The organism is Brachybacterium muris (assembly GCF_016907455.1).
In the GTDB taxonomy this organism is placed as follows: Bacteria; Actinomycetota; Actinomycetes; order Actinomycetales; family Dermabacteraceae; genus Brachybacterium; species Brachybacterium muris.
Map to the genome: position 1 here is coordinate 1,316,111 of NZ_JAFBCB010000001.1, position 57,287 is coordinate 1,373,397.

The 57,287-nt window shown below is 70.2% G+C and carries 52 protein-coding genes, 6 tRNA genes and 1 pseudogene (2 of these 59 running past the window's edge); 41 read left to right on the forward strand and 18 right to left on the reverse strand.

Annotated features, from left to right (window positions below; genetic code table 11):
• From JOD52_RS06070 to JOD52_RS06120, 11 genes are all read left to right on the forward strand, one after another.
• On the forward strand, positions 1 to 179 hold the end of the coding sequence (locus JOD52_RS06070) for an HAD-IIA family hydrolase (RefSeq protein WP_204409086.1). 838 nt of this gene lie to the left of the window's left edge; 179 of the gene's 1,017 nt are visible here — the last part of the coding sequence; its start codon lies off the left edge, out of view; its stop codon occupies positions 177 to 179.
• Positions 176 to 1,030: an SAM-dependent methyltransferase gene (locus tag JOD52_RS06075; protein WP_204409087.1), complete on the forward strand. Its 855-nt coding sequence runs from the start codon at positions 176 to 178 to the stop codon at positions 1,028 to 1,030. Before JOD52_RS06070 ends, JOD52_RS06075 begins: the two co-directional genes overlap by 4 nt.
• Positions 1,027 to 1,977 carry an NAD kinase gene (locus JOD52_RS06080; RefSeq protein ID WP_204409088.1) on the forward strand — a complete coding sequence of 317 codons (951 nt, stop codon included), beginning with the start codon at positions 1,027 to 1,029 and terminating at the stop codon, positions 1,975 to 1,977. The genes JOD52_RS06075 and JOD52_RS06080 overlap by 4 nt, the downstream gene beginning before the upstream one ends.
• A gap of 12 nt (positions 1,978 to 1,989) precedes the next feature.
• Complete coding sequence (gene recN, locus JOD52_RS06085; protein ID WP_204409089.1) at positions 1,990 to 3,726, forward strand: DNA repair protein RecN; 1,737 nt, start codon at positions 1,990 to 1,992, stop codon at positions 3,724 to 3,726.
• Positions 3,723 to 4,904, forward strand: coding sequence for a putative cytokinetic ring protein SteA (steA, locus tag JOD52_RS06090; protein WP_204409090.1), 1,182 nt, complete (start codon positions 3,723 to 3,725; stop codon positions 4,902 to 4,904). The genes recN and steA overlap by 4 nt, the downstream gene beginning before the upstream one ends.
• Positions 4,905 to 4,918: 14 nt before the next feature.
• Positions 4,919 to 5,965, forward strand: a complete 1,047-nt coding sequence (locus JOD52_RS06095) for a copper transporter (RefSeq protein ID WP_204409091.1) — start codon at positions 4,919 to 4,921, stop codon at positions 5,963 to 5,965.
• On the forward strand, positions 5,962 to 6,879 hold the full coding sequence (locus JOD52_RS06100) for a hypothetical protein (protein WP_204409092.1): 918 nt from the start codon (positions 5,962 to 5,964) through the stop codon (positions 6,877 to 6,879). The genes JOD52_RS06095 and JOD52_RS06100 overlap by 4 nt, the downstream gene beginning before the upstream one ends.
• The gene (gene murJ / locus JOD52_RS06105; protein ID WP_204409093.1) at positions 6,876 to 8,630 is read left to right on the forward strand and encodes a murein biosynthesis integral membrane protein MurJ; all 1,755 of its coding nucleotides are present in this window, start codon (positions 6,876 to 6,878) and stop codon (positions 8,628 to 8,630) included. The genes JOD52_RS06100 and murJ overlap by 4 nt, the downstream gene beginning before the upstream one ends.
• A gap of 125 nt (positions 8,631 to 8,755) precedes the next feature.
• A complete protein-coding gene (locus JOD52_RS06110; protein WP_338124053.1) occupies positions 8,756 to 9,787 on the forward strand; it encodes a glycosyltransferase in 1,032 nt (343 codons plus the stop codon).
• 152 nt (positions 9,788 to 9,939) lie between these two features.
• Positions 9,940 to 11,667 carry a CTP synthase gene (locus JOD52_RS06115; RefSeq protein ID WP_204411546.1) on the forward strand — a complete coding sequence of 576 codons (1,728 nt, stop codon included), beginning with the start codon at positions 9,940 to 9,942 and terminating at the stop codon, positions 11,665 to 11,667.
• Positions 11,664 to 12,152, forward strand: coding sequence for an NUDIX domain-containing protein (locus JOD52_RS06120; RefSeq protein WP_239551812.1), 489 nt, complete (start codon positions 11,664 to 11,666; stop codon positions 12,150 to 12,152). Before JOD52_RS06115 ends, JOD52_RS06120 begins: the two co-directional genes overlap by 4 nt.
• A gap of 110 nt (positions 12,153 to 12,262) precedes the next feature.
• Here JOD52_RS06120 and JOD52_RS06125 read toward each other — a convergent pair whose 3' ends face one another.
• Entirely contained in the window at positions 12,263 to 13,009 is a 747-nt protein-coding gene (locus JOD52_RS06125; protein ID WP_338124028.1) for an ATP-binding protein, read from the reverse strand.
• Positions 13,006 to 14,568 (reverse strand): IS21 family transposase, encoded by a 1,563-nt coding sequence (istA, locus tag JOD52_RS06130; RefSeq protein WP_204408388.1) that lies wholly within the window; start codon positions 14,566 to 14,568, stop codon positions 13,006 to 13,008. Before istA (JOD52_RS06130) ends, JOD52_RS06125 begins: the two co-directional genes overlap by 4 nt.
• A gap of 114 nt (positions 14,569 to 14,682) precedes the next feature.
• Here istA (JOD52_RS06130) and JOD52_RS06135 point away from each other — a divergent pair, with 114 nt between their 5' ends.
• Positions 14,683 to 14,928: a hypothetical protein gene (locus JOD52_RS06135; RefSeq protein ID WP_239551813.1), complete on the forward strand. Its 246-nt coding sequence runs from the start codon at positions 14,683 to 14,685 to the stop codon at positions 14,926 to 14,928.
• Here the strand turns inward: JOD52_RS06135 and JOD52_RS06140 are convergent.
• The 4 genes from JOD52_RS06140 to JOD52_RS06155 form a co-directional block, all read right to left on the reverse strand.
• The gene (locus tag JOD52_RS06140; RefSeq protein ID WP_204409094.1) at positions 14,903 to 16,180 is read right to left on the reverse strand and encodes an HRDC domain-containing protein; all 1,278 of its coding nucleotides are present in this window, start codon (positions 16,178 to 16,180) and stop codon (positions 14,903 to 14,905) included. The genes JOD52_RS06135 and JOD52_RS06140 overlap by 26 nt on opposite strands.
• Positions 16,177 to 16,791, reverse strand: coding sequence for a DUF3000 family protein (locus JOD52_RS06145; protein ID WP_204409095.1), 615 nt, complete (start codon positions 16,789 to 16,791; stop codon positions 16,177 to 16,179). Before JOD52_RS06145 ends, JOD52_RS06140 begins: the two co-directional genes overlap by 4 nt.
• Before the next feature lie 74 nt (positions 16,792 to 16,865).
• Positions 16,866 to 17,291, reverse strand: coding sequence for a peptide-methionine (R)-S-oxide reductase MsrB (gene msrB, locus JOD52_RS06150; RefSeq protein ID WP_017823723.1), 426 nt, complete (start codon positions 17,289 to 17,291; stop codon positions 16,866 to 16,868).
• Positions 17,291 to 17,842, reverse strand: coding sequence for a hypothetical protein (locus JOD52_RS06155; protein WP_017823722.1), 552 nt, complete (start codon positions 17,840 to 17,842; stop codon positions 17,291 to 17,293). Before JOD52_RS06155 ends, msrB begins: the two co-directional genes overlap by 1 nt.
• Positions 17,843 to 17,877: 35 nt before the next feature.
• Here JOD52_RS06155 and JOD52_RS06160 point away from each other — a divergent pair, with 35 nt between their 5' ends.
• A complete protein-coding gene (locus tag JOD52_RS06160) occupies positions 17,878 to 19,263 on the forward strand; it encodes an alpha/beta hydrolase family protein (protein WP_204409096.1) in 1,386 nt (461 codons plus the stop codon).
• A gap of 25 nt (positions 19,264 to 19,288) precedes the next feature.
• Here the strand turns inward: JOD52_RS06160 and JOD52_RS06165 are convergent, their stop codons facing one another.
• Complete coding sequence (locus tag JOD52_RS06165; protein WP_239551814.1) at positions 19,289 to 20,086, reverse strand: dihydrofolate reductase family protein; 798 nt, start codon at positions 20,084 to 20,086, stop codon at positions 19,289 to 19,291.
• Positions 20,087 to 20,202: 116 nt separating this feature from the next.
• On the opposite strand from JOD52_RS06165, the gene zapE reads away from it, so the two are divergent.
• Positions 20,203 to 21,264: a cell division protein ZapE gene (gene zapE, locus JOD52_RS06170; RefSeq protein ID WP_204409098.1), complete on the forward strand. Its 1,062-nt coding sequence runs from the start codon at positions 20,203 to 20,205 to the stop codon at positions 21,262 to 21,264.
• Between the two features lie 126 nt (positions 21,265 to 21,390).
• Here the strand turns inward: zapE and treZ are convergent, their stop codons facing one another.
• From treZ to JOD52_RS06210, 8 genes are all read right to left on the reverse strand, one after another.
• Positions 21,391 to 23,190, reverse strand: a complete 1,800-nt coding sequence (gene treZ, locus JOD52_RS06175) for a malto-oligosyltrehalose trehalohydrolase (protein ID WP_204409099.1) — start codon at positions 23,188 to 23,190, stop codon at positions 21,391 to 21,393.
• Positions 23,187 to 25,742, reverse strand: coding sequence for a malto-oligosyltrehalose synthase (treY, locus tag JOD52_RS06180; RefSeq protein WP_259804857.1), 2,556 nt, complete (start codon positions 25,740 to 25,742; stop codon positions 23,187 to 23,189). Before treY ends, treZ begins: the two co-directional genes overlap by 4 nt.
• 65 nt (positions 25,743 to 25,807) lie before the next feature.
• Entirely contained in the window at positions 25,808 to 27,973 is a 2,166-nt protein-coding gene (gene glgX, locus JOD52_RS06185; RefSeq protein WP_204409100.1) for a glycogen debranching protein GlgX, read from the reverse strand.
• Positions 27,974 to 28,136: 163 nt separating this feature from the next.
• Positions 28,137 to 28,955, reverse strand: a complete 819-nt coding sequence (locus JOD52_RS06190) for a hypothetical protein (protein ID WP_204409101.1) — start codon at positions 28,953 to 28,955, stop codon at positions 28,137 to 28,139.
• A 43-nt stretch (positions 28,956 to 28,998) separates the two neighbouring features.
• Positions 28,999 to 29,073, reverse strand: a tRNA-Val gene (locus tag JOD52_RS06195).
• A gap of 48 nt (positions 29,074 to 29,121) precedes the next feature.
• Positions 29,122 to 29,195: transfer RNA gene (locus JOD52_RS06200), tRNA-Cys, on the reverse strand.
• Positions 29,196 to 29,259: 64 nt separating this feature from the next.
• Positions 29,260 to 29,332: transfer RNA gene (locus tag JOD52_RS06205), tRNA-Gly, on the reverse strand.
• 47 nt (positions 29,333 to 29,379) lie between these two features.
• A tRNA-Val gene (locus JOD52_RS06210) sits at positions 29,380 to 29,451 on the reverse strand.
• A 293-nt stretch (positions 29,452 to 29,744) separates the two neighbouring features.
• On the opposite strand from JOD52_RS06210, the gene JOD52_RS06215 reads away from it, so the two are divergent.
• The 20 genes and pseudogenes from JOD52_RS06215 (at position 29,745) to JOD52_RS06305 (ending at position 48,066) form a co-directional block, all read left to right on the forward strand.
• Positions 29,745 to 29,820, forward strand: a tRNA-Gly gene (locus JOD52_RS06215).
• Between the two features lie 24 nt (positions 29,821 to 29,844).
• A tRNA-Val gene (locus tag JOD52_RS06220) sits at positions 29,845 to 29,916 on the forward strand.
• 321 nt (positions 29,917 to 30,237) lie between these two features.
• Positions 30,238 to 30,948, forward strand: coding sequence for a hypothetical protein (locus tag JOD52_RS06225; RefSeq protein WP_204409102.1), 711 nt, complete (start codon positions 30,238 to 30,240; stop codon positions 30,946 to 30,948).
• A complete protein-coding gene (locus JOD52_RS06230) occupies positions 30,945 to 31,460 on the forward strand; it encodes an OmpA/MotB family protein (RefSeq protein WP_204409103.1) in 516 nt (171 codons plus the stop codon). The genes JOD52_RS06225 and JOD52_RS06230 overlap by 4 nt, the downstream gene beginning before the upstream one ends.
• Positions 31,450 to 31,743: pseudogene (locus tag JOD52_RS17700) on the forward strand (response regulator transcription factor); the annotation flags it as partial. The gene JOD52_RS06230 and the pseudogene JOD52_RS17700, both read left to right, overlap by 11 nt.
• Positions 31,744 to 31,963: 220 nt before the next feature.
• Positions 31,964 to 32,167, forward strand: a complete 204-nt coding sequence (locus JOD52_RS17705) for a winged helix-turn-helix domain-containing protein (RefSeq protein ID WP_338124127.1) — start codon at positions 31,964 to 31,966, stop codon at positions 32,165 to 32,167.
• A complete protein-coding gene (locus JOD52_RS06240; RefSeq protein ID WP_017823711.1) occupies positions 32,164 to 33,090 on the forward strand; it encodes a sensor histidine kinase in 927 nt (308 codons plus the stop codon). The genes JOD52_RS17705 and JOD52_RS06240 overlap by 4 nt, the downstream gene beginning before the upstream one ends.
• 180 nt (positions 33,091 to 33,270) lie before the next feature.
• Positions 33,271 to 33,888 (forward strand): FMN-dependent NADH-azoreductase, encoded by a 618-nt coding sequence (locus JOD52_RS06245; RefSeq protein ID WP_017823710.1) that lies wholly within the window; start codon positions 33,271 to 33,273, stop codon positions 33,886 to 33,888.
• Between the two features lie 159 nt (positions 33,889 to 34,047).
• A complete protein-coding gene (thrS, locus tag JOD52_RS06250) occupies positions 34,048 to 36,048 on the forward strand; it encodes a threonine--tRNA ligase (RefSeq protein WP_017823709.1) in 2,001 nt (666 codons plus the stop codon).
• Positions 36,045 to 36,635 (forward strand): HIT domain-containing protein, encoded by a 591-nt coding sequence (locus JOD52_RS06255; RefSeq protein WP_204409104.1) that lies wholly within the window; start codon positions 36,045 to 36,047, stop codon positions 36,633 to 36,635. Before thrS ends, JOD52_RS06255 begins: the two co-directional genes overlap by 4 nt.
• 85 nt (positions 36,636 to 36,720) lie before the next feature.
• A complete protein-coding gene (locus tag JOD52_RS06260) occupies positions 36,721 to 38,067 on the forward strand; it encodes a PrsW family intramembrane metalloprotease (protein WP_239551815.1) in 1,347 nt (448 codons plus the stop codon).
• Between the two features lie 121 nt (positions 38,068 to 38,188).
• Positions 38,189 to 38,947 carry a YebC/PmpR family DNA-binding transcriptional regulator gene (locus JOD52_RS06265; RefSeq protein ID WP_204409105.1) on the forward strand — a complete coding sequence of 253 codons (759 nt, stop codon included), beginning with the start codon at positions 38,189 to 38,191 and terminating at the stop codon, positions 38,945 to 38,947.
• Positions 38,948 to 38,960: 13 nt separating this feature from the next.
• Positions 38,961 to 39,551 (forward strand): crossover junction endodeoxyribonuclease RuvC, encoded by a 591-nt coding sequence (gene ruvC / locus JOD52_RS06270; RefSeq protein WP_017823705.1) that lies wholly within the window; start codon positions 38,961 to 38,963, stop codon positions 39,549 to 39,551.
• Between the two features lie 26 nt (positions 39,552 to 39,577).
• On the forward strand, positions 39,578 to 40,192 hold the full coding sequence (gene ruvA / locus JOD52_RS06275; protein WP_031307154.1) for a Holliday junction branch migration protein RuvA: 615 nt from the start codon (positions 39,578 to 39,580) through the stop codon (positions 40,190 to 40,192).
• Positions 40,189 to 41,271, forward strand: coding sequence for a Holliday junction branch migration DNA helicase RuvB (ruvB, locus tag JOD52_RS06280; protein WP_204409106.1), 1,083 nt, complete (start codon positions 40,189 to 40,191; stop codon positions 41,269 to 41,271). The genes ruvA and ruvB overlap by 4 nt, the downstream gene beginning before the upstream one ends.
• An 88-nt stretch (positions 41,272 to 41,359) precedes the next feature.
• Positions 41,360 to 41,830, forward strand: coding sequence for a preprotein translocase subunit YajC (gene yajC, locus JOD52_RS06285; RefSeq protein ID WP_017823702.1), 471 nt, complete (start codon positions 41,360 to 41,362; stop codon positions 41,828 to 41,830).
• Positions 41,831 to 41,880: 50 nt separating this feature from the next.
• Positions 41,881 to 43,758 carry a protein translocase subunit SecD gene (secD, locus tag JOD52_RS06290; RefSeq protein ID WP_204409107.1) on the forward strand — a complete coding sequence of 626 codons (1,878 nt, stop codon included), beginning with the start codon at positions 41,881 to 41,883 and terminating at the stop codon, positions 43,756 to 43,758.
• A complete protein-coding gene (gene secF, locus JOD52_RS06295; RefSeq protein ID WP_017823700.1) occupies positions 43,758 to 44,945 on the forward strand; it encodes a protein translocase subunit SecF in 1,188 nt (395 codons plus the stop codon). Before secD ends, secF begins: the two co-directional genes overlap by 1 nt.
• Entirely contained in the window at positions 44,942 to 45,493 is a 552-nt protein-coding gene (locus JOD52_RS06300; RefSeq protein ID WP_017823699.1) for an adenine phosphoribosyltransferase, read from the forward strand. Before secF ends, JOD52_RS06300 begins: the two co-directional genes overlap by 4 nt.
• Before the next feature lie 125 nt (positions 45,494 to 45,618).
• Positions 45,619 to 48,066, forward strand: a complete 2,448-nt coding sequence (locus JOD52_RS06305) for a RelA/SpoT family protein (protein WP_017823698.1) — start codon at positions 45,619 to 45,621, stop codon at positions 48,064 to 48,066.
• On the opposite strand, the gene JOD52_RS06310 is transcribed toward JOD52_RS06305, so the two are convergent.
• A complete protein-coding gene (locus JOD52_RS06310) occupies positions 48,006 to 48,374 on the reverse strand; it encodes a hypothetical protein (protein WP_239551816.1) in 369 nt (122 codons plus the stop codon). The genes JOD52_RS06305 and JOD52_RS06310 overlap by 61 nt on opposite strands.
• 114 nt (positions 48,375 to 48,488) lie before the next feature.
• Between JOD52_RS06310 and istA (JOD52_RS06315) the strand changes: the two genes are divergently transcribed.
• The 5 genes from istA (JOD52_RS06315) to JOD52_RS06335 all read left to right on the forward strand — a co-directional run bounded on the left by istA (JOD52_RS06315) (position 48,489) and on the right by JOD52_RS06335 (position 53,468).
• Positions 48,489 to 50,051 (forward strand): IS21 family transposase, encoded by a 1,563-nt coding sequence (gene istA, locus JOD52_RS06315; protein ID WP_204408388.1) that lies wholly within the window; start codon positions 48,489 to 48,491, stop codon positions 50,049 to 50,051.
• A complete protein-coding gene (locus JOD52_RS06320; protein ID WP_338124028.1) occupies positions 50,048 to 50,794 on the forward strand; it encodes an ATP-binding protein in 747 nt (248 codons plus the stop codon). Before istA (JOD52_RS06315) ends, JOD52_RS06320 begins: the two co-directional genes overlap by 4 nt.
• Before the next feature lie 4 nt (positions 50,795 to 50,798).
• Entirely contained in the window at positions 50,799 to 51,029 is a 231-nt protein-coding gene (locus JOD52_RS06325) for a hypothetical protein (RefSeq protein ID WP_204409108.1), read from the forward strand.
• A gap of 133 nt (positions 51,030 to 51,162) precedes the next feature.
• Positions 51,163 to 52,725 (forward strand): IS21 family transposase, encoded by a 1,563-nt coding sequence (gene istA, locus JOD52_RS06330; protein ID WP_204408388.1) that lies wholly within the window; start codon positions 51,163 to 51,165, stop codon positions 52,723 to 52,725.
• On the forward strand, positions 52,722 to 53,468 hold the full coding sequence (locus JOD52_RS06335) for an ATP-binding protein (protein ID WP_338124028.1): 747 nt from the start codon (positions 52,722 to 52,724) through the stop codon (positions 53,466 to 53,468). Before istA (JOD52_RS06330) ends, JOD52_RS06335 begins: the two co-directional genes overlap by 4 nt.
• A gap of 110 nt (positions 53,469 to 53,578) precedes the next feature.
• On the opposite strand, the gene JOD52_RS06340 is transcribed toward JOD52_RS06335, so the two are convergent.
• Both JOD52_RS06340 and JOD52_RS17710 read right to left on the reverse strand, forming a co-directional pair.
• Positions 53,579 to 53,863, reverse strand: a complete 285-nt coding sequence (locus JOD52_RS06340; RefSeq protein WP_239551817.1) for a hypothetical protein — start codon at positions 53,861 to 53,863, stop codon at positions 53,579 to 53,581.
• 107 nt (positions 53,864 to 53,970) lie between these two features.
• A complete protein-coding gene (locus JOD52_RS17710; protein WP_204409109.1) occupies positions 53,971 to 55,590 on the reverse strand; it encodes a DUF349 domain-containing protein in 1,620 nt (539 codons plus the stop codon).
• Between the two features lie 204 nt (positions 55,591 to 55,794).
• Between JOD52_RS17710 and hisS the strand changes: the two genes are divergently transcribed.
• Together hisS and trxA are read left to right on the forward strand one after the other, a co-directional pair.
• Positions 55,795 to 57,162 (forward strand): histidine--tRNA ligase, encoded by a 1,368-nt coding sequence (hisS, locus tag JOD52_RS06350; protein WP_017823695.1) that lies wholly within the window; start codon positions 55,795 to 55,797, stop codon positions 57,160 to 57,162.
• 112 nt (positions 57,163 to 57,274) lie between these two features.
• Positions 57,275 to 57,287, forward strand: the 5' end (the start) of a protein-coding gene (gene trxA, locus JOD52_RS06355) for a thioredoxin (protein ID WP_017823694.1). The gene runs 359 nt beyond the window's last position; only the first 13 of its 372 coding nucleotides appear in the window; the start codon lies at positions 57,275 to 57,277; its stop codon lies beyond the right edge, outside the window.

Below are 57,287 nucleotides of genomic sequence, written 5' to 3' on the forward strand. Positions count from 1 at the left end.
GCTGCGGTTCCGTGAGCGTCACCTGGGCCGACGGCGACATCATCCTGCGCGGCGAGGTCGAGGACCCCCGGGTCCTGCGCGCCCTCCTCGCCCTGCTGCGCACCCACGCCGCCGACGCCGCATGGACCGGCCGGCTGCTGGACGGCAACGGAGCCCCGATCGAGGTCACGGCCCCGTGAGCCCGCGTCGGCTCGACGTCGCACTGGCGGTGGTCGGGCTGGCACGGTCCCGCACCCACGCCCAGCGCATCATCGACGAGGGGCGCGCCCGGATCGATGGCCACCCTGCCCGACGCGCCAGCACCCCCGTCCCGGAGGATGCCCGGCTCACCGTGGTCGACGTGCCCGACGGCGTCGAGTACGCCTCCCGTGCCGCCCACAAGCTCAACGGCGCCCTGCAGGAACTGGGATTGACGGTCCAGGACAGGCACTGCCTGGACGCCGGGGCCTCCACCGGTGGCTTCACCGACGTACTGCTGCGGCGCGGCGCCGAAAAGGTGATCGCCGTGGACATCGGCCACGACCAACTCGCCGAGCACCTCTCTGTCGACCCCCGCGTCACCGTGATGGACGGCACCAGCGTGCGCGATCTCGAACCCGCGCTCATCGGGGGCAGCATCGATCTGCTGGTGGCCGATCTCTCCTTCATCTCCCTGCGCACCGTGATGGCAGCGCTCGCTTCCGTGGTGCGACCTCGCGGTGACCTGCTGCTGATGGTCAAGCCCCAGTTCGAGGTGGGTCGAGAGGCACTGCCCCGCACCGGGGTGGTCGCCGATGCGGCCGAGCACTGTCGGGCGGTGACCGGTGTCGCTCGCAGCGCCGCCGAGACCGGTCTGGAGGTGGCCGGCGCCGGCGCCAGCCCCCTGCCCGGGCAGGACGGGAACCGTGAGTTCTTCCTCCACCTGCGCCCCACCGGCCACGCCGTGACGCTCACGGACCGCGTCTGTGACATGATCGAATCCGTCGTGACCGGACGCTCCGCGCCCGGCCCGCACCGACACATCACCGAGGGGGAGGACGGAGCAGGATGAGGCGCTTCCTCCTGTACGTCCACACCGGCCGCCGTGCGGCCCGGGACGCCATGCTCGCAGTGCTGGACGACCTCGCCGAGAGGCAGGTCGAAGCCGTGCTGATGAGCGACCAGGTCGCCGAGGTCCGCGCCCTGCCCGCCGCAGAGATCCCCGAGGGCCTGATTGCGGCCCTCGAGGGCGAGATGGTCGAGGTGCTCGACGTGATCGAGGCCGGTGACCCTGTGGAACTGGGCATCGTCCTGGGCGGTGACGGCACTATCCTGCGGGCACTGGAGTCCGTGCGCGACGCCGACATCCCCGTGCACGGGGTGAACCTGGGCCACGTGGGCTTCCTCGCCGAGAGCGAGGCGGAGGGCCTGGCCGCCACCGTCTCCCGTCTGCTGGACGGCGAGTACGAGATCGAGAGCCGCAGCGCACTGCACATCACCGTGCTGGACGCCGACGACGCCGTGATCGCCGAGCACTGGGCGATGAACGAGGGATCGTTGGAGAAGGCCAACCGTCAGCGCATGGTGTACGTTGCCATCGAGATCGACGGCCGCCCCGTCTCGTCCTTCGGCTGCGACGGCGTGCTGCTGTCCACCTCCACCGGCTCCACCGCCTACGCCTTCAGTGCAGGCGGCCCCGTGATCTGGCCCGAGGTGGACGCCCTGCTGCTGGTGCCGCTGGCGGCCCATGCCCTGTTCGCCCGCCCCCTGGTGCTGGGCCGTTCCTCCGTGGCCGCTGTGGAGATGACGATGGACAACCGCGACGACGGTGTGCTCACCCTGGATGGTCGCCGCACCGTGGAGATCACTGCCGGGATGCGCGTGGAGGCACGGCTCTCCCCGGACTCGGTGCGCCTGGTGCGGATGTCCTCGACCCCCTTCGCGGACAGACTAGTGGAGAAGTTCCAGCTCCCGGTGGTCGGGTGGCGAGGTCGCTCCCGCGGCCCCCGCACCCGCTGAGGCAGGCCCCCCATGCTCTCCACCCTGCGCATCCGCTCCATCGGCGTGATCGAGGACGCCACCCTCGAGTTCGGCCCCGGCTTCACCGCCCTCACCGGCGAGACCGGTGCCGGCAAGACCATGGTGGTGACCGGACTGACGATGCTGCTGGGGGCGCGACTGGACCGTGGCCGCACCGGCACCGCTGCCACCGTGGACGGCACCCTCACCCTGGCCGGCCATGACCGCCTCGCCAACGCCCTGCACGAGCTCGGTGCGGAGGAGGAGGACGGCGAGGTGCTGGTGGTGCGCCGCGTCACCCGCGACGGCCGCTCCCGTGCCCACATCGGCGGTGTCCCCGTTCCCATCGGCACCCTGTCCGCACTGGTCGGAACAGCTGTCACCGTGCACGGCCAGTCCGACCAGCAGCGTCTGCGCGAACCCGACGCGCAGCGCGATGCCCTGGACCGCTTCGCCAAGGACGACGTCGCACCGCTGCTGGAGCGCCACGAGCAGCTGTGGGAGCAGCGCTCCGCCTTGCGCGATCAGCTCGCCGAGCTCGAGGACCTGCTGCAGCGCCGGGACCGCGAGGGCACCCGACTGCGCGAGGCCCTCGAACGTCTCGAACGCACCGACCCGACACCAAGGGAGGACGATGACCTGCGCAGTGAACTGGAACGTCTCGGCAACGCCGCCGAGCTCCGGGCCGCAGCCGACCAGGCCGCCCTCGCCCTGGTGGGCGACGACGGCCCCGCCGCAGCACCCCTGCTGGACATCGCCTCCGAGGCCGTCAGCCGGGCCGCCCGCACCGATAGCACACTGACCCCGCTGGGGGAGCGGCTGGAGGCGGCCCGCATCGAACTGTCGGACCTCGCCGCGGAGCTCTCCCGCTACGCCGACGGCATCGACGCCTCCCCGGGAAGGCTCGACACCGCCAACGAACGCCTCCACGACCTCACGGCCCTGGTGCGCGACCTGGGACCGGTGCTGTCCGGCCCCGACGGACCCCCGGAGTCGGTCACCGCTCTGCTGGAGAACTCCCGGCACGCCGCCGCCGCACTGGACCGTTACGACGGCGCCGAGGAGGAACGGGAGCAGGTCGCCGCCCGCCTGGCCGCACTGGAGGAGGACCTGGACCAGGCCGCGACGGACCTCACCGCGGCGCGCACCCGTGCCGCCGCTCAGCTCTCCGGCGCTGTGCAGGAGGAACTGCGGCACCTGGAGATGCCGGACGCGGACATCACCGTGACCGTCACCGCCCACGCCCACCGTCACCACGGTCGTGACGCCGTCGCGATCCTGCTGGCCCCGCACCCGGGCGCGGAGCCGCTGCCGGTGGCGCAGGCAGCCTCCGGCGGCGAACTGAGCCGGGTGATGCTGGCCCTCGAGGTGGCATTGGCCGCCCACCGCCAGGACCGCACCGCCGCGCCCGTGTTCGTCTTCGACGAGATCGATGCCGGCATCGGCGGTCGCGCCGCCCTGGCCGTCGGCCAGAGGCTCGCGCGCCTCGCCCGCCACGCGCAGGTCATCGTGGTCACCCACCTCCCGCAGGTCGCCGCCCACGCCGGCACCCACCTGAGGATCGAGAAGACCAGTACCGGCGGTGCCACCAGCTCCCGCATCGACGCCCTGGACCGGCAGCAGCGGATCCGCGAGCTGTCCAGGATGCTGGCCGGCGACGACCACTCCGATGTGGCACTCGCCCACGCTCAGGAACTGCTGGATGATGCCACTGCGGTGAGGACAGAACCGGGAGAGGGGACGCCATGAGCGCCCTCGACCAGGTCACCGTCTCCGGCACTGCCCGACTCGGCAAGCGCACCAAGGACCTCACCAAGCGCCTGTCGCCGGGCGACATCGCCGTGATCGACCATGAGGACATCGACCGGGTGGCCGCCGAGGCCCTCGTGGAGCGCCGCCCCGCTGCGGTGCTCAACGCCGCCGAGTCGACCTCCGGGCGCTACCCGAACGCTGGCCCACGCATTCTGGTCGACGCGGGCATCGCCCTGGTCGACGGACTGGGCCAGGCCGTGTTCGAGCAGCTCCACGAGGGCCAGGAGCTCACTCTGCGCGGTTCCATCGTTCTCGTCGGGGACAGGGTGATCGCCCAGGGGATCGCCCAGGACCAGGCCACCGTCACCGCCGCCCAGGAAGCGGCCCGGGAAGGACTCTCCGAGCAGTTGGAGATGTTCGCGCAGAACACCATGGAGTACATGCTGCGGGAGAAGGACCTGCTGCTGGACGGCATCGGTGCCCCCGAGGTGCGCACCAAGCTGGCCGGCCGCCCGGTGCTGATCGTGGTGCGCGGCTACCATTACAAGGAGGACCTGGTCACCCTGCGTCCGTTCCTGCGCGAGTCCCGGCCAGTGATCATCGGGGTGGACGGCGGGGCCGACGCCGTGCTCGATGCCGGGTTCCGGCCCGACATGATCATCGGGGACATGGACTCCGTCTCCGACCGGGCATTGTCCAGCGGGGCAGAGCTGGTGGTGCACGCCTACCGCAACGGACGCGCCCCCGGCATGGCCCGTCTGGAGGAACTAGGGGTGGACCAGGACGCCGTGTTGTTCCCCGCCTCCGGCACAAGCGAGGACATCGCCATGCTGCTGGCGGACGAGAAGGGCGCTGCCGTGATCGTTGCCGTCGGCACCCACGGCACCCTCGAGGAGTTCCTGGACAAGGGACGCGCCGGCATGAGCTCCACCTTCCTGACCCGCCTGCGCATCGGCTCCAAACTGGTGGACGCCAAGGGCGTTTCCCGCCTGTACCGCCAGCGGATCTCCAACTTCCAGCTGGCCCTGCTAGCAGTGGCAGGACTGCTGGCCCTGACCGTCGCGATGTGGGCCACACCGGGCGGCCAGGCACTGCTGCAGATCCTCGGCGCCCGCCTGGATGGCATGCTGTCCTGGTTCACCACGCTGTTCGCGCCCCGCCTGCCGGGCGGGTAGGAGGGAACCACTCCGTGATCGATTTCCGCTACCACCTCGTCTCCCTGATCTCGGTGTTCCTGGCGCTCGCCGTGGGCATCGTGCTCGGGGCGGGGCCACTGCGTGAGAGCCTCGGCGCCCAGCTCGCCGGACAGGTCGAGCAGCTGCGCAGCGAGCAGGACGACCTGCGTGCCCAGGCCGACGACCTGCGCACCCAGAACGACCACCTCTCCGGGTTCATCACCGAGATCGGACCTGACCTGGTGGCCGGCACCCTGGAGCAGAACGACGTGGTGGTCATCAGCGACCACAACTCGACCCGGCAGCCCGTCCAGAACCTCTCCGGGCTGCTCGAGCACGCCGGGGCACGATCGATCACCCGCATCACCCTGCAGCCGGCCCTGTGGGACCCGGGCAGCGAGCAGCGGCGCACGGACGCCCTGGATGCCGTGGCCGGGATCGCCCCCGTGCTGCTGGACCGCGACCTGGACGCGTCCGAACAGCTGCCCGACATGATCATCACCCTGCTCACCCAGGACTCCAGCTCTGAGGTCACCCCCGGCCTGCGCGCCCAGGTATGGCAGGTGCTCATCGACAACCAGCTGGTCACCATCGACGGCGACGCCCCGCCACGTGCCTCGGCCGTGGTGTACGCCGCCGCTGAGCCGGCGCAGCTGACGGTGGCCAGCGACGACGACCCCACCGCCGCCGACCGCGCCCAGCAGCTGCTCACCGTGCAGACCCGCCTGCTGACCGCACTGGCTGATTCCGGCACCCCCTCCGTGCTCTCCGTGGCCACCCCGGACAACGACGGCACCGTGGGCATCCTGCGCAGCGTCCGCGGTGACAGCACCTTCGCGGACCTGTCCACCACCGATCGCCTGCAGGCCTCGGATGGCCCCGTGCTCGCTGTGCTGGCACTGATCGAGCAGCTGCGCGGCGGTGCAGGCGACTACGGCACCACCGCCGATGCCGATGCACGGGTCCCCAACCTGCCGGAGGCAGCGGTGATCCGGGACGAGATGGAAGAACCTTCCGGCGACGCCACCGGCGGGCCCTCGGACGGAGGAGGAGCGGAGTGAGCGGCTCCCTCGTCACTGCGGTGCAGGCAGAGCTCGAGCGCACCAACTACGCCGGTCGCACCGTCTCCCTGGCCGAGGGTGCCGCGGTGACCGGAGCCGTCGCACTGATGACAGCGGTCCTGGGCCGACGGTTCGATGCCCTGGTGCTCACAGGGGTGGGGGCGCTGGGGCTGGCGGATGATCTGCTCGAGCCACGGCAGCGCCGGGCGGGACGGCCCGTCGCCAAGGGCCTGCGGGGCCACCTCGGTGCTCTTCGTGCGGGCCGCCTCACCACCGGCGCCGCCAAGGCTCTCGGCATCCCCGCCCTCGCACTGATCGCGACCGCCGTCGCACCGCCGGAGCGTGCCGGCCGCACGATCCCCGCACACATCGCCCTGGTGCTGACCGACGGTGCACTCGTGGCCGGCAGCGCGAACCTGGTGAACCTGCTGGACCTGCGTCCCGGGCGGGCCCTGAAGGTGGTCATCCCCGCTGCTGCCGCCCTCACCGCGACGCCCCTGACTGCAGCAGTGGACCAGGAAGCGACCGGGCGAGGGCAGGCAGTCGGATCGCATCGGGGTGCCGGCCGGGACCGCAGCGGCCGCGCCCTCGGGGCCGCAGCCCTGATCCCCGCGACGGCAGCGCTGCTGCCGGACCTCGCCGAGCACGGCATGCTGGGCGACGCCGGCGCGAACGCCCTCGGAGCCGCCGCGGGGCTCTCCATCACCCGGCGGGTGTCCCCGCCGGTGCGGATCGCTCTGCTTGCCGGGGTGGCCGCTCTCACGCTGGCCAGCGAGCGCGTCAGCTTCAGCGCCGTCATCGACCGCACCCCGCTGCTGCGCACCCTGGACCGCTGGGGCAGGATCCCCCTGCCCGCCGAGCCGGGCAGCGGCAGCCTCAAGAGCACTGGGGCCGACCCGGGGCAGGTGGGATGAGCGGCACCGAGCAGTCCCCGACTACAGATCCCTCGCCGCTCGGCGGCACCGCGCGTGCTGTGCTGCGCAGCGCCGGGATCATCCTGATCATCACCGTGGTGGCCCGCATCGCCGGGTTCGTGCGGTACCTCGTGTTCGGGGCCAGCGTGGGAGCGGGCGACGTGGGCACCGCGTACTCCACGGCGAACCTCCTGCCCAACGTGCTGTTCGAGGTGGTCGCCGGTGGGGCCCTGGCCGCCGTGGTGGTTCCCCTGGTGGCCGGGCTGGTCCCCGAGCGCAAGGACCGCGACGGCCAGCAGCTGCCCGTGCACGGCACCGCGACCGCCCAGCCGCCGCCCGACGACGCGGCGGAGGGACGTGACCGCGCCGATCGCATCATCTCCGCACTGCTCACCTGGACGCTGCTGGTCACGATCGCCTTGGCCGCCGCCGTGATCGCCCTGTCCGGGCCGCTCACCGAGCTGCTGCTGGGCAGCGAGGACACCTCCGGACCCGGCCTGGAGCTCGGTGCCCGCCTGCTGCGCATCTTCGCCCTCCAGCTGCCGCTCTACGGGATCGCGGTGATCCTGGGCGCGTACCTCCAGGCCCGCAAGCGCTTCGTGTGGCCGGCGCTGATGCCGCTGCTGTCCTCCCTGGTGGTGATGGCGTCCTACCGGGTGTACGCCGCCCTGGTGCCGCCGGTGGCCACCGCTTCGACCATCGGCCCCCCCGCCATCGGATGGCTGGGATGGGGAACCACCGGGGGCGTCGCCGTCATGTGCCTGCCGGTGCTGGTGGCCTCGCTGCGCGTCGGCCTTCGACTGCGGCCCACCTTGCGCCTTCCCGCCGGGGTGGGAAGGCAGGCCCTCGCCCTCGGCACCGCCGGCATCGGTGCCGTCGGGGCCCAGCAGGCCGTGCTCGGCCTGGTGCTGCTGCTGGCCATGGGCGCGGGCGGCACCGGCACCCTGCCGGTGTTCCAGTACGCCCAGGCCGTGTACCTGCTGCCCTTCGCCGTGCTGGTGGTGCCGCTGACCACCGCCGTGTTCCCGCACCTGGCGGAGCTGCGCCTGGTGGGCGACCCGGTGGCATTCGCGCGCGTGTCCTCCGCCTCGGTGCGCACCGTGATTGTGGTGGCCGTGGCCGGTTCAGCGATGCTCATCGCCGGGGCACCTGCCGTGGAGCAGTTCTTCCGGCTGATCGACCGCTCCGGCGCGGCAGGAGTGGGTTCCACCTCCGCGGCGCTGGCGCTGGGCCTGGCCGGGTACGCCGTCACCACGCAGTGCACCCGTGTGCTCTCGGCCGCGCTGCGGGCCCGGGACGCCCTGCTGGTGGGTTCGGTGGGCTGGGGCGCCGCCGGTGCCCTCATCCTGGTGGTGACCCTGCCCAGTCCCGGACGTTCCGCGGCCGAGGCCGCCACCGCCTTCGGCGTCTGCATCGCGATTGGCATGTCCCTGTCGGCCCTGGTGGGTCTGGGCCGCATCGCCGAGGTGGTGGAACCCGGTGGCGACGGGCACCTGCTGCGCCGCACCTCCCTGATGGGACCGGTGGCGCTGTTCGCCGGTGCCGTGCCCGGGCTGCTGCTGGCCAAGTGGCTGGTCACCAGCGCCACCGGTGTCACCGGTTCGATCCTGTCCGGGATCGCCGCCGGCCTGGTCGCAGCGGTGCTGAGCGGCGCGGTGCTCGCGGCAACCGACCTCCCGCTGCTGCGGCGACTGCCGTCCCTGCTGCGCCGGCGCCGCCAGCCGGCCCCCGGCACGGGGGAGCGGGTATGACCGGTGCGCCACGACCGGACAGCTCTCTCCCACCGGAGAGCTCGCTCGCACCGGACAGCTCCCTCCCGCGGGCTGGCTCCGTGCTGGTGGTGCGGCCTCTGGCGACAGGGGGCCTTGCCGCGCACGTGGACCATGAGGTAGCTCTGGCGCGCGAGATCGGGGTGGGGGTGCACGAGTCCGCGGTGCAGATCCCGGCCCGGCCCCACCCGGCGAAGGACCTGCGCACCGTGCGGACCCTGCGCCGGGAGATCGTGAGACTCGGCCCCCGGGCCGTGCACGCCCACGGGCTGCGGGCCGGGGCACTGGCCGCCCTTGCTGCGAGATCGGGAAGCGCGGTGGGCCCGCGCCTGGTGGTCACCCTGCACAACCGCACCCTGGGCTCCCGGTCGGTACGCATGATCGGCACCTTGCTGCTGCGGATCATCGCCCGTCGTGCCGACACCGTGCTGTGCGTGTCTCCGGACCTGCTGGAGGACGCCCGGCGCGCCGGCGCCCGCGACGCCCGTCACGCGGTGATACCCGCGCCCGGCACCGGCACCGGCACCAGCCCGGTCCCGTCAGGCCCCCTCGACTCCACGGCACCTGGCGCGCCCGCCGGGGCCGACGCGGCGGTTCGCGGCGACACACCAGGGCTGGACGTGCTGGTGCTGGCACGCCTGGCGGAGCAGAAGGGGCTGGACACGCTGCTGGATGCCGCCGCCTGGCTGCGGGACTCGACTACCCCGATCCGGATCCGAATCGCCGGGGACGGGCCGCTGCGCGAGCAGCTGTCCACGCGGATCCGTGCGGAGGAATTGCCGGTGGACCTGCTGGGGCACCGCGCCGATGTGCCTGCACTGCTGGCGGCAGCTGATCTGGTGGTGTCCTCCGCGATATGGGAGGGGCAGCCGGTAGGACTGCAGGAAGCGCTGCGGGCCGGACGTGCGATCGTCGCTACCGACGCCGGTGGGACCCGCTGGGTCACGGGCGAGGCCGCCCAGCTGGTCCCTGTGGGGGACCCTGGTTCGCTCGCCGCCGCGATCCTGCGACACGCCGATCCTCAGGTGCGACGACGTGCCGAGGAAGCGTCCCGTGACCGTGCGGACCAGCTGCCCACCGAGGCGGACCTGATGCAGCAGCTGCTCGATGTCCTCGCGCTGGGGGCTTCGCGGCGGTAGGGTGAGAGTCCGTGGCAGATACCCGCGCGAGCTCTGAGTCCCCGAGCGACACCCCCGGCCCCAGCAACCACGGCACCGAGGCCCCCGGCCTCGAGAACCCCGGCACGGAACCCCCCAGTGGCGTCCCCCGCACCACGGGCCCCATCCCTCGCCTGGGCGGCGGCCCCTCCACCAAGCCCTTCCGCAACCCCGGCAGGGCACGCCACATCTTCGTCACCGGCGGTGTGGTCTCCAGCCTCGGCAAGGGACTGACCGCGTCCAGCCTGGGCATGCTGCTGCGCTCCCGCGGCCTGCGGGTCACCATGCAGAAGCTGGACCCCTATCTCAACGTGGACCCGGGCACGATGAACCCCTTCCAGCACGGCGAGGTCTTCGTCACCGAGGACGGTGCCGAGACCGACCTGGACATCGGCCACTACGAGCGGTTCCTGGACGAGGACCTCACCGCCCAGGCGAACGTCACCACCGGCCAGGTGTACGCCGGGGTGATCGCCAAGGAGCGCCGAGGCGAGTACCTGGGCGACACCGTCCAGGTGATCCCCCACATCACCAACGCCATCAAGGAGTCGATGCGCTCCCAGGCCACCGACGATGTGGACGTGGTGATCACCGAGATCGGCGGCACCGTCGGTGACATCGAGTCCCAGCCCTTCCTGGAGGCCGCCCGGCAGGTGCGCCAGGACCTGGGCCGGGACAACGTGTTCTTCGTCCACGTGTCCCTGGTGCCGTTCATCGGCCCCTCCCAGGAGCTCAAGACCAAGCCCACCCAGCACTCCGTGGCGGCGCTGCGCTCCATCGGCATCCAGCCCGACGCCATCGTGCTGCGGGCCGACCGTGAGCTGCCCACCTCGGTCAAGACCAAGATCGCCTCCATGTGTGACGTGGACATCGATGCGGTGGTGACCTGCCCTGACGCCCCCTCGATCTACGACATCCCGCACGTGCTGCACTCCGAGGGGCTGGATGCCTACGCGATCCGGCGCCTGGACCTGCTCAGCCACGACGCCGACTGGAGCGTGTGGAACCAGCTCCTGCAGCGCGTCCACCAGCCCGCTCACCAGGTCACCGTGGGCCTGGTGGGCAAGTACATCGACCTGCCCGATGCGTACCTGTCGGTGACCGAGGCGCTGCGCGCCGGAGGCTTCCACCACGGCGCGAAGGTGACCATCCAGTGGATCGAGTCCGACACCTGCGCCACCCCCGAGGGCGCCCAGGAGCAGCTGAAGGACGTGGACGCCATCGTGGTGCCCGGCGGCTTCGGCGTGCGCGGCGTGGACGGCAAGGTGGGCGCCCTGCGCCACGCCCGCACCAAGGGCCTGCCGGCCCTGGGGATCTGCCTGGGCATGCAGTGCATGGTCATCGAGCACGCCCGCAACGAACTGGGCTGGGCCGATGCGCAGTCCACCGAGTTCGACCCCGCCACCGAGCACCCGGTGATCGCCACCATGACCGAACAGGTGGGGATCGTCTCGGGCGAGGGCGACCTGGGCGGCACGATGCGCCTGGGCGCCTACGACCACCAGCTGGTCGAGGGGTCCCTGGCGGCGACGGTGTACGGCACCACCGAGGTGTCCGAGCGCCACCGGCACCGCTACGAGGTCAACGACGCCTACCGCACCCAGCTGGAGGAGTCGGGGCTGCGGGTCTCCGGCACCTCCCGGCTCGAGGACGACCACTCCCTGGTGGAGTTCGTGGAGCTGCCCACCGAGGTGCACCCCTACTACATCGGGACCCAGGCCCACCCCGAGATGAAGTCCCGCCCCACCCGTGCCCATCCGCTGTTCGCGGGCCTGATCGGTGCTGCACTGGATGCGCAGCGCGCCACCCGCCTGCTCGAGGTGGACCCGGTCCACCCCGCCCCCACCGAGGAGCTGTCATGAACGAACTGCGCGATGAGCCAGACCACCGCGAGGTGGTCCACCGAGAGGTGCTGCACCGCGGCATGGTGTGGGACCTGGTGCGCGACACCGTGGACTTCGCCGACGGGGTGCGCTTCGACCGTGAGTACGTGTGGCACACGGGTGCCGTCGCCGTGCTGGCCGTCGACGAGCAGGACCGGGTGCTGCTGATCCGCCAGTACCGCCACCCCGTGGGCCATTCCCTGTGGGAGATCCCCGCCGGACTGCTGGACATGAATGGTGAGCTGCCCCACATCGCCGCGGCCCGGGAACTGGCCGAGGAGACCGGCTACGAACCCGGGCGGATGCGCACCCTGGTGGACCTGCGCCCCAGCCCCGGCGGCAACGACGAGGTGATCCGCGTGTATCTCGCCACCGGCGTGCAGGAGAGCGACCAGGACTTCGAACGCACCGATGAGGAGGCCGAGCTGGTGTCCCGCTGGGTGCCGCTCGCCGAGGCCGTGTGAGTATTCGTAGTCGTGGGAGCCACCGAATCTTGCTCTTGGGGACCGCCGATCGTGCCGACGGGGGCCAGTAGCCGCCGCGGTGGGGACCACTGGCTCCCGCCGGCATCGGGTCACTGGGGCAGTGCGGTGTGTTCTCGCATGTTCCTGTCGCCGGTGTCGATCCAGATTGTGTTGTGCACGATGCGGTCCATGATCGCATCGGCGTGGACTGCTCCACCGAGCCGGGCGTGCCAGTCCTTCTTCGGGTACTGGGTGCAGAACACGGTCGAGCCGGTGTCATAGCGGCGCTCGAGCAGTTCCAGCAGCATCGAACGCATTCCCTCGTCAGGATGGTCCAGCAGCCACTCGTCGATCACCAGCAGCGAGAACGTGGAGTACTTCCGCAGGAACTTCGTCTGGCCCTGCGGCTTGTCCTTTGCCAGGGCCCAGGCCTCTTCGAGGTCGGGCATTCGGATGTAGTGGGCTCGGAGCCGGTGCTGGCAGGCCTGCTTCGCCAGCGCGCAGCCGAGGTAGGACTTCCCTGAGCCGGTGAAGCCCTGGAAGACCACGTTCTGTTGCCGCTGGATGAAGGAGCAGGTTGCCAGTTGCGCGATCACGTTCCGGTTCAGTCCCCGTTCCTCGACCAGATCCAGCCGCCGCAGGTCCGCTCCGGGATAACGCAGCCCCGCCCGGCGGATCAGACCCTCGACCTTTCCATGATTGAAGATGGAATGCGCCTCGTCCACGATCAGCTGGAGCCGTTCCTGGAACGACATCCCCAGCACGTGAGCCTCATCCTGGGCATCGATCGCGTCCAGCAGCGCGGTCGCGCCCATCTCGCGCAGCTTCCGCTTCGTGTCGTTATCGATCACGCTCACCGGACACCTCCGGCGTAGTAGTCGGCGCCACGGACGTATCCGCCGTCTTCCGCGGGTTCCTCGCGGGGTGGACGCAGGGCGGCGACCTTGTCCTGCCCGGTGGCCAAGATCGGGTGCAGATGCGCATAGCGCGGTGAACGGACCCGTCCCGTCAGCGCGAGTGCGCAGGCCGCCTCGACCCGATCTACGGAGAAGCGGCGAGAGAGCCGTAGCACCGCCAACGCGGGATCCAGGCCCTGTTCCACGATCGGCACGGACTCGAAGATCCGCTGGATCACGATCACCGTGGCCGGCCCGACCCGATCTGCCCACGCCCGCACCCTCTGCGCGTCCCAGGCCTGGAAACGCTCGCCCGCAGGTAGGTCCGCGTCGTTGGTGCGGTACTCATTGCTCGCGGTCTCCGGGAGCAGCAGGTGACTGGTCAGTCGCTGGCTGCCCTGATAGATCTCCAGCGTCCGGGCCGTGATGCGCAGATCGACCTTCGCGCCGATGTGCGCGAACGGCGCGGAGTAGAAGTTCCGCGCGAACGTGACGTGCCCGTTCCTGCCCACTCGTCGTCCGTAGTGCCATGTCGAGATCTCGTAGGGCACCGCCGGCAGCGGCGTCAGCAGCGGCCGCTCCTCCGCGTCGAACACGCTGGCGCGGGATCCGGGCCGCTTCTGGAACGGCTCCGCGTTATAGGCCTCCATCCGCTGCCCGATGGCGGCTGCAAGTTCGGGCAGGGACGTGAATCGCTGATCCCGCAGCCCGGCGATGACCCAGGTCGCGACGTGCGCGACGGTGTTCTCCACGCTCGCCTTGTCTTTCGGTTTCCGCACCCTCCCCGGGAGCACCGCCGCCGAGTAATGCGCTGCCATCTCGCGATACGCATCGTTCAGGACGATCTCGCCCTCGCGGGGGTGCTTCACCACACCGGTCTTGAGGTTGTCCGGAACGATCCTCGGGACCGTCCCGCCCAGCGCCTCGAACATCGCTACGTGCGCTCGCAGCCAGGACTCCTGGCGCATATCCAGCGCCGGGAAGCAGAACGCGTAACGAGAAAAAGGCAGGCAGGCAACGAACAAGAACACCTTCGAGACCTCGCCGGTGACCGGATCGGCCAGCTCCATCGTGGGGCCGGACCAGTCGACCTCCACGCTCTGGCCGGCCTTGTGACCGACTCTCGAAGCGGCACCGGTGACCATGACGTGGTGCTGGTAGGTGCGGCAAAACCGGTCATACCCCATCGCCGGATCCCCAGCCGCCGTGGTCGCGTCGAAGTACTCGCCGTGCAACAGCTTCAGCGTCACGCCGACCCTGGCCATCTCTCGATGGACCTGTTCCCAGTCCGGCTGTGCGAACACGCTCTCGTGCTCGCCCCGGCCCGGGAACAACCGGGCATACACCTGCTCATCGGCGACGTCCGCGATATCGCCCCACCCGATCCCTGCAGCGTCAGCGGCCTCGAACACCGCCCTCACGGACTTGCGGGACATGCCCTGCGAGGACGAAATCGCTCGCCCCGACAGACCTTCTGCGCGCAGCTGGAGCACCAGCTTCGCCCTGATCTTCCGTACCATTCCAGATTGCTCCTTCCGCCGCGTGCCCTATACACACGGCGGAAGGAGCGTAGACAGAGCGGCCCCAACGACACCACTGGTGGTCCCGAACGACGCCACCGCTACGGCAGCGACGTGGCACCCGAACCCTCGATCAGCGGACCCCAGCGAGGCGAATATTCAGCCGTGCAGGCAGTGCTCGAGGGGCGCATCACCAACGGCACCACCGTCAGCGCCCTGCTGGCCCTGCACGCGGTGCGCATCGGCGCAGCCACGGATCGGGCAGAAGTCCCAGGTGACCGGTCAGGTCGTCACGATGCGACCGCGCATGCCCTGCGCCCGGCTGATGCTCCGTTCATGCTCCGGCCGGGTCGGGACTGAGGGGCAGCGAGCGAATCGCCTGAACCAGCACCGGCGCGGTGATCTCCGCCTGCCAGGGGCGTGCACCCAGCGCCGACAGCTGCTCACGCACCTGCGCCTCGTCGCCGGCCTGTTCGTTCTCCCACACCCACTGGCGCAGAGCCGCGGGCTGCAGCAGGTTCTCCGTGGGCACCTGCGCCCTCTCGGAGAGCTCGGCGACGGCCTCCCGCACCGCTCGGTAGCGCTCCCACGCCTCCGGGTGCTTCTTGGACCACAGCTTGTGCGGCGGCGGGTAACTGGGCTCGGCCCGCTGCGGCAGGTGCGCCGCAGGGAGCTCGATCCCCGAACGGGCGGCCTGCCACCAGATGTCTTTCTTCCGCAGCCGTGCCGGCAGAGCGCGGGTGAAGGCCTCGGGACCGCGCGGGGCCTCCTTCGCTGCCGTCACGATGTCGCGGTCGCGGATGACGCGGTGGGGGGAGAGGTCCTCACGGCGCGCGATCTCGTCGCGACGCTCCCACATGGCGCGGGCCGCCGCCATCTGCCGGGGGGAGCGCAGCGCACCGATGCCGTGCATGGCCCGCCAGCGGCCCTGCCGGCCGATGGGATGCTCCCGGGTGCGCTCGTGCTCGAACTCCTGGCGGGCCCACTCGGCCTTGCCGGCCTCGTGCAGACGGCCGGCAAGGATGTCCCGCACCTCCAGCAGCACCTCCACGTCCAGGGCGGCGTAGGTCAGCCAGCTCTCCGGCAGCGGTCGCTTGGACCAGTCCGCCGCAGAGTGCTCCTTGGCCAGCGCCAGGGAGAGGGTGTCCTCCACCACGGCGGAGAGCCCCACGCGATCCATGCCCAGCAGGCGCGCAGCGAGCTCGGTGTCGAACAGGCGCGGGGGGTGCAGGCCCAGTTCGGCAAGGCTCGGCAGGTCCTGCCCGGCGGCGTGCAGCACCCATTCGCGCTCACCCATCAGCTTCTGCAGAGTGGGCGGGACGGTGCAGGCCACCGGGTCGATCAGAGCGGTACCGGCGCTGCGACTGCGCAGCTGGAGCAGGTAGGCGCGGTTGGAGTAGCGGTAGCTGGAGGCCCGCTCGGCATCCACCGCGATGGGCCCGTCGTCAGCGGTGGCATTCTCGCACCAGGCCACCAGCGGCTGGATGCGGTCGATCACCGGTGCCAGGCCGTCGCGCGGCGCGGTCAGGGGCGTGGCGGCCCGCTCCGCTCCGTCCGCGGCCTGCTCGACCTCGTCCGGGGTGCTGTTGTCGGGGTACCTCGTATCGTTCACCCGGGATCCTCGCAGTCGTGCGGGGCACGCGCCCGGTGGGACGGTGCCAGGGGTGCCACGCGTGCCGGTGCCGGGGGGAGCCCGCCCGCGGCGGCGAGCATCGCCGTCCAGGCCGCGAAGTGCGGCGCGAGGTCCAGCTCCTGGTCGTCCTCCGGGGTCCAGGAGATGCGCATCTCCACGTCCACCGTGGAGGGACGCTCCGCGAGCGCCCCGTAGGACTGGGAGACCACGCGGGTGGCGGTGCATCCGAGTTCCCGGGCGGAGGCGTCATGCAGCTCGAGGGACTCGGTCACCCAGGACCAGGCCACGTCACCGAGCATCGACTCCACCGCGAACTCCGGCTCCAGCTGTGCCTGCACCAGCACCACCATGCGCCAGGTGCCGTCCCAGGACTCCTGCCCGGCCGGGTCGTGCAGGACCACCAGGCGGCCACTGGCCAGTTCCTCCTCGCCCATCACGATCTCCGCGGTGGCGGCCCAGGTGGAGGGGGCCATGCGGGAGGGGGCAGGGATCTCGCGCCACTCCACCTCCGGGCGCAGCGGTGCTGCGGTCATGGCGGAGATGGCGGCGCGGAACGTGTCGTCGCCGGAGCGGATTCTGTGGACGGACACCCTGGGAGCGTAGCGGCGCAGGTCCTCGCCCCCGGGCAGGCGCGCCGGGACCGGCAGTTCCCGGGCAGCCCCGTTCAGTCGTCCTGGTGCAGGAGGCTGATCGAGTTGATGCAGTAGCGCTGGTCGGTGGGGGTGGCGAAGCCCTCGCCCTCGAAGACATGGCCCAGGTGGGAGCCGCAGTTGGCGCAGCGCACCTCCACCCGGCGCATCCCCAGGGAGGTGTCCTCCAGCAGTTCCACCGCGTCGCTGTCCTGGGGGGCCCAGAAGGCGGGCCAGCCGCAGTGCGCATCGAACTGGGTGGAGGCGGTGAACAGCTCCGCACCGCAGGCACGGCAGGCGTAGGTGCCGGCGGGCCGCACCTCCTCGTACTCACCGGTGAAGGGGCGCTCGGTGCCGCCCTGGCGCAGCACCTGGTACTCCTCGGGGCTGAGCTTCTCGCGCCACTGCTCGTCGCTGAGGGCGATCGGGTAGGGGCGGGAGCCGATTGGATCGTTGGACATCAGGAGGTTCCGATCTGTGGGGTGCCGGGGTACAGGTGCAGCACGGTCGCGCTGAGGTGGTCCTCGAGGTGGTGGGCCCAGTCCTGGGCGAAGGTCTCCTCGAGCAGCTGCGGGTCGCTGAACACCACCACCGTCTGGGTCTCGCACCCATCTGCCAGGTGGTCCGAGACCACCTGGAGCGGGGCATCGGCAGCGACCTGCCCTTCCACCGCGCAGCCGGCGGCAGTGAATGCCTTGGTCACCGAGGCGAGGACCTCGGGGGCCGTGGCCCGCTCGGAGGACTCCGGGTGCAGGCGCTCCGCGACCGCGTCCCAGGCACCCTGCAGGTCCAGCAGGCCCAGGCGGTCGATCACCTCGACCATCATCGGGCGGCTCAGCTTCTCGGGCACCACCACGGTGGCGCGCAGGACTCCCGGATCACCGGTGGTGCCGGTGTCATCCGGGCCGTCGGCGGGCTGTGCCCCCGGGCCCAGGCCCAGGTACTCCAGTGCCCGCATGGCGTCCGCGGGAGCGATCCTCACCTCGGACAGGACGACGAACGAACTGCTCATGCCGTTGATCCTATGCCTCCCAGTACAGTGGGGCCATGCCCCGCCCGTGGTCCGGCACGCGCCTTCGCCGCCTTCCCCTCCTGTCCCGTCGCGCCCCCGAACAGGTCATCGAGCAGGCACGATGGACCGGCACGCTGGTGACCGGCGGCATCGTCGCCGCGACCATGTTCACCCTCAGCGGAGGGCTGCTGACCCTCGGTGCGCGGATCATGGCGCGCCTGCCCCTGGTCCCGCAGCAGAGCCTTCGTCATCGCAGCGACATCGCGGTGCGGGCCGTCCACCCGGACAGGGTGCACCTGGACGCGGTGGGGGAGGCCACCCGGGGCGGGTACCTGGCGCTGCGACAGGCCGGTGGAGCCGCGCATGTGCGGCTCGGACCGGTGACGCACCGCCCCACCCCGACCACAGTGGCACGTCCGCTGCTGGGAACGGACGGGGAGGAGCCGCTGCGGGTGGACCGCGCCGCTGTCAACGGCTTCTACTGGTCCGGCTCCCCGATCACCGCCCACGGCTTCCCCACCGAGGAAGTGGAGATCGACTCCCCGGTGGGCAGGATGCCGGCCTGGCTGGTGCGCCCCGACCCCGCCTCGGGTGCAGCCGGGCGGCGCACCGAGGGCACCGGGCCGGGTCCTGACCAGGTCGAGACCTGGGCGATCCTGATTCACGGTCACGGCGCCGCTCGGGGCGAGGCGCTGCGCCTGATGCCGCTGCTGCGCAGCCTGGGCCTCGTGAGCCTCGCGATCACCTATCGCAATGACACCGGGGCCCCGCCCTCGGCGGATCGCATGCACCACCTGGGCAGCGATGAATGGGAGGACACCGAGGCCGCGATCGCCTTCGCCCTTGCCCACGGTGCGCAGCGGATCGTGCTGGTGGGCTGGTCGATGGGCGGCGGGATCGCCCTGCGCACCTCCGTGCGGTCCGCCCACCGTGACCGCATCGCCACCCTGGTCCTGGACTCCCCGGCGGTGGACTGGCACGACATCCTCGGATACCACGCCGCGTCCCTGCGCGCCCCGGTGCCGATGCGCCACATCGCCATGTGGATGATGACCTCCCCGCTCGGTGCACGCACCGTGCGGCTGCGCGAACCCCTGGCACTGCACGAGATGCGGCCCGAGTTCTACGGCGAGCACCTCGCCCACCCCACCCTGCTGCTGCACGCGATGGACGATGCCACCGTGCCCCCCGGCCCCAGCAGGCACCTGGCCTCGCTGCGCCCGGACCTGGTGCGCTTCGTGCCCGTGGACGGTGCCTCCCACACCCGCGAGTGGAACCTGGACCCAGCGCGGATCGAACGGATCGTGGCGCGCCACCTGGTGGGCACCCTGGGTCTGGACGTCGATGTGGACACCCTCGACCTGCCGGTGCGTGATCCCGCGGCACCACCGCTGCCGGGCTCCACTGGCGAACGGATCTGAGCGCGGGCCCCGCCCGGCGCGCGGGTCAGAGCGGGCGGCGGTACCGGGTGATGGTGGCGTGCCGGCCCACCAGCAGGGAAGAGAGCTCCCAGCGCTGATCGTGCGCCTGCCCGTCGATCATCCGGGGTGACGGGCCGCCCACGGTGCGGTGGCTGACCGAGACGCACAGCTCATCCAGCAGGCCCTCCTCCGCGAGCCGGCCCAGGGTGCTCGGACCCCCCTCGGCCTGGATCCCCCGGTAGCCGCGCGCCACCAGGGACTCCACCGCTTCGCGCGCGCTTCCCGCGGCGATCACGTGCTCGGCGGGCATCCCTGAGCGCTCCTGCACCCTTGCTGCATGCTCGGCAGGGGAGAGCAGGTAGGTGGGCCATTCGGCCTCGATCGAGGAGGGCAGCTCTCCGGTGCTGGTCCAGATCGCGAGTGCCGGACGCGACCCCCCGGCAGGTCTGCGGGAAGGATCCAGCAGGTCACGGCGTCCCAGGGGGCGGCGGTAGTCCTCGGCGCGCACCGTCTGCGATCCCACCACCACCACGTCCGTCAGGGCCCGCAGCACCCCGAACACGAAGGAGTCGTCGGGATTGCGCAGGGACCCACTGGTGCCGTCGGCGCCCGCCACGGCGCCGTCCACGGTGGTGTTCATCATGGCCCGCACGTGCACCCGGTCCGGGGCATAGGCGTACAGCTCCGCCAACAGCGCAGCGCCTTGCTGATCGTGGGTGACCGGCAGTGGAGCGCTGAGGGGCACGCCATCGCGCCACAGCAGCTGAAGAGGGGCCTTGTCATCGGCTGCGGGGACGGGGGTCGGATCGGTGGCAGGGGACATGGTCATCACCCTACGAGGTGGGGTGGATGCCCTGAGACGGTGCTCTGAGACGATGCTCTGAGGTGAGTGCCACTGCCCCGTACGACGGGGGCCGGCGCGCCCCTACACTGGCCAGCGTGACTTCCGCGCTCGCCGATCGCCGCCCCGAACCCACCCTGGAACGCCTGCTGGCCGACCTGGTGCCCCCGCCGCGGTTCGCCGATGCCCGTCTGGACACCTACGTCCCCGATCCCGCGCACCCCTCGCAGGCCGAGGCCAAGGAGCGCATCACCGCCTTCGCCGCGCAGATCGGCGAGGGTGAGAAGAAGGGCGGCCTCCTGGACCGACTGGGGCTCGGCTCCAAGCGGCGCACCGACGCGGCGCGCGGCATCTACCTCGACGGCGGTTTCGGCGTGGGCAAGACCCACCTGCTCACCTCCCTTTTCCACGCCGTCGGCGGCAACCGCGTGTACGGCACCTTCGTGGAGTACACCAACATGGTGGGAGCCCTGGGCTTCCAGAAGGCGCTGGACCAGCTGGCGCAGTCGCAGCTGGTGTGCATCGACGAGTTCGAGCTGGACGACCCCGGTGACACGCTGCTGATGAGCCGACTGATCCGGGAGCTGTCCGATCGGGGCGTGGCGGTGGCCGCCACCTCCAACACCCTGCCCGAGGCGCTGGGGGAGGGACGCTTCGCCGCCCAGGACTTCCTGCGCGAGATCCAGTCGATGTCGGAGCGCTTCGAGGTGATGCGCATCGACGGCCAGGACTACCGCCGTCGTGACGGCGCCGTCAACATCCGCGCCCTCCCGCAGGCTGCGGTCTCAGCCCACGCCCGGACCGGGTCCGGCGCCACCCTGGACTCCTTCGACGAGCTGCTCGCGCATCTGGCCCGGGTCCATCCCTCACGCTACGGCGCGATGATCGACGACGTCACCTGCGCGCACCTGACAGGGGTCCGGCGGGTGGACTCGCACAACGACGCCCTGCGCCTGGTGGTGCTGGTGGACCGGCTGTACGACCGGAAGGTGCCGGTGCCCGTCTCCGCGGCCGACGGCGGTGATGTCCTCGAGCACCTCTACTCCGAGGATCTGCTGGGCAGCGGGTACCGCAAGAAGTACTACCGCTCCCTCTCGCGCCTGGCGTCCCTGGCCACCGACGGGGCCGCCCTGGTGGAAGACGGGGGCGACCCTTCCTGAGCGTCCGCTGCGCGGCGCGTGCCCGCAGCGCAGCGCCGTCGGCTCACACGGCCGCGGTGAGCCGCACCATGGGGATCAGCCGGTAGCCCGGGATGCGTGGGCGGTCAGGCCCGGGTCATCCCGCCATCAGCTGCGGGTCACCACCACGCCGGGCCCGTCCAGGTGCAGGCCGGCCGTCTCATCGACCGCCACCTGACCGAAGGCGGCCAGCACCTCACGCGGCGCGGAGCCCGTCTCCAGCCCACCGTCGCCGCGATGGGCGAGGATCTCGATGCTCCCGCGACGCAGCAGCACCGCGTCCTCGGAGAGCACCTCCGCCTCGACACGCCGCAGATCGGGGTCCCGCAGCTCGGGGTGCTCGCGACGCAGTGCGATCAGGGTGCGGTACCAGGCGAGCATGCGAGCGTGGTCACCCTCGGTGCGCTCCTGCCACTGCAGCATCGACTGCTCGAAGGAACCGCGATCCTGCGGGTCGAACACCTGGTCCGCCCAGCCCATCGCCGCGAACTCCTCGGCGCGGCCCGCGCTGACCAGGGCACCCAGCTCCTCGTCGTGATCGGTGAAGTACGCGAACGGCGTGGAGGCCGCCCACTCCTCGCCCTGGAACAGCATCGGGGTGCCCGGGCCCAGCAGCACCAGGGCGATCGCCGCGGCATGCCGGGCGGGGTCCAGGCCGTGGTGGATGCGGTCTCCGCGGGCCCGGTTGCCCACCTGGTCGTGGTTCTGCAGGAACGTGACGAAGGAGTGTCCGTCGTAGTGCGGTGAGGCCGGGTCCACCGGCGCACCCCACTGCCTGCCGCGGAAGGTGGACCAGGTGCCCGTGTGCCGGAACATGCCGGTGAGCACGCGCGTGAGCACCTCGGAGCTGCCGAAGTCCGCGTAGTAGCCGCGCTGCTCGCCCGTGATCCAGGCGTGCACGCCGTGGTGCACGTCGTCGGCCCACTGCATGTCCATGCCGAGACCGGAGGCGGAGGTGGGGGTGACGGTGGCCGGTTGGTTCCGGTCCGATTCCGCGATCAGCGTCAGCTCGCGTCCCGTCTCCTGCGACCACGCGTCCACGGTGTCGGAGAGCTCGGCCAGGAAGTGCCGGGAGGATCGGTCGCGCAGCTCGTGCACGGCGTCCAGGCGCAGGCCGTCCAGTCCCATGTCCACCAGCCAGTGCCGCGCCGATCCCAGCAGGAAGTCCCTCACCTCGCGCGCGGCCTCCTGGTCCAGGTTCACCGCCGGGCCCCACGGGGTCTGATAGGCGTCGGTGAAGTACGGACCGAACATGCCCAGGTAGTTGCCGGCCGGCCCCAGGTGGTTGTGCACCACGTCCAGCACCACCGCGAGACCGCGCCGATGGGCGGCCTGCACGAAGCGGGCCAGGCCTGCGGGGCCCCCGTAGGAGGCGTGGGTGGCGTACAGCCCCACTCCGTCGTAGCCCCAGCCGCGGTCACCGGGGAATGCGGCCACGGGCATCAGCTCGACCGCGTCCACCCCCAGCTCCACCAGCTCGTCGAGCCGCTCGATCGCCGAGTCGAAGGTGCCGCCGCGACCGTCCGGGCCGGGCGTGAACGTGCCCACGTGCATCTCGTAGAGCACGGCGCCGCGCAGGCTGCGGCCGCTCCAGTCGGTCTCCCGTTGCAGCAGCGCGGGGTCGATCACCTCGCTGTCGGCGTGCACCCCGTCCGGCTGGGACAGGGAGCGGGGGTCCGGGACCCAGGGGCCGTCGCCGTCCAGGCGGAACGCATAGCGGGCACCTGGCCGCGCAGGCACCTCGGGCAGGCGGTGCCACCCATCGGTCTGGGCCTGCATCTCATGCTCGGCGCCGTCGATGCGGATCTGCACGCGGGAGGCCGACGGGGCCCACACCTCGTAGCGGTCGTGGCGCCGGGGCGCCACGGGGCTCTCCTGACGTGCGCGGTCGCTGTCGGTGGGGGTCATGCCGTCCTCTCGGGGTTGTCGCTCTCCTGCTCGGAGGGGGTCTCATCCGCTGCGGTGCGCACCAGCAGCGCCACCGGCCACTCGGCGAGCAGGGACGACAGTGCCAGCTGGCCGCCCCGGTGCTCCGTGCCGGTCAGAGCGTTCCGCCACTGCCCCTTCGGCAGGGCGATCCACGCCTCGCCCCAGCCGCCGCGCTGGGACAGGCCATGGGCGAGGCGCGTGGCCACGGTCACCACGTCGAGCTCGCCGTCGCCGTGGGCGCGGCCGAAGGCGAAGGCGTGCCCGGTGGTGGTGGGCAGCGGGCGGTAGCTCGCCTCACGGCCCTGGAACAGCTCCGGGCGTTCCTTCCGCAGGGTGAGGGCGCGGTGGGTGAGCCACAGCTTCTCGTCGCCGATGCCGTCCGGGCCCGCACCGTCGATCATCCGCTCCAGGCGCTGCTGGTGCAGGGCATGGTCCACGGGGCGGCGGTTGTCGGGGTCCACCAGGGACAGGTCGATCGTCTCGTTGCCCTGGTACACGTCCGGCACCCCGGGCATGGTCAGCTGGATCAGCTTCTGGCCCAGGATCGTCGAGCGCTGCGAGGAAAGAGTGCGGCGCGTCCAGTCCGTGAGGATCGCGTCCACCTGCTCGCTGGCCAGCGCGGCCCGGCCCAGCTCGAGCACCTGGGTCTCGTACTCGGCGTCCTGCTCGGTCCAGGTGGTGTGCACCTTGGCCTCGCGCATCGCCTTGGTCAGATAGCCGTCCAGACGCTCGACGGTGATGCGCTCCGCGCCGGAGCCGGGCAGGTCCCAGCAGCCAGCGAGGGTCTGCCACAGCAGCAGCTCCATCGCACCGTCGACGCGGTCGCCGCGGTGCTCGGCCGTGGCCTGGTCCAGCGCCTGCACCGTGAGCGCCCACTCCAGGGGGAGCTCGGTGAGCACGGCCAGGCGCGCCCGCACGTCCTCACTGCGCTTGGTGTCGTGGGTGGACAGCGTGGTCATCGCATCGGGGCGGGTGCGCAGCATGGTGGCGGCGTGGTCGTGGACCGCATCGGGCTCCACCCCGATCCGATCCGGGTCCGAGCCCACCTCGTTGACGGCCACGAAGCGGGTGAAGCGGTAGAAGGCGGTGTCCTCCAGGGCCTTGGCGTGCACCGGGCCGCAGGTCTGGGCGAAGCGCACGATCACCTCGGCCCGCTCCGCACTCGAGGTGCGGCCGGCGCTACCCACCTCGTCGCCGCACACCAGGGCCACCACGACTTCCAGGGCGGCCAGCACGTCCTCGTCCTCGCCCAGCATGCGGCGGGCCCGGGCGGCGGCATGCTCGATCACGGCCCGCTCGGAGCCGGAGGCCGGCTCACCCGGGACGATGTACGCCCGGTAGCGGTCCATGGAGCTCAGCAGTGCGACGACGACCCGCTGGATGTTGCGGCGGGTGGTGTCGCGCAGGCGGATGTCCTCCTGGCAGATGCGGTGAATCAGGGTGGTGAGCCGTTCGATCTCCGCCCACAGGCTGGTGGTGACGATCAGCTCGGTGGCCTCCTCGGCCACCTCCTCGAAGGGCCGCTGGTCGCCGGTGCGGCGTTGCCACAGGTGGGTGAGCCCGAGCGCGCCGTGCGGTTCGTGGAACAGGCCGCCCACCCGCCACAGGGCGTCGTAGCCGGTGGTGCCGGCGCAGGGGAAGTCCCCGGGCAGCTGCTCCTCGCCCTCCAGGATCTTCTCCACCACGGTCCAGGCCCCGCCGGTGGCACGGTCGAGGTCCCGCAGGTACCCGCGGGGATCGGCCAGGCCGTCGGGGTGGTCGATGCGGTAGCCGTCGATGATGCCCTCGGCCTGCAGGCGCAGCAGCGTTGCGTGGGTGGCCTCGAACACCTCCGGCAGCTCCACCCGCACCGCAACGAGGGTGTTGACGTCGAAGAAGCGCCGGTAGTTCAGCTCCTCGTCGGAGACCTTCCAGTACGCCAGGCGGTACCACTGGCGGTCCAGCAGGTCCGCCAGGCCCAGGTGCTCGGTGCCGGCGGCGATCGGCAGCACGTTGTCGTAGTACCGCACCACCTGCTCCTCCAGCACGGAGCCGTCCGGCTGGGGGATCTCGGCGGTGCCCACCGAGATTTCCCCGTCGGCCAGCACCGCACCGATCGGGCGGCCCAGCACAGGCACCAGCACCGACAGCTCCGCGGAGGCGTCAAGATCGAACCAGTCCGCATACGGGGAGGCAGGCCCTTCCTTCAGCACCGACCACAGGGCGCGGTTGTGCCAGATCGGGGTGGGGATCGCCATGTGGTTGGGCACCACGTCGACGATCAGCCCCATGCCGTGGGCGTGCGCGGCATCGGCGAGGCGGCGCAGGGCCGCCTCACCGCCGATCTCCTCGCTGATGCGGGTGTGGTCCACCACGTCGTAGCCGTGCACGGAACCCGGCGCCGCCTGCAGCACGGGGGAGCAGAAGATGTGCCCCACGCCCAGACGCGCCAGGTACGGCACCAGGGCGGCACCGTCGTCGGCCGTGAACCCGGCATGCAGCTGCAGCCGGTACGTGGAGGTAGGGACGGTGGACTGTCTCTCGTCGGTCACAGGGTCTCTTCCTCGGATGTGGTCAGGCGGTCAGGTGCCGTCGGACGCCGCGGGACGTCGCGGGATCAGGCCAGTTCGGGCTTCTCCAGGTCCTCCACGGCGATCTCCTCCGGGTCGGTGCTAGCCGGCGGACGCAGCAGCACCAGGAAGGAGTGCGAGGGGCGGGTGATGGACTCGCCGGCGGCGATCTCGGCACCCACCTCGAGGGTGCCGCCCGTGCCGACCTCCACCGTCCACACCTTCCCGTGGTCCTCGCCGGGCAGGGTGAAGATCACGTCGTTGCCGGAGGCGTTGAACAGGATCAGTGCGGAGTCGTCCACGATCGCCTCGCCGCGCTCATTGGGCTCGGGGATCGCCGAGCCGTTGAGGAACACCGTGAGGCACTTGTTCTGCGGCTCGTTCCAGTCGGAGTCCGTCATGGGGGCACCGTCGGTGCGCAGCCATTCGACGTCCGGCAGGTTCGAGTCGACGTCCTCGCGCACCACGCCCTGGAGGAAGCGGCGGCGGCGGAAGATGGCGTGCTCGCGACGCAGCGCGATCATCTCGCGGGTGAACCGCAGCATCTCCTGCTGGGTGCGGTCCAGGTTCCAGTCCATCCACGACAGCTGGTTGTCCTGGCAGTAGGTGTTGTTGTTGCCCTGCTGGGTGCGGCCCATCTCGTCACCGTGCAGGATCATCGGCACGCCCTGGCTGAGCAGCAGCGTGGCCATGAGGTTCTTGGCCCGGCGCTCCCGCAGGGTCAGCACGTCCTCATCGTCGGTGGGGCCCTCCGCGCCGGAGTTCCAGGAGCGGTTGTGGCTCTCCCCGTCGTTGCCGCCCTCACCGTTGGCCTCATTGTGGCGCTCGTTGTAGGAGACCAGGTCGTGCAGGGTGAAGCCGTCGTGCGCGGTCACGAAGTTGATCGACGCGATCGGGGTGCGACCGGTGTGCTGGTACAGGTCGGAGCTGCCCGCCAGGCGCGAGCTGAACTCGCCCAGCACGCCGGGCTCGGAGCGGTGGAAGTCGCGCACCGTGTCGCGGTAGCGGCCGTTCCACTCGGACCACAGGGGCGGGAAGCCGCCCACCTGGTAGCCGCCCTCGCCCAGGTCCCACGGCTCGGCGATCAGCTTCACCTGGGAGATGATCGGGTCCTGCTGGATGATGTCGAAGAACGCCGAGAGGCGGTCCACCTCGTGCAGCTCGCGGGCCAGGGTGGAGGCCAGGTCGAAGCGGAAGCCGTCCACGTGCATCTCGGTGACCCAGTAGCGCAGCGAGTCCATGATCAGTTGCAGCACGTGCGGGGTGCGCATGAGCAGGGAGTTGCCGGTGCCGGTCGTGTCGTAGTAATGGGCCTTGTCCTCCTCCACCAGGCGGTAGTAGGCGGAGTTGTCGATGCCGCGGAAGCACAGGGTGGGGCCCATGTGGTTGCCCTCGGCGGTGTGGTTGTAGACCACGTCGAGGATCACCTCGATGTCCGCGTCGTGCAGGTTCTTCACCATCTGCTTGAACTCCTGGACCTGCTGACCGGTGTCACCGGCGTAGGAGTACTCGTTGTGGGGGGCGAAGAAGCCGATGGTGTTGTAGCCCCAGTAGTTGCGCAGGCCCTTCTCCACCAGGTGGCCGTCCTGGACGAACTGGTGCACCGGCATCAGCTCCACGGCGGTGACGCCGAGGGACTTCAGGTGCTCGATGATCGCGGGGTGGCCCATCGCCACGTAGGTGCCGCGGATCGACTCGTCGATGTCCGGGTGCTGCATGGTCAGGCCCTTGACGTGGGCCTCGTAGATGACGGTGTCGTGGTACTCGTGGGCCGGCGGGTGGTCGTTGCCCCAGTCGAAGTAGGGGGAGACCACCACGGAGTGCATGGTGTGCGCAGCCGAGTCCTCGGTGTTGCGCTTGCTGTGGTCCTCGAAGTCGTAGCTGTACAGCGAGGGGTGGTTGGTGGCCATCCCGGCGATCGCCTTGGCGTACGGGTCCAGCAGCAGCTTGCTGGGGTCGCAGCGCTGCCCATTGGCGGGATCGAAGGGGCCGTGCACGCGGTAGCCGTACCGCTGCCCGGGCTGCACCGATGGCAGGTAGATGTGCCACACGTAGGCGTCCACCTCGGTCACCTCGATGCGGCGCTCCGTGCCGTCCTCGTCGAACAGGCACAGTTCGACGCGATCAGCGGCTTCGGAGAAGAGGGCGAAATTGGTGCCTGACCCGTCGAAGGTTGCGCCCAACGGGTAGGACTGTCCGGTCCAGATCTGCATGGGGTCAGATTAGCGGCACGACCTGACGATCCTGTGCGTGTCCGAACGCGCCCCGCGGAGAAGGAGCGCAATCTCTCGTCGGCAGCACAAGAAGAGGGGCGGGCGAGTGTGTTGTGAGCAGCGCCCGGAGTGCGTGGAGTGAGCGGGGCACGGCGGGCGTGCCTCAGGCTCCTGGACCGTGCAGGTGTGCTAGGCCCTCCCGCAGGGCGCGGAACCAGCGGTACTCGTACTCGGATCGGGGGACCCGCAGCGCGTCCTCGCACCAGCGGCCGAGCTCCTCGACGGACCAATGCCCCTGCCTGACCAGGGCGGGGATGACATAGGTGCGCAGCCCGTGCCCGTGGCGGTCCAGGTTCGACTCGTCCGTCTGCGCGGCCGAGGCTCCCTTGACGCCCGGCACCTGGAACAGCAGCGGAAGAGTGGTGCGGATCAGCACGGGGCGGGCCTCGAGGTAGCGCAGGAGGTGTGCCCCGGAGGACTGCGGCGCCCATGAGATCAGGGCCAGCACGGCCCCCTGCTGGGTCGGGGGAGGGAGCAAGTCTCGATGGGCCCAGTCGAACATCGCCTCAATACCGCGGTTGGCGTCCACGGCTCTCGGCCGCCGAGCAAAGCGGGTTGACCACTCCTCGACGAACACCGGCAGGTCGCCGGGGAACAGGCGGGGGAGCATGTCGCGGGCAACGCGGAGGTCCAGGGTGTTCAGCTTCGCGGCGGCAGCCGGACCGGAGGCGGCGATCAGCCGGACCACGTCGGCGGCATCGCCGTGGTGGCTGTCGAGTTCCCCGTTCCAGTGGTTAGGATCCTCCGCTCCTCCCGGGGCGGCGAGGGCCGCGCGCGCCGAGGGGATCAGTGCCCGCCCGATCCTGCGTCGTGCGGTGAGGGGGAGTGTCTCGACGATCTCGAGGAGGATGTGGGCCTGACCCTCGCGCAGCGCGCTACGAGCGTTCTCGAGGGTGGAACCTGCGGGATCAGGGTGGTTCATCGGGCGATCATCTCCGTCGATGCAGCCACGGACGCGAACGTCCTGGTGGGCGATACTGGGATCGAACCAGTGACCTCTTCCGTGTCAGGGAAGCGCGCTACCGCTGCGCCAATCGCCCGCGGGGTGGGACCTGGTGGTCCGTCCCTGCCGCGCCCGAGGGCGACGGTGGAGGTGGGTACGGGATTCGAACCCGTGTACACGGCTTTGCAGGCCGTTGCCTCGCCTCTCGGCCAACCCACCACGATGCTTGCGCATCTTATGGAAAAGGCGCTCCCGACAGTGATGTCGGGTGCGCCGCTCCCGGAGCGGACGACGGGACTCGAACCCGCGACCCTCACCTTGGCAAGGTGATGCTCTACCAACTGAGCCACGTCCGCAATGCGTTGTCCACGGTTTCCCCGGAGGGACTGCGTGAACCTCGCCGTGGGCGATACTGGGATCGAACCAGTGACCTCTTCCGTGTGAAGGAAGCGCGCTACCGCTGCGCCAATCGCCCTCAGGTGCTTCCACCCTCGGTGCCCGCCCTCTCAGGCGGACCTCCAGAATATTACACGCTTCTCGGGGTGACCCGTGCATCTGGGGGTGTGAGCTACGCCCCGTCGGCGGCCGGCCCGGCTCGTGGGTGCTAACCCTGCACGGTGGGGGTCCTTCTATGACGGGTGTGCCGGCGGCCGCGACAGGCGTGCCGATGGCCGCGCCGCCCGGTGACCTCTGCCACGAGGGGCCGCATGCGTTTGCGCACTGAACCGCGGGAGCACTAGGGTGTTCCTTCGTCGGCCTGGCCGATGTGCGGACGTGGCTCAGTTGGTAGAGCATCACCTTGCCAAGGTGAGGGTCGCGGGTTCGAGTCCCGTCGTCCGCTCCATTTCCCCAGCGCCCTCGGGTGCACGGGCGATTGGCGCAGCGGTAGCGCGCTTCCCTGACACGGAAGAGGTCACTGGTTCGATCCCAGTATCGCCCACCTACGAGAACAGCCCCGGCCCCGGCCGGGGCTGTTCTGCATTCCCGGAGGGGGCGGTTCTGGAGCCGACGGATCCATGGTTGCCCACGGGTTCGGGTTCTCACGGCCCCTTGTTCTTCGGCGGCTCCTGGGTCCCATCTGGCCCGTGGCCTCCGGCGCGACACCGCCGCGTGATCGTCCCCGCCACCGGCCTGTCGCGAGATGGCGACATAGGATCGCGATACCGCGACCGAGGTGCGACAACGCCGCCACATCGCGTCGATAGCGTCGAGAGCAAGCGGACGGCAGGGGGTCGTCCACCACCGCCCGAGGAGGCGCAGCATGGACGCCACAGCACGCAGCACATCCCGCATCGTCCGCGGCCTGGCCGCCGCGAGCCTGATCACGGCACTGGCGGCCGGATGCCAGTTCGGCATCGGGGAGGACGAGCAGCCGACGGGCGGCTCCGATCCCACCGTCGAGCAGGGCGAGGACCCCGCAGGCGACGGCTCCGAGACGGATCAGCAGGATCCCCAGGCCTCCGACGGCGGGAGCGAGGGGGGCGGTGACGGCACGGCGGGCTCCGATGAGGAGGACGCGGTGGTGGACGACGACGCCGCTGCGGCAGGCGTGGACCTGAGCGGCGTCGGGGAACCGGTGGCCACGGCAGAGATCCCTGCCACCGTCGAGGGCAATGACGAGGCGACCATGACCGTGGAGCTGTTCGGCCTGGAGCGGCGCGACGACACGGTGGTGGCCACCTTCGCCTTCACCGTCAACAGCGACACCGGCTCCCAGGACGCGCGACAGCTCTACCACTTCCTCGGCAACAGCGGATGGCACCCGTACGCCATCGACACCGTAAACCTCAACAAGCACGGTGTGCTGGGCGGGGCCAAGGTCGGGCAGACGGACTACCAGAGCATGCGCTTCAAGCCCGGTCAGACCTTCTACGCCTACGCCTCCTTCGCCGCCCCGCCGGAGGACGTCACCGCCATGGACGTGATGATGGTCGACGGTGCACCGATGGTCACGGGGGTGGAGATCCGATGAGGCGCACGGGAACGAGACCCCTCGGCGTCGCCGCGCTGTGCGCGGCACTGCTGATCGGCGCGGGGGCCGCGCGGGCCGATGACGTCATCTCCCTGGATGCCAACATCACCGCGATGGACCGCAACGTCACCCCGGTCGACGACCGGGTCACCGAAGGGGGCACCACCACCATCACCCTCGAGTCGGACATCCTGTTCGACTTCGGCTCGGCCGAGCTGAGCGAGGTCGCGCAGAAGAAGATCGGTGAGCTGGTGGGGGAGATCCCCGAGGGCGGCGCCGTCTCCGTCGACGGCCACACCGACGACGTCCCGTACCACCGCGGCAACGACGTGCTCTCCCAGGAGCGCGCCCAGGCCGTGGCCGATGCGATCGCCGCCGCCAGGCCGGATCTGGACCTCACGGTCACCGGTCACGGCGACACCGATCCCGTCGCCCCCAACAGCAAGGGCGGGGAGGACAACCCGGAGGGCCGCGCCGAGAATCGCCGCGTCGAGATCCGCTATGACGGCTGATCGTCCCCGCATCCTGCTGGTGGATGACGACGCCACCATCCGCGAGCACCTCACCGGGGTGCTCGAGCGCAGCGGCCTGGACGTCGAGCCGGCGGCCGATGGCGCCCAGGCCCTGCGCAGCATCGAGGCGAGCACCCCGGACCTGGTGATCCTGGACGTGATGATGCCGGTGATGGACGGCCGGGAGGCCCTGCGCCGCATCCGGGCGGGTCACGACTGGCTGCCGGTCATCCTGCTCACACAGGTGGGGGAGAGCTTCGAGCGTGCCGCAGCCCTGGACGAAGGGGCAGACGACTACCTCAACAAGCCCTTCGACCCGCAGGAGCTGCTGGCTCGGATCAGGGCCGTGCTGCGCCGCAGCAGCCGAGGCTCCGTCCCCCTCAGCGCCGCGCAGGCGCTGAGGGCCGGGGCGCTGCGGATCGACCGCCCGGCACGGCGGGTGTTCCTCGGCGATGTCGAGAAGCAGCTCACCCCCCCGGGCGTTCGCCCTGCTGGAGTTCCTCATGTCCCATCCGGACGAGGTGTTCGGCCGCGAGCGCCTGCTGCAGACGGTGTGGGGGTTCGACGCCATCGTCATCAGCCGTGCCGTGGACCACCGGGTGGCGGAGATCCGCCGGGTCCTCGGCGAGGACGCCGCGGCCGCCTCGTACGTGGAGACCGTGCCGGGGCTCGGCTACCGCTTCGTGCATCCGGTGGAGCGCGGATGAGTGCGAGGACGCAGGAGGATCTGAGGATCCTGGCCGGCGCGGTGATCGTCCCCGCCGTGCTGGGCCTGGCGCTCTCGGTGATCTGGTGGGCCGCCGGTGGTGACGGGACGTTCTACATGACGGTGTCCCTGCCATGGCTGCCGTTCGCCGTGGGCCTGCTGATCAGTGCCCTGCTGCTGCCGGCGCTGGTGACCCTGATCGCGATGCGCCGTCACGTCGAGCAGGTGCGCCGCCGCACCGTCCAGGAGCAGACGGCCAGCAGGCGCCGACTGCTCGCGCGACTGGACCACGAGATCAAGAACCCCATCCAGGGGATCCGTGCCGCGCTCGCCGACGAGCCCTCGGAGCGGCAGCGCGCCAGCATCGACGCCCAGTCACAGCGCCTGACCAGTCTCCTCGGGGATCTGCGGAAGATCGGCGAGGTGGAGCACACCGCGCTCGAGCTCACCACCATCGATCCGGCAGCCCTCGTCGAGGAGGCCGTCGCCACCATCACCGAGGCTCCCGGCGCCGGCGAACGACGCATCGCCGTCTCGCTGCCCACCGCTCCGCGTCCGCTCCCGCCGATCGTGGGGGATGAGGACCTGCTTTTCCTGGCACTGGTGAACGTGCTGACCAACGCCGTGAAGTACTCCGCCCCGGGGGACGCGATCGAGGTGCGGGGCCGCGCCGCCGAGGACGTGGTGGTGCTGGAGATCGCCGACACCGGACGCGGCATCGCGCCCGAGGAGCTGGACCTGGTGTGGGAGGAGCTGGGGCGGGCCCAGGAGGCTCGCTCCGTCGAGGGCTCCGGCCTGGGCCTGCCGATGGTCCGCGCCATCGTCGAGCGCCACGGCGGGACGGCACGCCTGGACTCCTGGCACGGGGAGGGATCCACGCTCACCCTGAGCCTGCCCGCCGCTGGACCGACGTCGGGCGGCTGAGAGACCGGTCATCCGCCGTCCACGGCCCGTCGGAGCATCGCGACGGTGCCCATGGCCACACCGAGAACAGCCCACGCCACGAGCCACCAGGGCTCGTTCCCGTTGCTAGGGTCGGAAGTGATGCATCTCGCATCAGGCCCCGGCCGCTGATGCCTACGACACCCCACAAGGAGCCCACCCATGCGTGTACTGGTCATCCGTGCCCACCCCCTCGACTCCAGCAAGTCCCGGTCCATGGCCATGGCCGACGTGTTCCTCGAGGAGCTGTGGTCCTCGCACCCTGACGCTTCCGTCGACGACGTGCGCCTGTACGAGACCGCCGTGCCCGAGATCGACCTGGACATGATGACCGGCTGGGAGCGCCTGGCAGACGGTGAGCACTTCTCCCACCTGACCGGGCCCCAGCAGAACAAGCTCGCCCTGTTCGACCAGTACACCAAGCAGTTCCAGGCGGCCGATCTGGTGGTGATCGCGAACCCCCTGTGGAACCTGTCTGTGCCCACCCGCCTGAAGGCCTGGATCGACACCATCTGCCGGGCCGGGGTCACCTTCCGGTACACGGAGGAGGGTGCCGCGGAAGGCCTGGTCAAGGGCAAGACGGTGGTCCACCTGCAGGCCAGTGGCGGCCATTTCGACCAGCAGGATCCGGCCTGCCTCTACATCAGGGGAATGTTCTCGTTCCTGGGGTGCGAGGTGCACACGGTGGCCGCGGAGGGCATGGACCATGAGCCCGACCGTGCCGAGCAGATCCTGGAGGAGGCTCACGACAGGGTGCGGGAGCTGGCGCGCGGGCTCTGAGCCGCCAGCCCGGTGCGGGGCGGGTGGCTCAGGGTGGCGGTGGCCGGCGGGAAGCGAGTGCGCATGGCCGGTGCGGGGCACTGTCGCGCCCGTCTACGATGGCTCGTGGAGCCGGCACCGTAGGCCGGATCGCGACCCCTCAATGCAAGGAGCATCACCGTGGCCCAGTTCGACATCACCCTCGACGGCAGTCCCCAGCAGGTCGAGGAGGGCACCACCGGCACCGAGCTCTTCGAGGGTCGCGGCGAGGTGATCGCCCTGCGCATCGACGGAGAGCTGCGTGACCTCTACACCCCGCTGGCCGCAGGCCAGGTGGTCGAGGCCGTGGAGATCTCCAGCGAGGACGGGCTGTCGATCCTGCGCCACAGCGCCGCCCACGTGCTCGCCCAGGCCGTGCAGAAGGTGAACCCCGACGCCAAACTGGGCATCGGCCCGCCCATCACCGATGGCTTCTACTACGACTTCGACGTCGCCGAGCCCTTCACCCCGGAGTCCCTCAAGGCTCTGGAGAAGGAGATGAACCGGATCGTCAAGGAGGGGCAGCGCTTCGTGCGCCGTGACATCTCCGACGACGACGCCCGCTCGGAGGAGGCCGACGAGCCGTACAAGCTCGAGCTGATCGGCCTGAAGTCCAACGCCGGGGAGGCCGCCGAGGGCGCCGCCGTCGAGGTGGGCGAGGGCGGGCTGACCATGTACGACAACGTGAACCGCCGCGGCGAGGTGGTCTGGACGGACCTGTGCCGCGGCCCGCACCTTCCCACCACCAAGCTGATCGGCAACGGGTTCGCTCTCACCCGCTCGGCGGCCGCCTACTGGCGCGGCAGCGAGAAGAACCCGATGCTGCAGCGCATCTACGGCACCGCCTGGCCCTCCAAGGAGGAGCTGCGCGCCTACCAGGAGCGGATCGCCGAGGCCGAGCGCCGGGACCACCGCCGCCTGGGCAGCGAGCTGGACCTGTTCTCCTTCCCCGACGAGATCGGCTCCGGGCTGCCGGTGTTCCACCCCAAGGGCGCCATGGTGCGCATGGAGATGGAGGACTACTCGCGCCGCCGCCACGTCGAGGCCGGGTACTCCTTCGTGAACACCCCCCACATCACCAAGGGGCAGCTGTTCCAGACCTCCGGGCACCTGGACTGGTACGCCGAGGGCATGTACCCCGCCATGCACATGGACGAGGAGCGCGACGCCGAGGGCAACATCACCAAGCAGGGCCAGGACTACTACCTCAAGCCCATGAACTGCCCCATGCACAACCTGATCTTCCGCTCCCGGGGCCGCTCCTACCGGGAGCTGCCGCTGCGGCTGTTCGAGTTCGGCACCGTCTACCGCCACGAGAAGTCCGGTGTGGTGCACGGCCTCACCCGTGCCCGCGGCTTCACCCAGGACGACGCCCACATCTACTGCACCCGCGAGCAGATGCGCGACGAGCTCACCACGCTGCTCACCTTCGTGCTGGACCTGCTGAAGGACTACGGGCTGGACGACTTCTACCTCGAGCTGTCCACCAAGAACCCCGAGAAGTTCGTGGGCGACGACGCCACCTGGGAGGAGGCCACCCGCACCCTGGAGGAGGTGGCCACCGCCTCCGGGCTGGACCTGGTCCCCGACCCGGGCGGTGCCGCGTTCTACGGCCCGAAGATCTCCGTGCAGGCCAAGGACGCCATCGGCCGCACCTGGCAGATGTCCACCATCCAGCTGGACTTCAACCTGCCCGAGCGCTTCGACCTGGAGTACACCGCCCCTGACGGCTCCCGCCAGCGCCCGGTGATGATCCACCGTGCCCTGTTCGGCTCCATCGAGCGGTTCTTCGGCGTGCTGGTGGAGCACTACGCGGGTGCGTTCCCGGTGTGGTTGGCCCCCGTGCAGGTGGTGGGCATCCCGGTGGCCGCCGAGTACGTGCCCTACCTCGAGGAGGTGGCGCTGAAGCTGCGGGAGCACGGAGTGCGGGTGAGCATCGACGCCTCCGACGACCGGATGCAGAAGAAGATCCGCACCCACACCAAGGAGAAGGTGCCCTACCTGCTGATCGCCGGCGGCGAGGACCAGGACAAGGGTGCGGTCTCCTTCCGCATGCGCGACGGCAGCCAGGACAACGGCATCCCCGTCGACGAGGCGGTGGAGCGGATCGTCGCCTCGATCAGGGACAAGGCGCAGGTGTGAGCGAGCAGCCGCGCGCTGCCGAGCAGGACCCGGGGCGCACACCCGAGCCCGTCGTCGAGGACGCCCGCGACTTCGCGGGCGTCCCCGACGAGACCGAGCGCTTGTGGACCCCGCACCGGATGGCCTACATCGGCGGGGAGAACAAGCCGAAGGACCCCCACGACGACCAGCAGTGCCCCTTCTGCAGCGCCCCGCAGTGCTCGGACGAGGACGCCCTGATCGTGCACCGGGGCGAGGTGGCCTACGCCATCCTGAACCTGTACCCGTACAACTCGGGGCACCTGCTGGTGTGCCCGTACCGTCACGTGGCCGACTACACCGACCTCACCGAGGCGGAGGTGCTGGAGGTCGCCGAGATCACCCGCACCGCGATGCGCGTGATCCGCGAGGTGTCGAACCCAGCTGGTTTCAACCTGGGCATGAACCAGGGCCAGGTGGCCGGGGCCGGGATCGCCGCGCACCTGCACCAGCACGTGGTGCCGCGCTGGATGGGGGATGCGAACTTCCTGCCCATCGTGGGTCGCACCAAGGCGGTGCCGATCATGCTGGCGGACACGCGCCGCCTCTACGCCGAGGCGTGGGGCTGAGCTACCATGACCGAGGCCCAGGTCACAGCGCCCGCACGGGTGCCGTGACGAACGCCCGGGGGAGGGGAACACAACGATGAGCAGCATGTCCGCACCCCCGCGCCCCGGTGGCCCACTGCCCCCCAGGGGCGAACCCGGCCCCGTGCGCGCGTTGCACGACACTCCGCGGAACGACCCCGGCAACGGCGGCTACGGCTACGACGTGGAACGCGTGGACCCTCGTGCTCCCGGTCGCCTCGGCGGTGGAGACCTGCAGCCGGTGCGCCGTCGCGGTGTCTGGCTGCAGCGCATCCTGTGGGGCCTGTCGATCCTGAGCCTGATCATCGTGTCGGCGCTCCTGTACATCTTCGTGATCAGGCCGATGGGCGTGGGCACCTCCCTGGTGGCTTTTACCGCGGCCCTGGTGCCGGTCACCATCGTGCTGCTGGCCATCTGGTGGCTGGACCGATACACCCCGCAGCCGCGCATCACCCTGATCTACGCCTTCATCTGGGGAGCCGCGGGATCCGTGGGCCTCACCCTGCTCTTCGGCGGCTTCTTCACCGCCTGGATCAGTCCCACCGAACCGGAGGCGATCACCGCCGAGTTCCTGGGCGCAGTGATCCAGGCCCCCGTGGTCGAGGAGTTCACCAAGTGCCTGGGCCTGCTGGCCCTGCTCTTCTGGGGCCGGCGCTACATCGGCGGCCCGATCGACGGGGTCGTCTACGCGGCGCTCATCGCCGGTGGCTTCGCCTTCACCGAGAACATCCTCTACTTCGGCAGGTCCTTCCATCAGGCTCAGGCGGTGGGGGAGGTGGCCGTGTTCTGGCAGACCTTCTACCTTCGTGGCCTGCTCTCGCCCTTCGCGCACGTCTCCTTCACCGCGCTGTGCGGTCTGGGACTCGGGATCGCCGCGGAGCGCCGCTCCCTGATGCTGTACTTCGGCCTGGGCATCGGGGGGCTCTCCCTGGCCATGGTGCTGCACGCCCTGTGGAACGGCTCCACCTTCTTCATCGAGGTGGACCCGGCCAACCCGATGGCCGGGTTCCTGCGCTACTACCTGACCGTGCAGGTGCCTATCTTCGCGCTGCTGGGGGCGATCGCGATCTGGCTGCGGGTGCGGGAGAAGCGCATCCTGCGCCGCCAGCTCAGCGAGTACGGCCGCGCCGGCTGGTTCTCGCCCGACGAGGTCCAGATGTTCCTGTCCATGCGCAAGCGCCGCAAGGCCGAGAAGTGGGCCGCGCGTCACGGCGCTCTGGCACGGATGGGCATGCGCGACCTGATCCGTGCCACCGTGGAGCTGGGCATGGACCGCCACAGCATCCTGTTCGGCAAGCCCACCGCCAAGACCCGGATGCGCGAGCGGGAGCTGCTGGAGCGGATCACCGCGGATCGCCGGCTGATCGGGGCCCTCTCGGCGCCCGTCGTGCGGGAGACGGCCACGACCCCGTGACCCGGTGATCCCGTGATCGCCGTGCGCCCGCCCGGCTGACCGGTTGACCGGCTGACCGGGCTCCGATGCGACGGTCGTAGAATGGGCCGCCGAGAACACGGAGCAGATCGCGAGGAGAACCATGTCGGGCCATTCCAAGTGGGCGACCACCAAGCACAAGAAGGCGATCATCGATGCCAAGCGCGGCAAGCTGTTCGCCAAGCTGGTCAAGAACATCGAGGTCGCAGCCCGCACGGGCGGCCCTGACCCGGCAGGCAACCCCACCCTCTTCGACGCGATCCAGAAGGCCAAGAAGACCTCCGTCCCCAACGACAACATCGACCGCGCCGTCAAGCGCGGCGGGGGCCTGGACGGCGGCGGGGTCAACTACGAGACCCTCATGTACGAGGGCTACGCCCCCGGTGGCGTGGCCGTTCTGGTCGAGTGCCTCACTGACAACAAGAACCGCGCCGTCTCCGAGGTGCGCCTGGCCTTCAGCCGCAACGGCGGCAATATGGCCGATTCCGGCTCGGTCTCCTACCTCTTCGAGCGCAAGGGCGTGGTGACCGTGCCCCGCGACGACCTCAGCGAGGAGAACCTGCTGGAGGTGGTGCTGGACGCTGGCGCCGAGGAGATCCTCGAAACCGGCGACACCTTCGAGATCCACTCCGCCGCCACCGACGTGGTGGCCGTGCGCACCGCCCTCCAGGAGGCGGACATCGACTACGACAGCGCCGAGGCGCAGTTCGTGCCCACCATGCGCACCCCGGTGGGCCTCGACGGCGCCAAGAAGGTGCTGAGGCTGATCGACGCCCTCGAGGACAGCGACGACGTGCAGGAGGTCTACTCCAACGTGGACATCCCCGCCGAGGTCGCCGAGCAGCTCGAGAACGAGGACTGAGGTCCGCCTGCCGATGTCCCTGCGCGTGCTGGGGGTGGACCCGGGCCTCACCCGCTGCGGCATCGGCGTGCTGGACTCCGCTGGAGGCCGACGCGCCACCCTGGTCGCCGCCGGGGTGGTGCGCTCGGTGAGCGAGGACGCGATCGATGCGCGCCTGCTGGCGATCTCCCGCGGCCTGCGCGCAGCCATCGAGGAGCACGCACCGGACGTGGTCGCGGTGGAGCGGGTGTTCAGCCAGAACAACACCTCCACCGTGATGGGCACCGCGCAGGTCTCCGGGATCGCGATCCTGCTGGCCGCCGAGCGCGGCATCCCGATCGCCATGCACACCCCCTCGGAGGTGAAGGCCGCGGTGACCGGCTACGGCCGGGCAGACAAGAAGCAGATCCAGACGGTGCTGGTCAAGCTGCTGGGGCTGGAGGCCCCACCGAAGCCCGCCGACGCCGCCGATGCGGTCGCGATCGCCCTGACCCAGCTGTGGCGCGGCCCGGGACCGGTGCGCCTGGACTCCACCGGTGGTGCACGCACCAGCGCCCAGACCCGCTGGGCCGAGGCAGAGCGGGCCGCTCGACGCGCCCGGGAGTCCTCCACCTCCCGCTTCTGATCGAACACTCGTTCTACAGTGGCCCCGTGATCGCTTCATTGACCGGGCGTGTGGCCCGCATCGCGCTGGACGCCCTGGTGCTGGAGGTGGGCGGGGTGGGATACCTGGTACGCACCACTCCCCAGGCCCTCGCCTCCACCCGCCACGGCGCCGAGCTCACCCTGCACACCGAGATGGTGGTGCGGGAGGACTCGATGACCCTGTACGGCTTCCCCCACCCGGAGGAGACGGAGATCTTCCGCATCGTGCAGTCCGTCTCCGGGATCGGCCCCCGCATCGCCCTGGCCGTGCTCGCAGTGCTGGAGCCGGACGAGCTGCGCCGCGCCGTCGCCGCGGAGGACGTGAAGACCATCGCCCGCACCCCGGGTATCGGACCCAAGGTCGCCGGCCGCATGATCCTGGAGCTGAGCGGGAAGCTCGCCGTCCCCAGCGGACCGCCCACCGCCCCGGGTGCCGCGCCGGCTCCTGCGGGACCCGCCGGAGGGGTCGACGCCGACGTGATCGAGGCACTGGTGGGCCTGGGCTGGCCCGAGAAGTCCGCGGCCGCGGCCGTCGCCACGGCCCGTGAGGACGACGGGGCCGCCGTGGACGCCGCCACCCTGCTGCGCCGTGCCCTGCGGGGCCTTGCGAGCGCCCGATGAGCGAACCGGACGACGAGCAGATGCACGACAGCCCCGGCGCGGAGCACCACGATCACCTCACCGATCCCGACGCGATCGCCCCCGAGCGCGCCGCCGAGGCTGCCCTGCGTCCACGGCGACTGGACGAGTTCGTGGGCCAGCAGGTGGTGCGTGATCAGCTGTCCCTCGTGCTGGACGCGGCCACTGCCCGCGGCCGCACCCCCGAGCACGTTCTGCTGTCCGGACCGCCCGGGCTGGGCAAGACCACGTTGGCCATGATCATCGCTGCTGAGCTGGCCGCCCCGCTGAGGATCACCTCCGGGCCGGCCGTCCAGCACGCCGGTGACCTCGCTGCGATCCTCTCCTCCCTGGACGAGGGCGAGGTGCTGTTCATCGACGAGGTGCACCGCCTGGCCCGGCCCGCCGAGGAGATGCTGTACATCGCCATGGAGGACTTCCGGGTGGACGTGGTGGTGGGCAAGGGCGTGGGCGCCACCGCCATCCCCCTGGATTTGCCGCCCTTCACCGTGGTGGGCGCCACCACCCGTGCCGGGCTGCTGCCGGCCCCGCTGCGCGACCGCTTCGGCTTCGTGGGCCACCTGGACTACTACGGACCCAAGGAACTGCAGGAAGTGGTGCGCCGCTCCGCCCTGCGGCTCGAGGTGGACCTGGAGGCCGAGGCCGCCGCCGAGATCGCCTCCCGTTCCCGCGGCACCCCCCGCATCGCCAACCGACTGCTGCGCCGGGTGCGCGACTGGGCGCAGGTGCGGGGCACCGGGGCGCTGGACCTCGAGGCCGCCCGGGAGGCGCTGCGCGTGTACGAGGTGGACGAACGCGGGCTGGACCGCCTGGACCGTGCCGTGCTCAGCGCCCTGTGCACCCGTTTCGCCGGGGGACCGGTGGGGCTGTCCACCCTCGCCGTCGCCGTGGGGGAGGAGACCGAGACGGTCGAGACGATGGTCGAGCCCTACCTGGTGCGCGAGGGCTTCCTGATCCGCACCCCCCGCGGCCGCACCGCCGCTACGGCAGCCTGGACGCATCTGGGCCTGGCACCCCCGGAGGCCGAGACGGGCACCACTCCCATGCTGGGCCGCTTCTGATCCCGTAGCGATAGAGTGGGGCGGCCCGACCCGGGCAGGCCGTCGACCACGGCCATCCCGCCCGGGCACCGCTTCCGGAAGGACCCCCGTGGAATCACTGCTCCCCCTCCTGCTCATCTTCGCTGTGATGATGCTGCCGATGTTCTGGATCTCCAGCCGCCAGCGGAAGATGCAGCGCCAGCAGTTGGAGCTCGTCTCCCAACTGGGGATCGGTGATGAGGTGCGCACCCACTCCGGGTTCTACGGCCTGATCATCGAGGAGCTCGGCGACCAGGTGATCCTGGAGTCCGAGAACGGCGCCCAGACCAAGTGGGACCGCCGTGCCATCGCCGGCCGCGCCGCCGATGCCCCGGGCGGGATCGGCGTGGCCGCGACCGGCGCCGACGAGGACGCCGTGACCGACGACGCAGACCAGCTGGACCCGGCCCTGTCCGGTGATCGCCCCGTCTCCGCAGTGGACACCACTTCGGGTGACTTCGCTGCGTCGTACGATGCCGATGACCGCCCTGAGGGGACCTCCGAGGGCGACTGGTACGACCAGGATCGTCGCGACCGCTGATCACCCGTCCAACGCACTGACCTGCCCGTCGTCCTGAGGAATCGCGCTCCATGCCCTTGCGCCGCATCGCCCTCTCCGCTCTCGCGGTCCTGATCCTGTTCCTCGGGGGCGGGATCGCCGCCGGCACCAAGTGGGGCAACTGGGAGCCCGCTCCGTCCCTCGCCCTGGACCTCGCCGGTGGCACGCAGGTGATCCTGCAGGCCACCTCGCGGGACGGTTCCCCCATCGATGGTGACGCCATGGAGCAGGCGCGCCAGATCATCGCGCAGCGCGTGAACGCCATGGGGGTGGCGGAGACCGAGATCACGGTGCAGGGCGGCACCAACATCGTCATCGACGTGCCGGGCACCCTGGACCAGGCCACCTCCGACGCGCTGCGACAGACAGCCGCCATGGGCTTCCGTCCCGTGCTCGGCGTCGTCGCCCCCGAAGGGACCGGGGAGGCCCTCCCCTCCGACGGCGGTGGCTCCGATGCCGGTACGGGTGGCGAGGACGGCACGGGGGAGACCTCCCAGGCACCCGCCGATCCCAGCGCATCGCAGTTCGACTCGCTGGTGGGGACCGACCCGTCACTGGCGCCGCCGCCCACGACCCCCGGCCAGGACGGCCTGGCACACCCGGCATGGTCGACGCAGTGGCTCACCCCGGAGATCCAGACCGAGCTGATGACGGCCGACTGCACCGACCCGGCCGCCCAGCAGGAGCGGGTCTCCGCCGCCGCACCCGATGAGCCGGTGGTCGCCTGCGACCCGGACGGCACCCAGAAGTTCGTGCTGGGCCCCCAGGTGGTGGCCGGTTCCGCGATCCGCGACGCCAGCGTGGGCTCCGACATGACCCCCACCGGGCAGCCCACCGGCTTCTTCGTGGTGAACATTCGCTTCCAGGACGACGTCGCCCAGGACTTCGCGCAGATGTCCAGCGCCCTGTACAACGGCGAGGGCGCCACCCCCGCCTTCGCGATCGTGCTGGACGGTCTGGTGATCTCCGCCCCCACCGTGGAGGAGCCCTCCCCGGGCGGCGAGGCATCGATCTCCGGCCAGTTCACCCAGGAGCAGGCCTCGCAGCTGGCGGATCAGCTGCGCTTCGGCGCGCTGCCGCTGGAGTTCGAGGTCGCCTCCGAGCAGCAGATCTCCGCCACCCTCGGCACCGACCAGCTGGAGAAGGGCCTGATCGCCGGCCTCATCGGCCTGGCCCTGGTGGTGCTGTACGCGATCGGCCAGTACCGGGCCCTCGCGGTGGTGACCACCGGCAGCTTGATCGTGATGGGCCTGCTCGCCTACGGCATCCTCACGGTCCTCTCCAACATCCCGGAGATCGGCTACCGCCTCTCCCTGGCCGGTGTGGTGGGCCTGATCGTCTCGATCGCATTCACCGCCGACTCCTTCATCGTCTACTTCGAACGCGTCAGGGACGAGATCCGTGACGGCCGCGGCATCGTGGCCGCCGTCGACCACGGCTGGCGGCGAGCCCGGCAGACGATCCTCGCCTCGGACGCCGTGAACCTGATCGCTGCGGTGGTGCTGTACGCCCTGTCCACCGGCGGCGTGCGCGGCTTCGCGTTCGTGCTCGGCGTGACCACGATCCTGGATCTGCTGGTGGTGTTCCTGTTCACCCACCCGCTGCTGCAGACCCTCGTGCGCACCCGCTTCTTCGGCAAGGGACATCCGCTCAGTGGCCTGGACCCGGCGATGCTCGGGCGCAACGTGCCCGCCTACGCCGGACGCGGCCGGGTGCGAACAGGATCGGAGTCCCGCGGCCGCGGTCGTGGTTCTCGGGCCGTCGAGCCCGAGCCCCGTCTCACCCTCGCCGAGCGCAAGGCGCTGGCGGAGAGGGAGGCGAGCGGGACCGGGGAGGGCCCCGCCCCGTCCCCACCGGCGCCCGGGGGCGCCGGCGCCGACCATCCTGACCAGACCGGGGAGGACAACTGATGACCAGCGCACTGTCGGCCTTCGGCAACTCCCTTCACGACGGGACCCGTACGCTCCCCTTCGTGCGGCGTCGCCGCACCTTCTACCTGATCAGCATCATCGTGCTCCTGGTGCTGGGCACCATCGGTGCACTGCGCGGCCCCAGCCTGGGCATCGAGTTCACCGGCGGGTCCGAGTTCCAGATCTCCGGGGTGCAGGACGCCGACCAGACGATCGCCCGCGACGTCGTGCGCGAACGGGTCCCCACCAACGAACCGAAGATCACGGTGCTGGGCCAGGACACGCTGCGGGTGCAGACCGAGCAGCTCGACTCGGCCCAGACCAACGCCCTCGCCCAGGAGCTCGCCTCCGGGTACGGCGTGGACACCTCCGCCGTCTCCACCTCGTTCGTGGGGCCGGTGTGGAGCGGCGACATCACGCAGAAGATGCTGCGCGGCGTGGTGGTGTTCCTGGTGCTGGTCGCACTGACCATGGCGCTGTACTTCCGCAACCTGAAGGCCTCGCTGGCGGCAATGCTCGCGCTGCTGCACGACATGGTCTTCACGATCGCCGTGTACCTGGTGGTGGGCTTCGAGATCACCCCGGCCACGGTGATCGGCTTCCTGACGATCCTCGGCTACTCCCTGTACGACACCATCGTGGTGTTCGACAAGGTGCGCGAGAACACCGAGGGCCTGCTGGACCAGGAGCGACTGACGTTCGCCGAGCAGGTGGAACGGGCCGCCAACCAGACCCTGGTCCGGTCGATCAACACCTCTGTGGTGGCGCTGCTGCCCGTGGGCTCGATCCTCGCGATCGGTGCCTTCGTGCTGGGTGCCGGCACCCTGAAGGACATCTCCCTGGCCCTGTTCGTGGGCATGATCGCCGGTACGTACTCCTCGATCCTGCTGGCCCCCGGGATCCTGGTCGACCTGCGCCGCGGCGAACCCCTGATCGCCGCCCACGCCCGCCGCGTGCTCGCCGCTCGTGACGGCAGGGATCCCGAGCCGGAGCCCGTCGTGCACGAAACAACCGACGACGATGCAGACGCCCCTGACAGCGCTGAGCTCGACGATGACGAGCCCGAGGATGAGGCGCCCACCCCCGCCGAGAGCACCGCCCACCGCACCGGCGCGCCCCGAACCCGTACCCAGCCGCGCCGCACGCCCCGTCGGCGCCGGAACGCACCACGACGAGGACAGCCATGAAAGCGAACCACCCCGACGCCGAGAAGGTCGCCGCACTGCTGGGCACCCACATCGCGGAGTACCCCGACTTCCCCGAACCCGGCGTGCTGTTCCGGGACATCACCCCGCTGCTGCGGGACGCCACGGCGCTACGCACCGTCATCAAACACTGGGTGAGCATGCTCCCCGAGGACATCGAGTACATCGTGGGCACCGAGGCCCGCGGCTTCGTCCTCGGCGCACCCCTGGCCTATGAGCTGGGCGCCGGCTTCGTCCCGGTGCGTAAGGCCGGCAAGCTGCCGGGCAACCCCGCGTCGCTGCGCTATGACCTCGAGTACGGCAGCGCCGAGGTGCAGATCCAGCAGGGCGCGCTGCCGGAGGGCGCCCGCACCCTCGTGGTCGACGACCTCCTGGCCACCGGCGGCACGGCCGCGGCCACGGTGGAGCTCACCCGCACCTTCGGGGTGGAGCTGCTGGGCGCCTCGTTCCTGATCGAGCTGGAGGGGCTGCAGGGTCGCGACCGGCTCCCCGACGTCCCGATCACCACCGTGTGGTCGATCCCCAACTGACAGCGACCGCCGGCCGTTCCCGGGGCTGTGGGCCTCACCGTGACTGCCTGTGGACACAGGCTGGTCACGAGAACGACCAGGGTCCGTGCACGCGTAGAATGACCACCTCAGGCAGGAGGTGAGCAGTGCAGGACCGCACCGCACCCGAAAGCACCACGGCACCCGAGGGTGCCCCGTCGCACGAGGCGGAGAAGTCGCCCGCGACCCCCGCTCCGAGCAGCGCCGCTCCCGCGAGCTCCCTTGCCGCGCCCAGCTCCTCCCGGGCTCCCGGTGCCGTGCCCCGGCGCAGCCGCTCCCGTCTCTCGTTCTTCGGCTCCCGCCCCGTCTCCACCACCTCACCGCTGCTGGTGCCCCTGCTGGAGACCTTCTCCCCGGGACGCTCCAAGGAGGACATCGCGCTGATCCAGCGCGCCTTCGCCGTCGCCGAGCGCGCCCACCGCGGTCAGATGCGCAAGAGCGGGGACCCGTACATCACCCACCCGGTGTCCGTGGCCACGATCCTGGCCGAGCTGGGCTCCCCGGCGGAGGTGATCGCCGCTGCCCTGCTGCACGACACCGTCGAGGACACCGACTACTCCCTCGACCAGCTGCGGGAGGACTTCGGTGAGGTGATCGCCGTGCTGGTGGACGGGGTCACCAAGCTCGACAAGGTCACCTACGGCGAGGCCGCCCAGGCCGAGACCGTCCGCAAGATGATCGTGGCGATGAGCCGCGATGTGCGGGTGCTGCTGATCAAGCTCGCCGACCGTGTCCACAACGCTCGCACCTGGAAGTACGTCTCGGCCGCCTCCGCCGAGAGCAAGGCCAAGGAGACGCTGGAGATCTACGCGCCCCTGGCCCACCGGCTGGGCCTGAACACCATGAAGTGGGAACTGGAGGACCTCTCCTTCCAGGCGCTGTACCCCAAGGTGTACGAGGAGATCGTGGCACTGGTGGCCCAGCACGCCCCGGCCCGCGAGCAGCACCTCTCCGCTGTATCGCGGCAGATCCTCGAGGACGCCCGCAAGGCGAGGATCAAGGTCGAGGTCACCGGCCGCCCCAAGCACTACTACTCGATCTACCAGAAGATGATTGTGCGCGGCCGCGACTTCGCCGACATCTACGACCTGGTGGGTGTGCGGGTGCTGGTGGACACCGTGCGTGACTGCTACGGGGTGCTGGGCATCCTCCACGCGCGCTGGTCGCCGGTGCCGGGCCGCTTCAAGGACTACATCGCCCTGCCGAAGTTCAACCTGTACCAGTCGCTGCACACCACGGTGATCGGCCCCACTGGCAAGCCGGTGGAGATCCAGATCCGCACCTGGGAGATGCACCGTCGCGCGGAGTACGGCGTGGCCGCCCACTGGAAGTACAAGGCGATGGCCGGCAGCACGCCCTCGTCCCGGCCCATCAACGATGAGGCCACCTGGCTGCGGCAGCTGATGGAGTGGCAGAAGGACACCGCCGACTCCGGTGAGTTCCTGGACTCCCTGCGCTTCGAGATCAACACGCAGGAGGTGTACGTCTTCACCCCGAAGGGTGACGTGCTCGCCCTGCCGCAGGGCTCGACGCCGGTGGACTTCGCCTACTCGGTCCACACCGAGGTGGGGCACCGCACCATGGGTGCCCGGGTCAACGGGCGCCTGGTGTCGCTGGAGTCCACCCTGAACACGGGCGACGTGGTCGAGGTGTTCACCTCCAAGGCACCCGAGGCCGGACCCAGCCAGGACTGGCTGGGTTTCGTGAAGTCCGCCCGTGCCCGCACCAAGATCCGCCAGTGGTTCTCGAAGGAGCGCCGTGAGGGCGCCCTGGACAAGGGCAAGGACGAGCTCGCGAAGGCGCTGCGCCGTCAGGATCTCCCGATGCGCCGCCTGCTCACCCACGAGACCCTCGCCACCGTGGCCGGGGACCTCAACCTGGCCACTGTGGACGACCTGTATGCGGCGATCGGCGAGGGCCACGTGGGCACGCAGAACGTGGTCGAGAAGCTGCGCGCCACGTTCGGTGGGACCGACGGCGCCGCCGAGGACGTCGCCGAGATGGCGCTGCCCTCCAAGGCCCGGTCCCGTCCCTCGCGGTCCGAGCGGCACGTCTCCGACACCGACCAGGGCGTGGTGGTGGACGGCCAGACGGACCTGTGGGTCAAGCTCGCCAAGTGCTGTGCCCCGGTGCCCGGTGATCCGATCATCGGGTTCGTCACCCGTGGCTCCGGGATCTCGGTGCACCACACCAGCTGCGGCAACGCCGAGCAGCTGCGGCAGCAGCAGCCGGACCGCCTGGTGGAGGTGCACTGGTCCGGACGCATGGGCTCCGCCTACCTGGTGCACATCAAGGTCGAGGCACTGGACCGCTCCCGCCTGCTCACGGACCTGGCGCTGGTGATCGCCGAGCAGCAGGTGAACCTGCAGTCGGCCTCCGCCCATTCCGACGACGACCGTTTGGCCACCGGCTACTTCTCCTTCGAGCTGGCAGATCCGTCTCACCTGCAGGCAGTGCTCGCGGCCGTGCGCCGCGTCGAGGGCGTGTTCGACGTCTACCGGGTCACGGCGGACGGCAAGGCCGTCTCCGCCGCCGCACCGTTGACCGCGTCCTGATAGGCACTTCCTGACCAGGGTGTTGCCCCACCGTGGAGCACGGCCTCCCATCGTTCCCTGGCGGTGCGCGTGAGGTAGCGGTGGGGGAGCGTGGCGAGCTGCGTATGGACCTGCGATTCCGTGAGGTGGCCGTTGTCCAGCAGGTCCCTCACGGCCGGCACAGCGGTGTCGTTGCCGGCGAACCGCAGCAGATCCAGTGCCGTGCGGACCGGTGAGGTGAGTGGGGCACCGCCCATGGTCTCCACGTCACCGGTGGCGAGTGAATATTCGCCTCGCTGGGGTCCGCTGATCGAGGGTTCGGGTGCCACGTCGCTGCCGTAGCGGTGGCGTCGTTCGGGACCACCAGTGGTGTCGTTGGGGCCGCTCTGTCTACGCTCCTTCCGCCGTGTGTATAGGGCACGCGGCGGAAGGAGCAATCTGGAATGGTACGGAAGATCAGGGCGAAGCTGGTGCTCCAGCTGCGCGCAGAAGGTCTGTCGGGGCGAGCGATTTCGTCCTCGCAGGGCATGTCCCGCAAGTCCGTGAGGGCGGTGTTCGAGGCCGCTGACGCTGCAGGGATCGGGTGGGGCGATATCGCGGACGTCGCCGATGAGCAGGTGTATGCCCGGTTGTTCCCGGGCCGGGGCGAGCACGAGAGCGTGTTCGCACAGCCGGACTGGGAACAGGTCCATCGAGAGATGGCCAGGGTCGGCGTGACGCTGAAGCTGTTGCACGGCGAGTACTTCGACGCGACCACGGCGGCTGGGGATCCGGCGATGGGGTATGACCGGTTTTGCCGCACCTACCAGCACCACGTCATGGTCACCGGTGCCGCTTCGAGAGTCGGTCACAAGGCCGGCCAGAGCGTGGAGGTCGACTGGTCCGGCCCCACGATGGAGCTGGCCGATCCGGTCACCGGCGAGGTCTCGAAGGTGTTCTTGTTCGTTGCCTGCCTGCCTTTTTCTCGTTACGCGTTCTGCTTCCCGGCGCTGGATATGCGCCAGGAGTCCTGGCTGCGAGCGCACGTAGCGATGTTCGAGGCGCTGGGCGGGACGGTCCCGAGGATCGTTCCGGACAACCTCAAGACCGGTGTGGTGAAGCACCCCCGCGAGGGCGAGATCGTCCTGAACGATGCGTATCGCGAGATGGCAGCGCATTACTCGGCGGCGGTGCTCCCGGGGAGGGTGCGGAAACCGAAAGACAAGGCGAGCGTGGAGAACACCGTCGCGCACGTCGCGACCTGGGTCATCGCCGGGCTGCGGGATCAGCGATTCACGTCCCTGCCCGAACTTGCAGCCGCCATCGGGCAGCGGATGGAGGCCTATAACGCGGAGCCGTTCCAGAAGCGGCCCGGATCCCGCGCCAGCGTGTTCGACGCGGAGGAGCGGCCGCTGCTGACGCCGCTGCCGGCGGTGCCCTACGAGATCTCGACATGGCACTACGGACGACGAGTGGGCAGGAACGGGCACGTCACGTTCGCGCGGAACTTCTACTCCGCGCCGTTCGCGCACATCGGCGCGAAGGTCGATCTGCGCATCACGGCCCGGACGCTGGAGATCTATCAGGGCAGCCAGCGACTGACCAGTCACCTGCTGCTCCCGGAGACCGCGAGCAATGAGTACCGCACCAACGACGCGGACCTACCTGCGGGCGAGCGTTTCCAGGCCTGGGACGCGCAGAGGGTGCGGGCGTGGGCAGATCGGGTCGGGCCGGCCACGGTGATCGTGATCCAGCGGATCTTCGAGTCCGTGCCGATCGTGGAACAGGGCCTGGATCCCGCGTTGGCGGTGCTACGGCTCTCTCGCCGCTTCTCCGTAGATCGGGTCGAGGCGGCCTGCGCACTCGCGCTGACGGGACGGGTCCGTTCACCGCGCTATGCGCATCTGCACCCGATCTTGGCCACCGGGCAGGACAAGGTCGCCGCCCTGCGTCCACCCCGCGAGGAACCCGCGGAAGACGGCGGATACGTCCGTGGCGCCGACTACTACGCCGGAGGTGTCCGGTGAGCGTGATCGATAACGACACGAAGCGGAAGCTGCGCGAGATGGGCGCGACCGCGCTGCTGGACGCGATCGATGCCCAGGATGAGGCTCACGTGCTGGGGATGTCGTTCCAGGAACGGCTCCAGCTGATCGTGGACGAGGCGCATTCCATCTTCAATCATGGAAAGGTCGAGGGTCTGATCCGCCGGGCGGGGCTGCGTTATCCCGGAGCGGACCTGCGGCGGCTGGATCTGGTCGAGGAACGGGGACTGAACCGGAACGTGATCGCGCAACTGGCAACCTGCTCCTTCATCCAGCGGCAACAGAACGTGGTCTTCCAGGGCTTCACCGGCTCAGGGAAGTCCTACCTCGGCTGCGCGCTGGCGAAGCAGGCCTGCCAGCACCGGCTCCGAGCCCACTACATCCGAATGCCCGACCTCGAAGAGGCCTGGGCCCTGGCAAAGGACAAGCCGCAGGGCCAGACGAAGTTCCTGCGGAAGTACTCCACGTTCTCGCTGCTGGTGATCGACGAGTGGCTGCTGGACCATCCTGACGAGGGAATGCGTTCGATGCTGCTGGAACTGCTCGAGCGCCGCTATGACACCGGCTCGACCGTGTTCTGCACCCAGTACCCGAAGAAGGACTGGCACGCCCGGCTCGGTGGAGCAGTCCACGCCGATGCGATCATGGACCGCATCGTGCACAACACAATCTGGATCGACACCGGCGACAGGAACATGCGAGAACACACCGCACTGCCCCAGTGACCCGATGCCGGCGGGAGCCAGTGGTCCCCACCGCGGCGGCTACTGGCCCCCGTCGGCACGATCGGCGGTCCCCAAGAGCAAGATTCGGTGGCTCCCACGACTACGAATACTCAGCGAGACGGGAGTGCCGCACCAGCACCCCGCCCAGAGGGCTGCGATGCGCCGTGGTGAGCAGCTCCGCCGGGGAGGGGGCGGGGCCGCCGCACTGAATATTCGCCTCGCTGGGGTCCGCTGATCGAGGGTTCGGGTGCCACGTCGCTGCCGTAGCGGTGGCGTCGTTCGGGACCACCAGTGGTGTCGTTGGGGCCGCTCTGTCTACGCTCCTTCCGCCGTGTGTATAGGGCACGCGGCGGAAGGAGCAATCTGGAATGGTACGGAAGATCAGGGCGAAGCTGGTGCTCCAGCTGCGCGCAGAAGGTCTGTCGGGGCGAGCGATTTCGTCCTCGCAGGGCATGTCCCGCAAGTCCGTGAGGGCGGTGTTCGAGGCCGCTGACGCTGCAGGGATCGGGTGGGGCGATATCGCGGACGTCGCCGATGAGCAGGTGTATGCCCGGTTGTTCCCGGGCCGGGGCGAGCACGAGAGCGTGTTCGCACAGCCGGACTGGGAACAGGTCCATCGAGAGATGGCCAGGGTCGGCGTGACGCTGAAGCTGTTGCACGGCGAGTACTTCGACGCGACCACGGCGGCTGGGGATCCGGCGATGGGGTATGACCGGTTTTGCCGCACCTACCAGCACCACGTCATGGTCACCGGTGCCGCTTCGAGAGTCGGTCACAAGGCCGGCCAGAGCGTGGAGGTCGACTGGTCCGGCCCCACGATGGAGCTGGCCGATCCGGTCACCGGCGAGGTCTCGAAGGTGTTCTTGTTCGTTGCCTGCCTGCCTTTTTCTCGTTACGCGTTCTGCTTCCCGGCGCTGGATATGCGCCAGGAGTCCTGGCTGCGAGCGCACGTAGCGATGTTCGAGGCGCTGGGCGGGACGGTCCCGAGGATCGTTCCGGACAACCTCAAGACCGGTGTGGTGAAGCACCCCCGCGAGGGCGAGATCGTCCTGAACGATGCGTATCGCGAGATGGCAGCGCATTACTCGGCGGCGGTGCTCCCGGGGAGGGTGCGGAAACCGAAAGACAAGGCGAGCGTGGAGAACACCGTCGCGCACGTCGCGACCTGGGTCATCGCCGGGCTGCGGGATCAGCGATTCACGTCCCTGCCCGAACTTGCAGCCGCCATCGGGCAGCGGATGGAGGCCTATAACGCGGAGCCGTTCCAGAAGCGGCCCGGATCCCGCGCCAGCGTGTTCGACGCGGAGGAGCGGCCGCTGCTGACGCCGCTGCCGGCGGTGCCCTACGAGATCTCGACATGGCACTACGGACGACGAGTGGGCAGGAACGGGCACGTCACGTTCGCGCGGAACTTCTACTCCGCGCCGTTCGCGCACATCGGCGCGAAGGTCGATCTGCGCATCACGGCCCGGACGCTGGAGATCTATCAGGGCAGCCAGCGACTGACCAGTCACCTGCTGCTCCCGGAGACCGCGAGCAATGAGTACCGCACCAACGACGCGGACCTACCTGCGGGCGAGCGTTTCCAGGCCTGGGACGCGCAGAGGGTGCGGGCGTGGGCAGATCGGGTCGGGCCGGCCACGGTGATCGTGATCCAGCGGATCTTCGAGTCCGTGCCGATCGTGGAACAGGGCCTGGATCCCGCGTTGGCGGTGCTACGGCTCTCTCGCCGCTTCTCCGTAGATCGGGTCGAGGCGGCCTGCGCACTCGCGCTGACGGGACGGGTCCGTTCACCGCGCTATGCGCATCTGCACCCGATCTTGGCCACCGGGCAGGACAAGGTCGCCGCCCTGCGTCCACCCCGCGAGGAACCCGCGGAAGACGGCGGATACGTCCGTGGCGCCGACTACTACGCCGGAGGTGTCCGGTGAGCGTGATCGATAACGACACGAAGCGGAAGCTGCGCGAGATGGGCGCGACCGCGCTGCTGGACGCGATCGATGCCCAGGATGAGGCTCACGTGCTGGGGATGTCGTTCCAGGAACGGCTCCAGCTGATCGTGGACGAGGCGCATTCCATCTTCAATCATGGAAAGGTCGAGGGTCTGATCCGCCGGGCGGGGCTGCGTTATCCCGGAGCGGACCTGCGGCGGCTGGATCTGGTCGAGGAACGGGGACTGAACCGGAACGTGATCGCGCAACTGGCAACCTGCTCCTTCATCCAGCGGCAACAGAACGTGGTCTTCCAGGGCTTCACCGGCTCAGGGAAGTCCTACCTCGGCTGCGCGCTGGCGAAGCAGGCCTGCCAGCACCGGCTCCGAGCCCACTACATCCGAATGCCCGACCTCGAAGAGGCCTGGGCCCTGGCAAAGGACAAGCCGCAGGGCCAGACGAAGTTCCTGCGGAAGTACTCCACGTTCTCGCTGCTGGTGATCGACGAGTGGCTGCTGGACCATCCTGACGAGGGAATGCGTTCGATGCTGCTGGAACTGCTCGAGCGCCGCTATGACACCGGCTCGACCGTGTTCTGCACCCAGTACCCGAAGAAGGACTGGCACGCCCGGCTCGGTGGAGCAGTCCACGCCGATGCGATCATGGACCGCATCGTGCACAACACAATCTGGATCGACACCGGCGACAGGAACATGCGAGAACACACCGCACTGCCCCAGTGACCCGATGCCGGCGGGAGCCAGTGGTCCCCACCGCGGCGGCTACTGGCCCCCGTCGGCACGATCGGCGGTCCCCAAGAGCAAGATTCGGTGGCTCCCACGACTACGAATACTCAGCACATCACCCACCGCGCTGAGTCGCCTGCGATCACGTGATGGCGTCGCAGTTCCTGCCCGATCGCGGCACCCAGCAGCAGCGCGCGGCGCACCGCGGTGTCCAGGACGTCCGGCGGGGTGAACACACCCGGTACCAGGCGCTCCAGGTATCCGTCGGCCACCAGGGAGTCCATGGTGGGGGACTCCGGCCACTCCTGCAGCTCACCGACCAGCGGGGCCGCGAGGTCGGCAGCATGCTGCGACCAGGCTGCGCAGGGTGCGAGGTGGCCGGTGCTGTCCATGGATCGACTCTGACGCAAGCGGCCGGCCCCGACAAGCGGGACCGGCCAGTTGTGGACGGACACGGTTGGGGAGGAACCCCGGCCCGGTGCGCCGTGCTGCAGGTCTGTCAGCCGAGGTCGTGGGCGGAGCGCTCGATGACCGCCAGCCACTCCTTGCGGGCCTCCAGCGCCGACTCCGCCTCGGCGATCTTCTTCGGGTCACCCCCGGCGCGGGCCTTGTCCAACGCGTCCTGGTAGCTCGAGATGGCGGCGTGCAGCTGCGAGGAGGCACCCTCGACACGAGCCTTGGTGCGCGGGTCGGTTCGACGCCACTCGTCCTCCTCGGCCTTGCGCACAGCGCGCTCGACCGCACGCAGCTTGTCCTCGATGCGGTGCATGTCCGAGCGCGGCACCTTGCCGGCCTCCTCCCAGCGGTCCTGGATGGAGCGCAGCTTCTCCTTGGCGCCGTCCAGGTCCTTCGCCGGGTCGATGGACTGCGCCTCGGCGAGCAGGGCCTCCTTGACCTTCAGGTTCTCCTTCTGCTCGCCCTCGGTGGCCTTCAGGTCCTCGTTGCGGGCGGCGAAGAAGTGGTCCTGGGCGGCCTTGAACCGTGCCCACTGGGCGTCGTCCTTCTTGCGACTGCCGCGGGGAGCGCTGCGCCAGCGGTCCATCAGGTCCTTGTAGGCGCGAACCGTGGGGCCCCAGTCGGTGGAGTCCTTCATCGACTCGGCCTCGGCGATCAGCTTCTCCTTGACCTGGGCGGCCTCGCCGTGCTTCTCGTCGAGCTGCGAGAAGAACTGCTTGCGCATGCGGTCGAAGGACGCTCGAGCCGTGGACAGGCGCTTCCACAGCGCCTCCTCGGTGGGGCGGTCCAGCGAGACGTCCTCGGACTGCATCTTCTTCCAGGTGGGGACCATCTGGCGCATGGTCTCGCCAGCGCTCTTCCAGGACAGCTGCGAGGGCTCGGTGGCCACCAGCTGCTCGATGGACTCCACGAAGGCCGTGCGGCGCGCGGTGGCCTCGTCGCGGGCGGCCATGCGCTCGGCCTCGAGGGCCTGGATCTTCGACTTGGCGTTCTCCCGCAGGTCGTGCGCGCGGGCGCGCAGGGCGGGGATGTCCCCGACCACCTGCGGCTCCTTCATGTTCTTGCGCAGGTTCTCCAGCAGACGGTTCAGATCGTTCTGGGTGTGCTCGGGGGCAGCGAGCTTCTTCTCGGTCAGGTCGAGGAAGGCTGCCAGGTCGAGGTAGGCGCGGGCGAAGGGGTCCAGTGCCTTCGCGTGGTCGGTCTCCGTGGTGGTGCCGATCTGGCGCACCTGCGTGCCGTCCTGCACGGTCACGGTGCCGTCCTCGGCCACGCTCCCGAAGGCGCGGGCCTCAGCGATGGCCGCCTCGTCGTACTCGGCCGGCGGCGGCACCGCGGGCAGCAGGGGGGCGGACGGCTTCTTGCCGGCCAGAGCAGCGGGGGAGGGGACGCCGGGGCGCGCAGTGGGACGGGGCACGGGGCGCGGGGTCGGTGCGGACGCCTTCTCCTGCTCGCCCTCCTGCTTCTCGTCCTGGCCCTCGTCCTGCTGGGCCGGATCGTCCTGCTGGCCCTCGTCCTGCTGGGCCGGATGGGGCTGATCCGTCTGCTCGGGCTCAGGCTGTTCGCTCTGTGCCGGCGGCTCAGTGGGGTCCGCCTGCGCGGTGGGCTCCACCGACTCGGCCTGCTCGGACGGCTCCGGGGTGACGGGGGTCTCGGACTCGCTCACGGTTTGAGCTCCTTCGATCTGATCCGCTGCTGGGCGGGACGGGCCGCCGAGGCGGCCGGGCTTCACATGGCGCCCCTTCGATGGACCGCCACGACAGGGAACTCTACAGCGATCCGGCCGGTGATCCGTGCCCCGTCCGTCGCCCACGTGGGGGTCATAATGGACGGGCCCTCCCTGCCCGCATCTGCGAAGGAAGTACTTCCCGTGGCGAAGATCTCCGCCCTGTCCGGTTTCCCCGAGTGGCTCCCCGCCGAGCGCCTCGTCGAACAGCACGTCATCGACGTGTTCCGCGAGGTCGCCGAGCTGCACGGGTTCTCCGGGATCGAGACGCGCGCTGTCGAACCGCTCGAGCAGCTGCTGCGCAAGGGTGAGATCGACAAGGAGGTGTACGTGCTGCGTCGCCTGCACGCGGAGGAGGACGGCCGCGCCCCTGGCGACGACTCCGGGGCCGACCCCTCCCGCACCCTGGGTCTGCACTTCGACCTCACGGTGCCGCTGGCCCGCTACGTCCTGGAACACCAGAACGACCTGTCCTTCCCGCTGCGCCGCTACCAGGTGCAGAAGGTGTGGCGCGGTGAGCGCCCCCAGGACGGCCGCTTCCGCGAGTTCTACCAGGCCGATCTCGACGTGATCGGGCAGGACACCCTCCCCGGCCACATCGAGGCCGAGGTCGCGGTGGTGATGGCGGAGATCCTGCGTCGTCTCCCACTGCCCGCGGTCACCATCCACGCCAACACCCGCAAGCTCTCCGAGGGCTTCTTCCGCTCCCTGGGCCTGGAAGACCGCACGGCGGTGCTGCGCGCCCTGGACAAGCTGCCCAAGATCGGCGAGGCGGCGGTGCGGGCACTGCTGGTCGAGGACGCCGGCGCCTCCCCGGAGCAGGCCGATGCCTGCCTCGCCTTCGCGTCGATCCGCACCCGCGACGGCTCCTTCGCCGACCGGGTCCGGGAACTGGGCGGCACAGGGGAGATGGTGGAGGAAGGCATTGCCGAGCTCACCGCCGTGGTCGAGCGCGTCGAGGCAGCAGTGCCGGGCGTGATCCTGGCGGACCTCTCGATCGCCCGCGGCCTGGACTACTACACCGGCACCGTGTTCGAGAGCTTCGTGGAGGGACACGAGGGACTGGGCTCGATCTGCTCGGGCGGCCGCTACGACTCCCTGGCCACCGACAACCGCCACACCTACCCCGGGGTGGGGCTGTCGATCGGACTGTCCCGGCTGGTGGCAAGGATGCTGTCCGCGCAGATGGCCCGCCCCAGCCGCCCGGTCCCCACCTGCGTGCTGGTCTCCGTGGCCGACGAGGAATCCCGGGCGCAGAGCGACGCGGTCGCCCGGGCGCTGCGGTCCCGAGGCATCCCCTGCGAGGTGGCACCCACCGCAGCGAAGCTCGGCAAGCAGATCCGCTACGCGGACCGCCGCGGCATCCCCTACGTGTGGTTCCCCGCGGCCGATGGCAGCGATGAGGTCAAGGACATCCGCAGCGGTGAGCAGCAGGCCGTGGATCCCGGCACCTGGGAGCCCCCCGCCGCGGACCGGACCGTGCAGATCCTCGCCGGTGACGTCACGGAGTGATCGCCTTTGGCGTGACCACCTCTGGCGTGTCCACCTCGCCCCGATCGTGTGAAGTGGCTCACGCCGGCGCGGGGGCTGGAATCCTTCGGGCCTGACGCACGTTCCACCTCGCATGAGCACAGTCA

What these genes read in the sequence shown, in the direction of transcription:
- istA (WP_204408388.1), top strand. Translation starts at nt 48,489, where the DNA reads ATGGTACGGAAGATCAGGGCGAAGCTGGTGCTCCAGCTGCGCGCAGAA.
- JOD52_RS06080 (WP_204409088.1), top strand. Translation starts at nt 1,027, where the DNA reads ATGAGGCGCTTCCTCCTGTACGTCCACACCGGCCGCCGTGCGGCCCGG.
- treZ (WP_204409099.1), bottom strand. Translation starts at nt 23,190, where the DNA reads ATGACCCCCACCGACAGCGACCGCGCACGTCAGGAGAGCCCCGTGGCG.
- JOD52_RS06240 (WP_017823711.1), top strand. Translation starts at nt 32,164, where the DNA reads ATGAGTGCGAGGACGCAGGAGGATCTGAGGATCCTGGCCGGCGCGGTG.
- JOD52_RS06165 (WP_239551814.1), bottom strand. Translation starts at nt 20,086, where the DNA reads ATGTCCCCTGCCACCGATCCGACCCCCGTCCCCGCAGCCGATGACAAG.
- recN (WP_204409089.1), top strand. Translation starts at nt 1,990, where the DNA reads ATGCTCTCCACCCTGCGCATCCGCTCCATCGGCGTGATCGAGGACGCC.
- ruvC (WP_017823705.1), top strand. Translation starts at nt 38,961, where the DNA reads ATGTCCCTGCGCGTGCTGGGGGTGGACCCGGGCCTCACCCGCTGCGGC.
- JOD52_RS06155 (WP_017823722.1), bottom strand. Translation starts at nt 17,842, where the DNA reads ATGAGCAGTTCGTTCGTCGTCCTGTCCGAGGTGAGGATCGCTCCCGCG.
- JOD52_RS06300 (WP_017823699.1), top strand. Translation starts at nt 44,942, where the DNA reads ATGAAAGCGAACCACCCCGACGCCGAGAAGGTCGCCGCACTGCTGGGC.
- glgX (WP_204409100.1), bottom strand. Translation starts at nt 27,973, where the DNA reads ATGCAGATCTGGACCGGACAGTCCTACCCGTTGGGCGCAACCTTCGAC.
- secD (WP_204409107.1), top strand. Translation starts at nt 41,881, where the DNA reads ATGCCCTTGCGCCGCATCGCCCTCTCCGCTCTCGCGGTCCTGATCCTG.
- JOD52_RS06260 (WP_239551815.1), top strand. Translation starts at nt 36,721, where the DNA reads ATGTCCGCACCCCCGCGCCCCGGTGGCCCACTGCCCCCCAGGGGCGAA.
- JOD52_RS06225 (WP_204409102.1), top strand. Translation starts at nt 30,238, where the DNA reads ATGGACGCCACAGCACGCAGCACATCCCGCATCGTCCGCGGCCTGGCC.
- ruvB (WP_204409106.1), top strand. Translation starts at nt 40,189, where the DNA reads ATGAGCGAACCGGACGACGAGCAGATGCACGACAGCCCCGGCGCGGAG.
- JOD52_RS06160 (WP_204409096.1), top strand. Translation starts at nt 17,878, where the DNA reads ATGCCCCGCCCGTGGTCCGGCACGCGCCTTCGCCGCCTTCCCCTCCTG.
- istA (WP_204408388.1), bottom strand. Translation starts at nt 14,568, where the DNA reads ATGGTACGGAAGATCAGGGCGAAGCTGGTGCTCCAGCTGCGCGCAGAA.
- JOD52_RS17705 (WP_338124127.1), top strand. Translation starts at nt 31,964, where the DNA reads ATGTCCCATCCGGACGAGGTGTTCGGCCGCGAGCGCCTGCTGCAGACG.
- msrB (WP_017823723.1), bottom strand. Translation starts at nt 17,291, where the DNA reads ATGTCCAACGATCCAATCGGCTCCCGCCCCTACCCGATCGCCCTCAGC.
- JOD52_RS06325 (WP_204409108.1), top strand. Translation starts at nt 50,799, where the DNA reads ATGCCGGCGGGAGCCAGTGGTCCCCACCGCGGCGGCTACTGGCCCCCG.
- JOD52_RS06120 (WP_239551812.1), top strand. Translation starts at nt 11,664, where the DNA reads ATGAACGAACTGCGCGATGAGCCAGACCACCGCGAGGTGGTCCACCGA.
- JOD52_RS06340 (WP_239551817.1), bottom strand. Translation starts at nt 53,863, where the DNA reads ATGGACAGCACCGGCCACCTCGCACCCTGCGCAGCCTGGTCGCAGCAT.
- JOD52_RS06230 (WP_204409103.1), top strand. Translation starts at nt 30,945, where the DNA reads ATGAGGCGCACGGGAACGAGACCCCTCGGCGTCGCCGCGCTGTGCGCG.
- istA (WP_204408388.1), top strand. Translation starts at nt 51,163, where the DNA reads ATGGTACGGAAGATCAGGGCGAAGCTGGTGCTCCAGCTGCGCGCAGAA.
- steA (WP_204409090.1), top strand. Translation starts at nt 3,723, where the DNA reads ATGAGCGCCCTCGACCAGGTCACCGTCTCCGGCACTGCCCGACTCGGC.
- JOD52_RS06245 (WP_017823710.1), top strand. Translation starts at nt 33,271, where the DNA reads ATGCGTGTACTGGTCATCCGTGCCCACCCCCTCGACTCCAGCAAGTCC.
- murJ (WP_204409093.1), top strand. Translation starts at nt 6,876, where the DNA reads ATGAGCGGCACCGAGCAGTCCCCGACTACAGATCCCTCGCCGCTCGGC.
- JOD52_RS06190 (WP_204409101.1), bottom strand. Translation starts at nt 28,955, where the DNA reads ATGAACCACCCTGATCCCGCAGGTTCCACCCTCGAGAACGCTCGTAGC.
- secF (WP_017823700.1), top strand. Translation starts at nt 43,758, where the DNA reads ATGACCAGCGCACTGTCGGCCTTCGGCAACTCCCTTCACGACGGGACC.
- JOD52_RS06265 (WP_204409105.1), top strand. Translation starts at nt 38,189, where the DNA reads ATGTCGGGCCATTCCAAGTGGGCGACCACCAAGCACAAGAAGGCGATC.